Source organism: Cellulophaga baltica, from assembly GCF_018861125.1.
GTDB lineage: Bacteria > Bacteroidota > Bacteroidia > Flavobacteriales > Flavobacteriaceae > Cellulophaga > Cellulophaga baltica_A.
In genome coordinates this window covers 208,173-265,843 of record NZ_JAHKQN010000013.1, presented here as the reverse complement: position 1 = coordinate 265,843, position 57,671 = coordinate 208,173, and the positions used below count along the sequence as shown (strand labels likewise).

General features: G+C 31.5%; 44 protein-coding genes and 1 pseudogene (2 of these 45 cut by a window edge). 27 read left to right on the top strand and 18 right to left on the bottom strand.

Features of this window, described 5'->3' with window-relative positions; genetic code table 11:
• On the bottom strand, positions 1-465 hold the 5' portion of the coding sequence (locus KO500_RS03905) for an Lrp/AsnC family transcriptional regulator (protein WP_215955190.1). Its footprint begins 6 nt before the window's first position; 465 of the gene's 471 nt are visible here — the first part of the coding sequence; its start codon is at positions 463-465; the stop codon falls past the left edge of the window.
• Positions 466-549: 84 nt separating this feature from the next.
• Complete coding sequence (locus KO500_RS03900; protein WP_215955189.1) at positions 550-1,914, bottom strand: saccharopine dehydrogenase family protein; 1,365 nt, start codon at positions 1,912-1,914, stop codon at positions 550-552.
• Between the two features lie 73 nt (positions 1,915-1,987).
• Here KO500_RS03900 and KO500_RS03895 point away from each other — a divergent pair, with 73 nt between their 5' ends.
• Both KO500_RS03895 and pckA read left to right on the top strand, forming a co-directional pair.
• Positions 1,988-2,368: a DUF423 domain-containing protein gene (locus KO500_RS03895; protein WP_215955188.1), complete on the top strand. Its 381-nt coding sequence runs from the start codon at positions 1,988-1,990 to the stop codon at positions 2,366-2,368.
• Between the two features lie 82 nt (positions 2,369-2,450).
• Complete coding sequence (gene pckA, locus KO500_RS03890) at positions 2,451-4,058, top strand: phosphoenolpyruvate carboxykinase (ATP) (protein WP_215955187.1); 1,608 nt, start codon at positions 2,451-2,453, stop codon at positions 4,056-4,058.
• Positions 4,059-4,118: 60 nt separating this feature from the next.
• On the opposite strand, the gene KO500_RS03885 is transcribed toward pckA, so the two are convergent.
• Genes KO500_RS03885 through KO500_RS03875 form a run of 3 tightly spaced genes read right to left on the bottom strand, consistent with a single transcriptional unit; the run spans position 4,119 to position 7,210 of the window.
• Positions 4,119-4,865: a uroporphyrinogen-III synthase gene (locus tag KO500_RS03885; RefSeq protein WP_215955186.1), complete on the bottom strand. Its 747-nt coding sequence runs from the start codon at positions 4,863-4,865 to the stop codon at positions 4,119-4,121.
• Between the two features lie 5 nt (positions 4,866-4,870).
• The gene (locus KO500_RS03880; protein ID WP_215955185.1) at positions 4,871-5,530 is read right to left on the bottom strand and encodes a DUF4271 domain-containing protein; all 660 of its coding nucleotides are present in this window, start codon (positions 5,528-5,530) and stop codon (positions 4,871-4,873) included.
• 9 nt (positions 5,531-5,539) lie between these two features.
• Positions 5,540-7,210, bottom strand: a complete 1,671-nt coding sequence (locus KO500_RS03875; protein WP_215955184.1) for an ArnT family glycosyltransferase — start codon at positions 7,208-7,210, stop codon at positions 5,540-5,542.
• Positions 7,211-7,373: 163 nt separating this feature from the next.
• Between KO500_RS03875 and KO500_RS03870 the strand changes: the two genes are divergently transcribed.
• From KO500_RS03870 to KO500_RS03860, 3 genes are read left to right on the top strand one after another with little or no spacing between them, the layout of a single operon-like run.
• Positions 7,374-8,108 (top strand): polyprenol monophosphomannose synthase, encoded by a 735-nt coding sequence (locus tag KO500_RS03870; RefSeq protein ID WP_215955183.1) that lies wholly within the window; start codon positions 7,374-7,376, stop codon positions 8,106-8,108.
• Positions 8,105-9,439 (top strand): dihydroorotase, encoded by a 1,335-nt coding sequence (locus KO500_RS03865; RefSeq protein WP_215955618.1) that lies wholly within the window; start codon positions 8,105-8,107, stop codon positions 9,437-9,439. Before KO500_RS03870 ends, KO500_RS03865 begins: the two co-directional genes overlap by 4 nt.
• Before the next feature lie 3 nt (positions 9,440-9,442).
• A complete protein-coding gene (locus KO500_RS03860) occupies positions 9,443-9,850 on the top strand; it encodes a DUF4296 domain-containing protein (RefSeq protein WP_215955182.1) in 408 nt (135 codons plus the stop codon).
• Here the strand turns inward: KO500_RS03860 and KO500_RS03855 are convergent, their stop codons facing one another.
• Positions 9,851-10,861, bottom strand: coding sequence for an NAD-dependent epimerase/dehydratase family protein (locus KO500_RS03855; RefSeq protein WP_215955181.1), 1,011 nt, complete (start codon positions 10,859-10,861; stop codon positions 9,851-9,853).
• Between the two features lie 100 nt (positions 10,862-10,961).
• On the opposite strand from KO500_RS03855, the gene tyrS reads away from it, so the two are divergent.
• Positions 10,962-12,257 (top strand): tyrosine--tRNA ligase, encoded by a 1,296-nt coding sequence (tyrS, locus tag KO500_RS03850; protein ID WP_215955180.1) that lies wholly within the window; start codon positions 10,962-10,964, stop codon positions 12,255-12,257.
• A gap of 99 nt (positions 12,258-12,356) precedes the next feature.
• Positions 12,357-12,857: a hypothetical protein gene (locus tag KO500_RS03845; protein WP_252732419.1), complete on the top strand. Its 501-nt coding sequence runs from the start codon at positions 12,357-12,359 to the stop codon at positions 12,855-12,857.
• A 16-nt stretch (positions 12,858-12,873) separates the two neighbouring features.
• Here the strand turns inward: KO500_RS03845 and KO500_RS03840 are convergent, their stop codons facing one another.
• The 4 genes from KO500_RS03840 to KO500_RS03825 all read right to left on the bottom strand — a co-directional run bounded on the left by KO500_RS03840 (position 12,874) and on the right by KO500_RS03825 (position 17,539).
• The gene (locus tag KO500_RS03840; protein ID WP_215955178.1) at positions 12,874-15,423 is read right to left on the bottom strand and encodes a DUF3857 domain-containing protein; all 2,550 of its coding nucleotides are present in this window, start codon (positions 15,421-15,423) and stop codon (positions 12,874-12,876) included.
• 143 nt (positions 15,424-15,566) lie between these two features.
• Positions 15,567-16,556 (bottom strand): acyl transferase, encoded by a 990-nt coding sequence (locus KO500_RS03835; protein WP_215955177.1) that lies wholly within the window; start codon positions 16,554-16,556, stop codon positions 15,567-15,569.
• A gap of 97 nt (positions 16,557-16,653) precedes the next feature.
• Positions 16,654-16,974, bottom strand: coding sequence for a T9SS type A sorting domain-containing protein (locus KO500_RS03830; RefSeq protein ID WP_215955176.1), 321 nt, complete (start codon positions 16,972-16,974; stop codon positions 16,654-16,656).
• A gap of 256 nt (positions 16,975-17,230) precedes the next feature.
• Positions 17,231-17,539 carry a T9SS type A sorting domain-containing protein gene (locus tag KO500_RS03825; RefSeq protein WP_215955175.1) on the bottom strand — a complete coding sequence of 103 codons (309 nt, stop codon included), beginning with the start codon at positions 17,537-17,539 and terminating at the stop codon, positions 17,231-17,233.
• A gap of 432 nt (positions 17,540-17,971) precedes the next feature.
• Between KO500_RS03825 and KO500_RS03820 the strand changes: the two genes are divergently transcribed.
• From KO500_RS03820 to KO500_RS03775, 10 genes are all read left to right on the top strand, one after another.
• Positions 17,972-18,658 carry a response regulator transcription factor gene (locus tag KO500_RS03820; RefSeq protein ID WP_215955174.1) on the top strand — a complete coding sequence of 229 codons (687 nt, stop codon included), beginning with the start codon at positions 17,972-17,974 and terminating at the stop codon, positions 18,656-18,658.
• On the top strand, positions 18,658-19,731 hold the full coding sequence (locus KO500_RS03815; RefSeq protein WP_215955173.1) for a sensor histidine kinase: 1,074 nt from the start codon (positions 18,658-18,660) through the stop codon (positions 19,729-19,731). The genes KO500_RS03820 and KO500_RS03815 overlap by 1 nt, the downstream gene beginning before the upstream one ends.
• A 66-nt stretch (positions 19,732-19,797) precedes the next feature.
• Positions 19,798-20,469 (top strand): tRNA (guanosine(46)-N7)-methyltransferase TrmB, encoded by a 672-nt coding sequence (gene trmB / locus KO500_RS03810; protein WP_215955172.1) that lies wholly within the window; start codon positions 19,798-19,800, stop codon positions 20,467-20,469.
• Entirely contained in the window at positions 20,470-21,096 is a 627-nt protein-coding gene (locus tag KO500_RS03805) for a LysE family transporter (protein ID WP_215955171.1), read from the top strand.
• 2 nt (positions 21,097-21,098) lie between these two features.
• Positions 21,099-21,434 carry an MGMT family protein gene (locus tag KO500_RS03800; RefSeq protein WP_215955170.1) on the top strand — a complete coding sequence of 112 codons (336 nt, stop codon included), beginning with the start codon at positions 21,099-21,101 and terminating at the stop codon, positions 21,432-21,434.
• 212 nt (positions 21,435-21,646) lie between these two features.
• The gene (locus KO500_RS03795) at positions 21,647-22,795 is read left to right on the top strand and encodes an Mrp/NBP35 family ATP-binding protein (protein ID WP_215955169.1); all 1,149 of its coding nucleotides are present in this window, start codon (positions 21,647-21,649) and stop codon (positions 22,793-22,795) included.
• A gap of 2 nt (positions 22,796-22,797) precedes the next feature.
• Entirely contained in the window at positions 22,798-23,037 is a 240-nt protein-coding gene (locus tag KO500_RS03790; RefSeq protein WP_215955168.1) for a NifU family protein, read from the top strand.
• Positions 23,038-23,117: 80 nt separating this feature from the next.
• Complete coding sequence (locus tag KO500_RS03785) at positions 23,118-23,447, top strand: 2Fe-2S iron-sulfur cluster-binding protein (RefSeq protein ID WP_215955167.1); 330 nt, start codon at positions 23,118-23,120, stop codon at positions 23,445-23,447.
• A 148-nt stretch (positions 23,448-23,595) separates the two neighbouring features.
• Positions 23,596-24,360: an outer membrane lipoprotein-sorting protein gene (locus tag KO500_RS03780; protein ID WP_215955166.1), complete on the top strand. Its 765-nt coding sequence runs from the start codon at positions 23,596-23,598 to the stop codon at positions 24,358-24,360.
• Positions 24,361-24,413: 53 nt separating this feature from the next.
• Entirely contained in the window at positions 24,414-27,437 is a 3,024-nt protein-coding gene (locus tag KO500_RS03775) for a WD40/YVTN/BNR-like repeat-containing protein (RefSeq protein WP_215955165.1), read from the top strand.
• 54 nt (positions 27,438-27,491) lie between these two features.
• On the opposite strand, the gene KO500_RS03770 is transcribed toward KO500_RS03775, so the two are convergent.
• Entirely contained in the window at positions 27,492-29,231 is a 1,740-nt protein-coding gene (locus KO500_RS03770) for an ABC transporter ATP-binding protein (RefSeq protein WP_215955164.1), read from the bottom strand.
• Positions 29,232-29,382: 151 nt separating this feature from the next.
• Between KO500_RS03770 and KO500_RS03765 the strand changes: the two are divergent.
• Positions 29,383-31,567: pseudogene (locus tag KO500_RS03765) on the top strand (acylase).
• Between the two features lie 110 nt (positions 31,568-31,677).
• Here KO500_RS03765 and KO500_RS03760 read toward each other — a convergent pair.
• The 4 genes from KO500_RS03760 to KO500_RS03745 form a co-directional block, all read right to left on the bottom strand.
• Positions 31,678-34,200 (bottom strand): M14 family zinc carboxypeptidase, encoded by a 2,523-nt coding sequence (locus tag KO500_RS03760; protein WP_215955163.1) that lies wholly within the window; start codon positions 34,198-34,200, stop codon positions 31,678-31,680.
• Positions 34,201-34,334: 134 nt separating this feature from the next.
• On the bottom strand, positions 34,335-34,988 hold the full coding sequence (locus KO500_RS03755; protein WP_215955162.1) for a hypothetical protein: 654 nt from the start codon (positions 34,986-34,988) through the stop codon (positions 34,335-34,337).
• A gap of 89 nt (positions 34,989-35,077) precedes the next feature.
• Positions 35,078-35,731 carry a hypothetical protein gene (locus KO500_RS03750; RefSeq protein ID WP_215955161.1) on the bottom strand — a complete coding sequence of 218 codons (654 nt, stop codon included), beginning with the start codon at positions 35,729-35,731 and terminating at the stop codon, positions 35,078-35,080.
• Between the two features lie 70 nt (positions 35,732-35,801).
• The gene (locus tag KO500_RS03745; RefSeq protein ID WP_252732418.1) at positions 35,802-39,527 is read right to left on the bottom strand and encodes a metallophosphoesterase; all 3,726 of its coding nucleotides are present in this window, start codon (positions 39,525-39,527) and stop codon (positions 35,802-35,804) included.
• 222 nt (positions 39,528-39,749) lie between these two features.
• Between KO500_RS03745 and KO500_RS03740 the strand changes: the two genes are divergently transcribed.
• Positions 39,750-40,178, top strand: coding sequence for a PepSY-like domain-containing protein (locus KO500_RS03740; RefSeq protein WP_215955160.1), 429 nt, complete (start codon positions 39,750-39,752; stop codon positions 40,176-40,178).
• Position 40,179: 1 nt separating this feature from the next.
• Here the strand turns inward: KO500_RS03740 and KO500_RS03735 are convergent, their stop codons facing one another.
• Entirely contained in the window at positions 40,180-41,082 is a 903-nt protein-coding gene (locus tag KO500_RS03735) for a metallophosphoesterase (RefSeq protein WP_215955159.1), read from the bottom strand.
• A 109-nt stretch (positions 41,083-41,191) separates the two neighbouring features.
• Here KO500_RS03735 and KO500_RS03730 point away from each other — a divergent pair, with 109 nt between their 5' ends.
• Positions 41,192-43,573, top strand: coding sequence for a GAF domain-containing protein (locus KO500_RS03730; RefSeq protein WP_354668432.1), 2,382 nt, complete (start codon positions 41,192-41,194; stop codon positions 43,571-43,573).
• A gap of 17 nt (positions 43,574-43,590) precedes the next feature.
• On the opposite strand, the gene KO500_RS03725 is transcribed toward KO500_RS03730, so the two are convergent.
• On the bottom strand, positions 43,591-44,793 hold the full coding sequence (locus tag KO500_RS03725) for a Pycsar system effector family protein (protein ID WP_215955158.1): 1,203 nt from the start codon (positions 44,791-44,793) through the stop codon (positions 43,591-43,593).
• Positions 44,794-44,872: 79 nt separating this feature from the next.
• Here KO500_RS03725 and KO500_RS03720 point away from each other — a divergent pair, with 79 nt between their 5' ends.
• Positions 44,873-48,562, top strand: a complete 3,690-nt coding sequence (locus KO500_RS03720; protein ID WP_252732417.1) for a metallophosphoesterase — start codon at positions 44,873-44,875, stop codon at positions 48,560-48,562.
• A 10-nt stretch (positions 48,563-48,572) separates the two neighbouring features.
• Here the strand turns inward: KO500_RS03720 and KO500_RS03715 are convergent, their stop codons facing one another.
• Positions 48,573-49,421 carry a hypothetical protein gene (locus KO500_RS03715; RefSeq protein WP_215955156.1) on the bottom strand — a complete coding sequence of 283 codons (849 nt, stop codon included), beginning with the start codon at positions 49,419-49,421 and terminating at the stop codon, positions 48,573-48,575.
• A gap of 221 nt (positions 49,422-49,642) precedes the next feature.
• Here KO500_RS03715 and KO500_RS03710 point away from each other — a divergent pair, with 221 nt between their 5' ends.
• The 6 genes from KO500_RS03710 to KO500_RS03685 all read left to right on the top strand — a co-directional run.
• Positions 49,643-51,232: a solute:sodium symporter family transporter gene (locus tag KO500_RS03710; protein ID WP_215955155.1), complete on the top strand. Its 1,590-nt coding sequence runs from the start codon at positions 49,643-49,645 to the stop codon at positions 51,230-51,232.
• A gap of 120 nt (positions 51,233-51,352) precedes the next feature.
• Positions 51,353-52,378: a LacI family DNA-binding transcriptional regulator gene (locus KO500_RS03705; protein WP_215955154.1), complete on the top strand. Its 1,026-nt coding sequence runs from the start codon at positions 51,353-51,355 to the stop codon at positions 52,376-52,378.
• Between the two features lie 75 nt (positions 52,379-52,453).
• Positions 52,454-53,107, top strand: a complete 654-nt coding sequence (gene pgmB, locus KO500_RS03700; RefSeq protein WP_215955153.1) for a beta-phosphoglucomutase — start codon at positions 52,454-52,456, stop codon at positions 53,105-53,107.
• Positions 53,108-53,125: 18 nt separating this feature from the next.
• A complete protein-coding gene (locus KO500_RS03695; protein WP_215955152.1) occupies positions 53,126-55,438 on the top strand; it encodes a glycoside hydrolase family 65 protein in 2,313 nt (770 codons plus the stop codon).
• Positions 55,439-55,449: 11 nt separating this feature from the next.
• A complete protein-coding gene (locus KO500_RS03690; protein ID WP_215955151.1) occupies positions 55,450-57,243 on the top strand; it encodes an alpha-amylase family protein in 1,794 nt (597 codons plus the stop codon).
• Position 57,244: 1 nt separating this feature from the next.
• Positions 57,245-57,671, top strand: the 5' portion of a protein-coding gene (locus KO500_RS03685) for a glycerophosphodiester phosphodiesterase (RefSeq protein ID WP_215955150.1). 320 nt of this gene lie beyond the right edge of the window; only the first 427 of its 747 coding nucleotides appear in the window; the start codon lies at positions 57,245-57,247; its stop codon lies off the right edge, out of view.

The following is a 57,671-nucleotide window of genomic DNA, read 5'->3' as shown; positions in this document are numbered from 1 at the left end:
AGATATTTGTCTTTCAATTTGTTGTTCTAGGGAAATGAATGTTTCTGTTCGTGAAACACCTCCAATTTGTTGAATGTCTTTATTTAATACCTGCATAAGGTGTTCATTGTCTTTACACAATACTTTTATCAAAATAGACCAGTTACCTGTGGTATAGTGACATTCTAATACTTCAGGTATTTTTTTTAAAGCTTTTACTGCCATTGGATTACTCATTGCTTTGTCTAAATAAATACCAACATAAGCCATAGTAGAATATCCTAATACTTTAGGGTTGATAACAAATTTAGAACCCGCAATTAATCCTGAATTTTCCAATTTTCTAAGCCTTTGATGTATTGCGGCACCAGATATTCCAATTTTACGTGCTATTTCTAAAACAGGTTTACGCGCATCTTCCATTAAAAAGCGTAATATTTTTTTGTCTATTCCGTCAATTTTAATGTTTTCCTTATCAGATTTCATAATTACTATTTCAATTTAAAACTAAATATACTAATTGTGTTTAAATATATTAGTTGATTTTGTTGTCAATCGAAAATTATGGTTTTAAACTTCAAGGTTGTAACCTAAATATGGTGCTTCTTTTTCTTTAAATATAATGCCGTATTTTTTTAATTCTGATAGAATAGGCGTGTAGACCTCTTTCTGTAATGGAATTTGAACACCAGGTGTTGTAATTTTTTTATTTAAAATTAATAAAGTAGCAATTGCCACTGGTAATCCTACTGTTTTTGCCATTGCGGTGTGAGACCTATTTTCACCCATAACAACCATGTGAGAATCAAGTTGCTTTTTTTTTCCATTGAGTTCGTATCCAAATTTATGATACATAACAATCATATCTTTATCAGTATTTGCAAGTGACCAGCTGTCTTCTAATATAAATTGTAGTACCTGTGCAGGAGTTGCATTTTCTAATGTAATTATCTTAGTGGTATGGAATAAATTAAGCTCTTTTAGTTTTTCCCACATTACATCATCTTGATCAATTTTTAAATAATGGCGTAATTTGAGCTCTACTGTATTTGTGGGAGAATAAGGTAAAAATAGGTTTACAAACTCTCGATAACTCATGCCTCTTGAATTCGCAATAGTATAGCTGTCATCTGTCATTCCTAATTGAACAAACATATTCCATGCTTTTGAAAATCCTACTCTTCTTATAGTCCCTCTATAAAGGGTTAGTGCACTTGTAAGTCCGTAAGCCTCTCTGTACTTTAAAGAATCTCTATTAGGATACACTTCAAATTTCCCAAAACCATCTACTTCAATAAATTCTGTTCTTCTAAATATTTTGTGATACGGAATGTATTTGTAAGTCCCTTCTTGTATGAATTTTGCAGTACCGCCTTGACCAGCGAGCACCACGTTTCTAGGGTTCCATGTGAATTTATAATTCCATAAGTTGGTATCACTTTCAGGCGCTACCAAACCGCCAGTAAAAGATTCGAATAATAGAATATTCCCTCCTTTTTCTTTTATAGTATTAATAACTTGCAATGCACTCATGTGATCTATACCTGGATCAAGACCAATTTCATTCATAAAAATCAGGTTATTTTTTTTGGCTTCCTCATCTAATAATTTAATTTTATCACTTACGTAAGAAGCTGTAACCAAGTGCTTTTTAAATTTAATGCAGTCTTTTGCAATTATAGTATGTAAAAAAGCAGGTAGCATTGACACTACTATATCAGATTGTGATATATGAGTTTCTCGCGTAGGAGTATCAGAACTATCTAATTTAAGTATTGTGAAGTTTGAATGAACTTTAAATTTTACAGGTATTTGTTCAGGGTTTATATCTGCAATAGTAATGTGTAATTTCTCACTATCTGATTGCTCTAAAAAATAGTCTAATAAATAAGATGTTGATTTTCCGGCACCTATAACTAATATTTTTCGAAGCATAGTTTTGTATCTTTATAGTATGATATTCACAGCAAGTGTTGTTGTGTATATAAAATTACTAATAAATATTGTTATGAATAAAACAATTTTTACAACAGGAATTATATTTGGTACTACAGCAGTTATACTTGGAGCTTTTGCTGCACATGGCTTAAAAAATGTATTAGATGTTACTGCATTAGAATCTTTTGAAACAGGAGTTACCTATCAAATGTATCACGCTTTTGCATTAATGATTTTGGGTAGTATTTCTAAAGTTGAACCTCAAAAGAAAAAGCTAGTGTATTGGTTGTACACTATTGGTGTTGTATTCTTTTCTCTTTCTATTTATTTGTTGGCTTTAAATAATTTTTTATCCTTTGATTTTAAGACTATTGCATTTATAACTCCCATTGGTGGTTTATTGTTAATTTTAGGATGGATTTTCTTTGGCATTCGCTATTTTAGATCTTAGTGTTATATTTTATATACTTTTTAATATAATCTGTTATATTTTTAATAATTTTAGGTAATTAAACCTTGTAATTATTATCAATATGGAAGAAATTTCGAAAACGATTTCGTTGGAAAAGTACGGAATTACAGCGGGAAAAATTAATTACCAATTATCATCAGACGAGTTGCATGCAATTACTCTTGCTAAGGGCATGGGAAAAGAGGCGTCTTCAGGAGCACTTGCTGTAAATACAGGAGAATTTACTGGGAGATCACCAAAAGACAGGTTTATTGTTAAGGATGATATCACTAAAGATAAAATTTGGTGGGGAGATGTCAATATTCCTTTTGATTCTGATGCGTTTGATGAGCTTTATAATAAGGTAACCTTGTATTTAAATGATAAGGAATTGTATGTAAGAGACTCTTATGCTTGTGCGGATGATGATTATAAACTGAATATTCGGGTGATAAATGAATTTCCGTGGTCAAACATGTTTGCTTATAATATGTTTTTAAGACCTACGGAGCAGGAGTTAGAAGATTTTATTCCAGAATGGACAATTGTAAATGCTCCAGGTTTTATGGCTGATGCTTCAGTTGATGGAACAAGACAGCATAATTTTGCGATATTGAATTTCACTAAAAAAATTGCTCTCATTGGTGGTACTGGTTATACAGGAGAAATAAAAAAGGGAATTTTTTCTGCCTTAAACTTCATTCTTCCGGTATACAAAGAAACGTTACCCATGCATTGCTCGGCAAATATTGGTAAAGAGGGTGATACGGCAATTTTCTTTGGATTGTCAGGAACAGGAAAAACAACTTTATCGGCAGACCCGAATAGAAAACTAATAGGTGATGATGAACATGGTTGGACGAAAGAAAATACTGTTTTTAATTTTGAAGGAGGTTGCTATGCAAAAGTTATCAATCTATCAAAAGAAAATGAACCTGATATTTTTGGTGCTATAAAAAAAGGGGCGATTTTAGAAAATATTAAAATGGACGCAAACGGAATTGTTGACTTTGAAGATACTTCTATTACACAAAATACAAGAGTAAGTTATCCAATTGATCACATTAATAATATTCAGGAGCCTTCGATTGGTAAAAACCCTAAAAATATTTTCTTTTTAACAGCAGATGCTTTTGGTGTTTTACCTCCAATATCTAAGTTAACGCCTAGCCAAGCCGCTTATCATTTTATATCTGGCTACACAGCTAAAGTTGCAGGTACTGAAGCTGGTATTGTTGAACCTATGCCTAATTTTTCTGCTTGTTTTGGTGCGCCATTTATGCCATTGCACCCAACAAAATATGCCGAAATGTTGAGTAAGAAAATGATTGATGCTAGTGTAAATGTCTGGTTGGTAAATACGGGTTGGACGGGTGGCCCTTACGGAATTGGTACTCGTATGAAACTAAAATATACAAGGGCTATGATTACTGCTGCTTTAAATGGTGATTTAGGTTTGTATTCGTACGATAAATACCATATTCATTCTGTATTTGGTGTAGCACAACCACGGGAATGCCCAGGAGTACCTACAAAAGTACTAAGCCCTAGAGCAACTTGGGATAATGATGAGAAATACTATAAAACAGCTTTTAAGCTTTCTAATGCATTTAGAGAAAACTTTAAAAAGTTTGAGTCGTATGCGAATGAAGAAATAAGACGCGGTGGTCCGCAACGTTATGCGTTCTAAAACAAGAAAAAAGCCTCTTATTTAATAAGAGGCTTTTTTGAAATTCAGAGTTAATAACTCTTATTTTTTATTGATAACAGTAATATATTTTTGCAATGCCATTGTCATAGAAGGTGTTTCAGGCGTTGGTGCCTTAATGTCAATTCTAAGTCCGGCTTCAGTTGCAGCTTTTACTGTTGAATTGCCAAACACGGCAATTCTAGTATCGTTTTGTTTAAAATCAGGGAAATTCTTTAATAAAGATTCAATGCCTGAAGGGCTAAAGAAAACTAAAATGTCATAATAAACATTTTTCAAGTCAGATAAATCACTAACAACAGTTCTGTAAAAAATACCTCTAGTCCATGTTAAACCTAATTTATCTAATGTTTCAGGTACAATAGGTTTTAAACTGTCGGAAGAAGGTAATAAGAATTTTTCGTCTTTGTATTTTTTGAATAAAGTAGAAAGATCTAAGAAATTCATTTTTCCAACATAAATTTTACGTTTTCTGTACACTACATATTTTTGTAGATAATAAGCAACAGCTTCTGACTGACAAAAATACTTCATTGTGTCAGGAACTTTAAAACGCATTTCTTCAGCAATTCTAAAGAAGTGATCAACAGCATTTCTACTTGTTAAAATAATAGCAGTAAAATTACTTAGGTCAATTTTTTGTTGTCTAACAGTTTTTGCATCTACACCCTCAACATGTATAAAAGGTCTGAAATCAACTTTAACTTTTTCTTTATCAATAAGTCTTGAATATGGGGAGTTTTCCATCTTTGGCTCTGGTTGAGACACCAAAATTGTTTTTACTTTCATGTACATCAGTCTTTAAAGTAGTCTCCAATTAGCACTATGGGTGCTATTTCGAGTGTGCAAAGGTACAAAATAAAATATAAAAAATTATTTGTTATTAATTTTTGATAATTTTTTATTACAGTAACCCATCCAATAGCATTAATTAATATTATGATGAGCATACTTGTGTAAGCTACAGTTTTTGAGTCATTTAGTACATAAGTTAGTAAAATGTTTGCTATGAACATAACAAAACTACTGTAGTTTAAATACGATAATTTTTTAAAGAGATACTCGGTAATTTCTCCGGAGATATTGAATATAAAGGCATTGCCTAATTGAAAGAAAATTTTTACAATAAAGAAAATCAATAAAACTCCTAGTATAATAAAATACAGTGTTAGTGTTTTGTTTTGGCCACTAAATGAAAATATATCATTCAATATATAGATGAATAATGCTAAGTTCAGCACTTGAAAAATGAATAAAAAAACATTAAACCAATGTGATAATTTTTCCTTTTTATTATATAAAAAAATATATTTATTGTTAAAAGGCAAGATAATGAAGTTCAAAAAGCGATTGTAGTACAAACTCTTTGCAATGACTAATGCCAAAACACTACAAGATAGAATTATGGTAATCCAATCTGTACTCGTTACATTTCTTAATAAAGCATCATTCATAAAAATGGTTTAATCTACTAATTTAATGTTGTCTCCGTTCATGCCTGGGTATAATCCGTTTTCAGATATAGCTACTTTAAAATAACCAGGATTTTCCATCTTATATTTTGGGAGTTTAAAACTAAAGTATGTAGTATCGTTTGTTTTTAAAACTTTATTCTCAGTATTTTTTTGTTGTACGGTAATTGGTACAATTTCCTTTGGTCTTTTATATTGGTTGTGATAAGCAATATTAAATTTCAGTTTTCTTAAAGCTATATCTGTTGTATACGGGTTGTAAACCTTTAAAAGAATAGTTTCATTGGTACCTTTTTTAATTTCATCTTCTTCAAGTATGCATTGTAATTTTCTAAATGATTCAAAATCATTTATATGTTGTGCATAATTAATTTCAGTACCACCAATAAGAAATTGGAAAGCTTGATTCTTGCTGTCATATTTATTCACATAAAAAACCTCTTTATGTTGCATGTAAGACTCACTATCATCAATAGAATATTGATTTCTTCGGTACCAAACATTGTTTAATGAGAATGAACGAACACCAGAATAAAACTGATACATAGGTGTTTTTCGGTATGAGTTTTCAAAAATTACAGGAGTGTCGCCAGCTTTTTCGTGTAGATTTTGAACCCATTCTTTGTTCCCATGAGACTCATAATGTAAAGGAGAAATTTCTTCAAAAACAAGGGCAAAACGAGCAATCGTAAGTATAGCAATATTTACTAATCCTAATCTGAAAATCCATTTTCTAGCATTTTCATTTTCTAGCATATAATTAAAAGCAATAATTGCTAATGAAATAGAGATTACTATAATCCATTGTGTTTGTATTCTTCTGTTAAAACTTGAGATGAAGAAGAAAATTAGTGTTCCGTAGGTTAAAAACAATAGAGCCTTTGTATATAAATCTTTGCCATGCGTTTTTATTAAAGCCTTATAAATCCAGAAAAAAGGAAGTCCAAAAATTGCCAATAAGTTTACAAAATATCCTATTGTGAAATCATTTAAATCATAAGCTCTATTAGGTCTTTCAAATAAATGATATTTAATAGATACAAAATCATTATCGTATAACCAAAGTAAATGCGGTGCATAACCAATTAATGATACTGTTACAGCCAACCAAGCAAGTTTATTGGTTAGTAATTTAAGGTTAGAAAGTAATACAAATACAATAACTAATACAGCATGGTATTTACTGTACATTAAAGCACTCATAATAAGCCCTAAACCTAGAGCTAATGGTACTGATGGTTCTATGGTAAACTTCTTGTAAGCGTATAAAAATAAAGCTGTAAAAAACAATAAAGGTGTGTCTGGTAAGGTTAAAAAGCCATAGGCTGTTAACAGTGTCATAGAACATGTAAGCACAAAAAAGTGAAGTACATAATCCTTTTTCTTAAGGTTATCTATTTGCAACCAAAGTAATAATAGTGTACCTACGGAAAGTATACAACTCATAAAACGAACACCAAGTTCGCCATTAAAAAAGTAACTACTAATTTTTATTAATAAAGCAACCATAGGTGGGTGATCAAAAAAGCCCCAAGCCATGTTTTGTGAGTAATACCAGTAATACGCTTCGTCATAAATTAATTGTGTAAAATGACTTTGTACCAAGTTGATAACAAAAATGATAGCGAGTATGTAGATAAATAATTTAGGAAGTTTCTGCATTATAAATAAAACAAATTTTGGGCAAAATTACGAATAATAAGATATTGCCTCTTCATTTTATTAAAATCCGTTAAAGAAACTTCTAAAAAAAGCATAAATGATTTACCCTAATTTCGTTAACATCATAAAAAAGTTATTTTTGTAGCCACATAGATTTGAATTAATGATTGATAGTTTAGTAATTATCCCAACATATAATGAAATAGAAAACATAGAATCAATTATTCGAGTTGTTTTTAAATTAGAAAAAGAATTTCATGTTTTAATTGTTGATGATAATTCGCCAGATGGAACGGCGGCAAAAGTAAAAACATTACAAAAAGAATTTTCTGGAAAGTTATTTATAGAAGTTCGTAAAGAAAAAGCAGGTTTAGGTACTGCATATATTCACGGATTTAGATGGGCAATTGAAAAAAAGTACGATTATATTTTTGAAATGGATGCTGACTTTTCACATACACCAGCAGATTTAATTCGTTTGTACAATGCTTGTGTTCAAGGTGCTGATGTTGCTGTTGGTTCACGTTATGTAAAAGGGGTTAATGTTGTTAACTGGCCTTTATATCGCGTGCTTTTATCATACGGAGCTTCATTTTATGTGAAGTTTTTTACAGGTATGCGTGTGCATGATCCAACGGCAGGTTTTATGTGCTACAAGCGTAATGTGTTGGAGGCTATTGATCTTTCAGCAGTGCATTTTGTTGGTTATGCATTTCAGATAGAAATGAAATTTAGAGCACATTTACGAAAATATAAAATAGTTGAAGTTCCAATCGTTTTTACCGATCGTGTTTTGGGGAAATCAAAAATGAATTCATCAATTGTGCGTGAAGCGATATTCGGGGTTTTAAAAATGAAATGGATGAGTTTATTCCGTAAACATAATTTTAAAGGATAATGAAATATTTAATTAAGAATGCAACTGTAGTAAACGAGAATTCGCAAAAAGTAGCAGATATTCTTATTCAAGACGATATTATTGTTAAAATAGATTTAGATATTTCTGATGCTCAAGCTCAGGTAATTGACGCTAGTGAAAAATATGTTTTTCCGGGAGTAATAGATGATCAGGTGCATTTTAGAGAACCAGGTTTAACACACAAAGGAAATATTGAAACGGAAAGTAGAGCCGCTGTAGCTGGTGGAATTACTACTTTTATGGAGCAGCCAAACACCAACCCGCAGACCACAACTATTGAAAAGCTTGAGGAAAAATTTGCAATGGGTGCTAAAAGTTCTTTTGCAAACTATTCTTTTTTATTTGGTGGTACTAATGATAATTTAGAAGAGCTTAAAAAACTAGATAAAAATGCATGTTCTGGGGTAAAGCTATTTTTAGGGTCTTCAACTGGTAATATGTTGGTGGATAGAGAAGAAGTTATTGAAGATATTTTTAGAAATACTGAAATGGTAATTTCTGCGCATTGTGAAGATGAAACTACGATAAAAAATAATTTAGCAGCATATAAAGAAAAGTATGGTGATGATATTCCTATGGAATCACACCCCTTAATTAGAAGTGCTGAAGCTTGCTATTTATCGTCATCAAAAGCAATTGATTTAGCTAAAAAGACAGGAGCAAGATTTCATGTGTTTCATTTGTCAACAGGTATAGAGACAGCATTATTTAGTAATGATATTCCTTTGAAAGATAAGAAAATAACTGCTGAGGTTTGTTTGCATCATTTATGGTTTTCTGATGAAGATTATAAAACAAAAGGCTCTTTAATAAAATGGAATCCTGCAGTAAAAACAGCAACAGATAGAGCGCAGTTATGGGAAGCTTTTTTAGATGGTAGAATAGATGTTTTAGCAACAGATCACGCACCACATACTATTGAGGAAAAGGATAATGTATATACAAAAGCACCTTCAGGTGGCCCGTTAGTACAACATGCTTTACCTGCTATGCTTGAAAAATACCATGAAGGCGTTATTAGTTTAGAGAAAATAGTAGAAAAAATGTGTCATAACCCAGCAATACTATTTGAAATAGAAAAAAGAGGTTATGTACGTGAAGGGTATTTTGCAGATTTAGTGATTGCAGATTTAAATACACCTTGGACAGTTACTAAAGAAAACATTGCTTATAAATGCGGTTGGTCTCCTTTTGAAGGGACTACGTTTAAATCAGAAATATCACATACATTTGTAAACGGACACTTAGCTTACGAAAACGGAAATTTTTCAGAAAAGAAAAATGCTAAGCGTCTTACTTTTAATAGATAATCTATGAAAAAAATCGGATTTATTTTTTTGTTTTTTGCTATTGTTTCTTGTGTTGAAAAATTAGTTGAAGCTCCTGATGATCTTATCTCAAAAGAAAAAATGACCGATATCTATTTCGATTTGGCTATTCTGTCAGGTGCCAAAAACACCGATAGTAAAATACTAGCAAAGCATAAAATTGAGACTATGGATTATGTATACAAAAAGTACGATGTTGATAGTCTGCAATTTGCGAAAAGTGATTTATTTTATGCATCAACTCCTGTTGTTTATAAAGAAATTTATGAAAAAGTTCAAATTAAAATTGATACCGCTTTAAGTGTTGTAAAAGCTGATCGTTTAATTGAGAAAAAACAGGATAGTATTGATAGGGTTAAAAGATTAGATTCTATAAATAAGAAAAAAGATTAACTAACTAGTAGTTTCTTGTTTGAATAATTTAGAACAAAAGGCTAGGCTCGCGTCAATAGATTCAAATTTGTAATCAAAAGTTGTTATTGCTTTTTTATTGCTATATTTTTTTTTCTCATCTATAGATTTCAGGTTTTCTTTAGTGACTTTTCTATCTGTATTTAGTAAAATATTTCTAATCCAATCTAATCTCCATAATATTTGAAGTTGCCATTTCTTAAGCATTTTAGCTGGTGCCTTTAAGTTTAATTCACGTGTGATTTTCGTAAGTACATCCTTATAAAGCATATTTTCACTAATACAAATAAACCTTTCTTTGTCAATCTTTGTATTCATACTCAATAGTAACAGTTGTACAACATCATTTACAGCAACAAAACCTGTTCCACCGGGCGGATAATAGTTGTAGCCTTTTGATGAGGTGGTAAATAATGTACCACTTCCTGAAGTCCAAAAACCAGGGCCTAAAATAACTCCGGGATTAATAATTGCTACTTTAAGTCCTTCTTGAGAACCACGCCAAACTTCCATTTCTGCATCAAATTTGGTTAATGCATATACATTCGCATCTTTACTGCTCCAATCTGATTCTTCGTCTACAACATCAGTATTAGCATCTTTACCAATAGTAGCAATAGAGCTTACGTAGCTTAGCTTTTCTATTTTATTTGCAATGCAAATGTTTACAATATTGGCGGTACCTTCACAATTAATTTTAAATAGTTTGTTGTAATCTTTTGGGTTAAATGATATTAAAGCGGCGCAATGATATACGTGTGTGATATCTTCAAATGCTACTTCGAGAGCAGGAACATCTAAAATGTCTGCAGTAACCCAATCAATTTTAGAGAATAAATTAAGGTGATTTTCAGTATAGTAAGAAAATACTTTTTCAACTTTACTTAAGTCGCTATTTTCTCTTCGAGTAGCAATCACTTTATTTTCGGTTTTGGTTAATTCAACCAATAAATGTGCTCCCACTAACCCTGTACCACCAGTTACTAAAATCATGGTTTAAAAATAAGCAATACCATTGTATTTATTCAATTTTAAGCACTGTTAAAACAGCACATTTCTTTTATATTTGCAACTCTTTTAAAAAATGATAAAAATGAAGACCAATTTTGTAGCAGAATTAAAATGGAGAGGCATGTTGCACGATGCCATGCCAGGAACAGAAGAGCATTTAATGAATGAAATGCAATCGGCTTATGTTGGTATTGATCCTACTGCAGATTCGTTACATATTGGACACCTAGTTGGAGTAATGATGTTACGCCATTTTCAATTAGCTGGTCATAAACCCTATGCGTTAATTGGTGGAGCTACGGGAATGATTGGTGACCCATCTGGTAAATCTGCTGAACGTAATTTATTAGATGAAAAAACTTTGCGTCATAATCAAGAAGCTTTAAAAGGGCAACTTTCTCGTTTTTTAGATTTTACAAGTGATGCATCGAATGCCGCTATTTTGGTTAATAATTACGATTGGATGAAAGACTTTTCGTTTTTAGAGTTTATTCGTGATGTAGGTAAGCATATTACTGTAAACTATATGATGGCGAAAGATTCTGTAAAAAAGAGATTGTCTTCAGAAGCCAAAGAGGGAATGTCATTTACAGAGTTCACATACCAGTTAGTTCAAGGTTATGATTTTTTACACCTATTTAAAGAACACAATTGTACATTGCAAATGGGCGGTAGTGACCAATGGGGAAATATTACTACGGGTACAGAGTTAATAAGACGTATTGGTGGTGGTAAAGGTTATGCATTAACTTGTCCATTAATAACAAAGGCTGATGGTACTAAATTTGGTAAAACTGAGGGTGGTAATGTTTGGTTAGACGCAGATAGAACATCACCTTATAAATTTTACCAATACTGGTTAAATACATCTGATGATGATGCAGAAAAATATATAAAAATATTTACTTTTTTAACAAAAGAAGAAATTGATTCTTTAATTGAAGAGCATAAACAAGCACCACATTTACGTGTGCTACAAAAACGTTTGGCTGATGAAATTACAGTAATGGTACACTCTAAAGAAGATTTAGATAATGCTGTTGAAGCTAGTGCTATTTTGTTTGGAAAATCTACTTCTGAAAGTTTAAAAAAGTTAGATGAAAAAACATTTTTAGATATATTTGATGGCGTGCCACAGGCTGAAGTTGCCATGAGTGATATTGAAGAGGGTCTTGACATGATTGGAGCTTTAGCGGCTAAAACAGGTTTTTTGGGTTCTAATGGTGAAGCACGTAGAGAGTTAAAACAAAATTCTATTTCTGTAAATAAAGAGAAAGTTAAAGAAGATTACGTAATTAATAAGGAGGACTTGATAAATGATAAGTTTGTTTTATTACAGCGTGGTAAGAAAAACTACTTTGTACTGGTAGTTGCGTAAAAAATATAAACCAAAATCAATATATTTTTAAATCATGCGTTGTTGATTAGTAACCAAATACTATTGTAACCAATGCGTGCTATTCTTAAATTTTTTATATTGATTTTGGTTTTTTCTAGCTGTGATAAGTTAGATGAATTAACAAAGTTTGACATTGACTATGATAGTCATGTAACTATTGAGTCTTCAACAGTAGTAGATTTACCATTTGATGTATATACGCCAGATATGGAAACTAATTCAGAATCTGAATTTGAAGTAAATGACACGCGTAAAGATTTAATTGAAGAAATTCTACTTAAAGAAATTACATTAACAATTACATCACCCGAAACAGCAGATTTTAGTTTTTTAGAATCTATAGAGGTTTATATTGATGTTGAAGATTTAGATGAAATTTTAATTGCTTCTAAATCTGAAATTGATGGAACGGAATCTGTTTTAGAATTAGATCTTACGGATATAGACATTCAAGAATATATTAAAAAAGATTCTTTTGTACTTCGTATGAATACCGTTACTGATGAGGTAATGAGTCAAGATCATGAAATTGATGTACATTCCGTTTTTGCAGTTGATGCAAAAATATTGGGTTTGTAGAGCCATTATTAAAACTTCAATTATGCTCTAGAGTAGAAGAACTTATGATTTGTGCAGAGTTTTTTACGTCTGAATTTATTTTACAAAATGTATTTTTTACTCTTTTTGAGATGTTGAAATAAGGAATCCAAATTACTGAACCAATAAAAGCTCTGGTTATTTCATTATATGATTCGGAAATTTCAGCGTTGGTAAACGTAAGATCTGTGAAAAACTGGAATGCAATGTAGTCAAGTAATATGAATAAAAAATTTGAGATATAAAATATCGTCATTAGTTGAGGTATACTCGTTCTTCTTTTATAAAATAAAACGATAAGTAAAATAGAAAATATTAAAAACAAATAATTATAAAACAATTCTAAACCATAGATGCCAATCAGTATATTGTAATTTTCTAAACCTGAATCTATAAAATTTATCCAGCTGTTTTTATTATAATATGATGTCTCAGTAATTAAATCAATAAGCATAAAAATAGGAGTAAGTGTAAGTCCTATAGCTGGTAAAACTAACCATCCGCCAATACTTAAATCTAATGCGTTTGCATAGGGTTTTGGATTATACTCTTTAAATATTTTTATGGAAAAGTAAATTCCAATTGTTATTGCTATTAAAATTATAATAATTGAAACCCAACTAAATTTAAATTCATTTAAGTTTTGATTATAAGTTAAAAAGTAGGAAAGTTGATTCTGTATATCTTCATGATCTTTTTGAAATTTAACTAATTCCTTTGCGTTAATAATTTCTTTATTTAGTTCGTAGTTATGTTCTACACTTAAGTTTTTCCCATATCCTTTTACGATATTTTTATAACTAAAACCATTTCCTTCTATTGATACTGTTGAAGGTTCAATACTCCATTCTTCAGGTAAATATACTGATGTTTTTTGATGAAATTTTAAATTTTCGCCTAAGTAGTATGGCATGCTTCTATCTACTGAAGTAGTTTGAGGATATGAGATGTATGACTCTAATACAAGTGGATATATTTCTGTGTATATATAAGAATCATTTTCAGCATCTAACCATAAATCGTTTAATTTGTAATATTCTTTTACGGTAACAATGTTTTCAATATTCCTGTCAAAGTCTGTAAATTTTACATTATCAATAGATTCAATTCCTGGGTAAATATTACTGTAATAATTAGTAAAATCTCGTTTAATAGTTTCTTTAGGGGAAGAATTAAAGTAGCTACGCATGTAGTCTGCTTTAACTCCTTTATAGGTTGTTTCTATAAGAAAAGAAGCTCCCTTTCCGATAGAATCAATTGTAATAGTTTCGTTGATGCTTATTTCAGAATTGTTTGAACTTTGTATGTCAATTAAATTTGATTCACCGTTCTTTATGCGTAATCCTTTTTTGTAATTAGGTGTTGCTATATTTTTTAAATTCCCTCCTTGGCTCGATATTGTTGGATCAATAAAATACTGTTTACCTTCAAACTCTAAATTAACAATGCAATGATCAAAAACTGTATTACTTGGGAGTTGATTACTAATTTCACTTTTATTTAAAGTATTTACTAAAACCGGATAGGCTTCAATTCCTTGGTCTTTTAATAATGTCACAAGTAGAAGAGATTTATCTTTACAATCGCCATACCGTTGATTGAGTACTTTGTTGGGTGAATTTGGCTTATAAGCACTAATGCCAGATTCAAACCCCAAATAGCGAATCTCGTCTTGTACCATTCTAATGGATTTTATAATTTCATCCTCTTTGTTAATTGGTTTTTCATCTTGTTTATTGAGAGAAAGTCCAGAATTATTTGTGTTATATAGGGGTAGCGCCCAATTGACTACTTCACTCCATGAGTTAAAAGTAGAATATGAAATTCTTTTTTGAGGATCATACCAATATGGTGTATTGCTTTCATAAATTGTATAGTCTAATCCAATAGATTCCCATAAATATTCAGTTTTATCATTACTTATTTCTATCTTAGGTTTATTTGCTCCTTCAAATAGTTTGTAATTAATACTTGCTTTGGAATCTGTTATTAAACGCTGGTATATTTTATTTACCGGAAAATTATATTGTTGATATAATGTAGTTGCATAATGCCCTTTGTTTACAGGGTTTAGGCCAGTGGTTGTGTACGAATATTCAATAATATCTCCTTCTCTAACATCAGACAAATTAATGATAGCAGTCAAAGAACCATCATAAAGCGAACGCTCCATATTTGTTTCTCTTTGAATGTTTTGAATTGTAGTCGTTTTTAACTTGTCTATTTCAGAACCTTCTCTAATAAGTAATACTTTATGAAATTCTAATTTTTGATAAGAAGGGTCGTATGAAATGTTAATATCAGACATAGTCTGTATACCTTCAGCATTTAAAATTTTTATAGAATAATGTCTGTAAATAGCTTGTTTCGGCAGATTTTTTTGCAAATCAATTAATAAGTATTGATAGCTACTATTCTCATCTAAAATTTCAGTTTCGTTTGTATTAATATTTTTGACCCATGATGGTGTTGGTGATTTATCAGCCTGGTAGGTTGCTTGAGTGTTATACGATAAAAGGGAAAGTAGTACAGAAAATATTAATTTCATGTTTTGTGGTTTGGTTGATTTCGGGGTAATCTTTTAAAACTACCTTGGTAAAGTAAATATAAAACAACTATTGTATAAATTGTCTTTTATTGGAGAGCTAGCAAGAAATTTTGCTCAAAAAAGCAGTTGTTGTAATTAAAATTTTAAAACACCAATAAATTACATCCTCTAATATCAGAATTGTCAAATCTACCTAAGATAGAGAAAGTATTGTCGTCAAACTTTTTTCCTAAATCTTGTGTTGCAATAAATGAACAAGACTTGATATTGGCTAAATCAATTACATTTAAGCCACCAGTTTTTCCATTTTCTTGATAGCTAAGCGCATCTTCTGTATCCCGAACAAGAATGTCCATCCAAGGTGGTGTTTCAAAAATACCGTTTCCCTTAGAGTAACCTTGTGAAAGTAACTCAGTCATACCGTATTCAGAATGTATTTTATCTACACCAAAACCTGATTTTAAAATACCATGTAGCTCTTCACGAATCATTTCTTTTCGTCTCCCTTTCATACCACCAGTTTCCATTATAATGGTGTTTTTAAGGTTTAGTGCATAACTTTCTGTTAGATCTAAAAGTGCAAACGAGACGCCAATTAAAAGAATTTTTGTTCCTTTCTTGTCTAGTTCAATTAACTTTTGAGTTAACAATTTTAAATCATTCAAATAAAAACCACTCTCAGAGTGTCTGCTTTTTTTAATTAAATCGTCAGCCATGTAAATTAGTGATGATCCTTGTCTTTCTAAATAAGAAGGGAGTAATGCTAATACACAATACTTGGTTATATCTCCATAAAAATAATCGAAACCTTTTAGGTAGCTTTCTTCATAAATAGCAACATCGGCAACAAAGTGTTTGCTAGTTGTGCTACCTGTGGTGCCACTACTTGTAAAGATAATTTCGGCCTTTTGATTTGAGCTGACTATTTCTTTTGACTTAAAAAACTCGATAGGTAAAAAAGGTATATCCTTTAATTTTTTTACAACATTAGGTGTTTTGTTTAGGTGATTGCAGAACTCTCGATACACCAAATTATTCGTGTATTGTTCGCAAAAAATTTTTAACGAAAGCGAATTAAATTCTTCTGCATTAGTAATGCTAAAAATATCTTTTGATGTAATAGGTGCTTTCATAATAACAAAAGTAAACATACTAGTTGTTTTCATAAAACAAAAAACTCCTAATCCAGAAATTGGAAAAGGAGTTTGGGTTAGCTTGATGTATTTTGTGTTATTTAACTACTAACTTTCTTGAAGTAGTTTTAGTGTTTTCTGTTACTTGTATAATATAAATACCTGTATCAAGGTTAGATACATTCAATTTATTATATGTTGTATGTTCTTGCAGTGCTACTTCTCCGAACAAATCAAATACTAAAATATCTTTGGCAATATTATCATGTGAAGCTACAGCTGCTAAATCATAAAATTCTGTATTTGAAAAATTATTAAATTTTTCAATTTCTTTATCGTTAGTTTGACTATTTAAGTTTTCATTACCTAAAAATGAAATCGTGATAACTGTCAGTAATATAAAGTAGAATTTTTTCATATCTCTTGTGATTTGGATAACTGATGTAAATTTATGGAAAGTGTATCTTGAGTGTCATTAATTGTTGTGAAACTCATTTTATTGTAGGTCAAACACACTATTTTTATTATTTCAATACAATAATTAGCTAAAAAGCCAGTTTGAAATTGGTTTTTTTTGAGATGTGTGGTTGTATTTCTAGTAGAGCTAGATAATAATTTTGAAATAGAATAAAAAGGAATAACTACTTATTAGTTAGTTAATAAGAAATGTATTATTACTTAATAATAAGTTTTCGGGTAGCTACTTTGTTGTTTTCAACAACACGAAGCATATACATACCGGCATCAATATTTGAAAGGTTTAATTCTTTACCTATAATAGTAGTCTCTATAATTTTTGTTCCGAGTATATCGTAGATTGCAATTTTTTTCGGAGCATTTAAAGTTGTGCTTATAAATACTTTACCATTAGTAACCGGGTTAGGGTAAATTTTAAAACCATCAATGGTTTCATTTGCTGTAGTATGTTGAGCAAATGCGAAGGTTGTAAATAAAAAAATAAGTATAAAGTAAAGTTTCTTCATATATTTTTATAAGCAAATGGTATGTTACAAATATAGTATTTTTTGTAGCTAAGCATCTTTGCAATTGGAATATCTAAAATATTTTCGATGAATTGCGTATAAAAATGTCAAAACGAACTAAGGTGTTGGCGGTTTTATTCTTAAATTAAATAATTTTTAAAATTACATAAATAGTAGTTTTTATTAGTAATTATTAAAACAGGCATATAAATATAAACTATATGTTAACTGAATATTGAAAAATAGAGCTTCAGAGTTACCTAAATGTTATGATATTAAATCAACGTTAAGTAGGTATATACATAATAGTATTATCTTTACTTTTGGGCGAATAGTCAATATTTATGACCTTAATGCAAAGCGTATTCTATACTATTTTTATTAAATTGTAAGTATTACATTAACTCTAACAAACAAATAGATATCAAGCAGATGAAAAACAAAGACATTAGAATATTATTAGTTGATGATGAGCCAGATATTCTAGAGATTTTAAGTTATAATTTGAGTTCTGAAGGGTATGATGTAAGTACAGCAAAGAATGGAGTTGAAGGTGTTGCTAAAGCAAAAAAGAAACAACCACACCTTATAATATTAGATGTAATGATGCCAGAAATGGATGGTATTGAAGCTTGTGAAGTTATTAGAAATACTTCAGGTTTGGAAAATACAATTATTACTTTTTTAACTGCTAGAAGTGAAGATTATTCACAAGTTGCTGGTTTTGATGCTGGTGCTGATGACTATATTACAAAACCAATTAAACCAAAAGTTTTTGTTAGTAAAGTAAAAGCATTACTTAGAAGGTTAAAAGAAGATACTGCTGAAGTAGAAGATATTGTAAAGGTTGGTAATATTGTTATTAATAGAGAAGAGTATAAAATTATCAATAACGGTAAAGAACTTACTTTACCAAGAAAAGAGTTTGAATTATTAGCGTTGCTAACTTCAAAACCTAATAAAGTATTTAAAAGAGAAGTTATTTTAGATAAAGTTTGGGGTAACGAAGTTGTTGTGGGTGGTCGTACAATTGATGTTCACATTAGAAAACTTCGTGAAAAAATAGGTGATGATAACTTTAAAACTGTCAAAGGAGTAGGCTATAAGTTTATTATATAATGGCTATATTATTTAAAAAATCTTACAGATTTGCTTTTAGGTCTGCTCTATATATAACGATTACAATAACATTAATTTTAATAAGTTTTGCTTGGTTAAAAGATGCTTTGGACTGGTGGCTAATTGCATTATCGTCTTTACTTACCTATGTTATTTGTTTTTTTGTGATACAACTTCGTGTTGAAAAATTTATCTACAAAAGAATTAAGAAAATCTATGATGATGTTTCTCTTTTAGAGTCTTCTAGTCTTTCGTCAAGAACAGTAACTACTGATATGAGTAGTTTGACCAATGAGATTGAAAAATTCGCAAAAGACAAAAAAATTGAGATTGAAACACTAAAGGTTAGAGAAGAATATAGACGTGATTTTATTGGAAATGTATCACATGAACTAAAAACACCACTTTTTACTGTTCAAGGGTATATTTTGACCTTGCTTGATGGTGCGGCGAATGATAAAGTAATTCGAAAAAAATACCTTCAGAGAGCAAATAAAGGAGTGGAAAGGCTTATTTATATTGTTAAAGATTTAGATTTAATTACCAAATTAGAAACGGGTGATTTAAATCTTGAAGTATCAACCTTTAATATTGTTGAGTTGGTGCAAAGTGTTTTTGATTTATTAGAAATGAAAGCGGCTAAAAAGAAAATAGCACTCACTTTTGATATGAGATACAACTCACCTATAATGGTTAATGGTGATAAAGAGAAAATTCAGCAAGTTATAACTAATTTATTAGTGAACTCAATTAAATATGGTGAACAAAACGGTACTACTGAAGTTAGCATTGAAAATTTGGTAAAAAACCGTGTCATTGTAAGAGTTACGGATAATGGAGAAGGAATTGCAAAAAACCATATTCCAAGACTTTTTGAACGTTTTTATAGAGTAGATAGAAGTGGTAGTCGCCAAGAAGGGGGTTCAGGGTTAGGACTTTCAATAGTAAAACATATTATTGAAGCTCATAATGAGAAAATTTATGTTGAAAGTGTGGTTGATGTAGGTTCTGAATTCTCATTTACACTTGAAAAAGCACAAGAAAAAGTTGAAGATGTAGCTGTAGAAAGTTAAATAACACTTGTTACAGTCTTAATATAAAGAATTTCTTAGCTTTGCCGGCACAAAATAAGATTTAGGGTGGGTAGTAAGAACAAACTAAAAAGATTTAAAGAAAACGAGACATTTGATAATGTGTTTCAGCCATTACGTGAAGATGTTTATAAAGGTGAATTCCCTTTAAAAGGCAAATGGAATACGTTCTTTAAAAATGATAATCCAATAATTTTAGAATTAGGTTGCGGTAAAGGTGAATATACTGTTGGCTTAGCAAAACTACATAAAGACAAGAATTTTATTGGTGTTGATATTAAAGGAGCTCGTTTTTGGCGTGGTGCAAAAACTGCTATTGATCAAAACTTGCCTAATGTTGCTTTTATTAGAAGTCAGATTGAATTAATTGATCAACTTTTTGCAGAAAATGAAATTTCTGAAATATGGATTACTTTTCCAGATCCTCAAATTAAATACAAGAGAACAAAACATAGACTTACCAACAAATTGTTTTTAGATAAATATTGTCATATTTTAAACGAAACAGGAGTCGTAAATTTAAAAACAGATAGTGAGTTTATGCATGGCTATACTTTAGGTTTACTACATGGTTCTGGTTTAGAAGTAATTTATGCTAACCATGATGTGTACAAAAATGCAGGTAGCCCAAAAGAAGTTTTAACTATACAAACTTTTTACGAAAATCAATACCTTGAAAAAGGAAAGCCTATCACATACATACAATTCAAAGTTAGATAGATGCATTTACTAATTTTGTTTTTTGCTACTTTTTCGGCGGCTTTTATGGCAACAGTTCCTCCGGGATTGTTGAATATGAATGCAGCAAAAACAAGCGTAGATAAAGGTAAGCTAAACGGAATTATCTTTAGTTTAGGGGTTTCAGTGACAATAATACTGCAAGCCTATATTGCGGTATTAATTTCTAAATATTTACACAATCACCCGAGTGTGGTTGCGGTATTACTGAAAATAGCATTGGTGGTTTTTGGGACTCTTGCAATATATTTCTTTATAATTGCGAAGCGCAATAAACCTAAAAAAAAGAAAACCATCAAGGTTAGTAAAAAAAACAGTTTTTTTAAAGGTGTTTTTTTAGCGTCAATTAATTTGTTGACAATCCCTTATTATAGTGGGTTAAATGCAATGTGGAAAGCATCAGGTTGGATTAAGTTCGAAGCATCAGATATTATCATTTTTATTTTAGGTGCAGGTTGCGGAACTTTTACGGTTCTGTATTTATATACGATTTACTTCAATAAATTAGAATCTAAAAACAATACATTTTCAAGGAATTCAAACTATATATTAAGTATTTTAATGTGTATCTTATTTGTCATTACAGTATTTCGACTTCTTAATTATTAGGTATGAAAGAAGAGAATGTCAATTTTTTCGAGAAAGTATATGAAGTGGCTAAAAAAATTCCCGTTGGTCGCGTAACTTCTTATGGAGCAATAGCAAAATATTTAGGTGCCGCGCGTAGTGCTCGTATGGTTGGTTGGGCAATGAATGCATCGCATAATATGGATGATGTTCCGGCACATAGAGTGGTAAATAAACAAGGTTTACTAACTGGTAAACATCATTTTGATGGTACTAACCTAATGCAACAATTATTAGAGAATGAGGGTGTTGTAATTGTTGATAATCAAATTCAGAATTTAGAAAAACATTTTTGGGATCCGTTTACGGAATTAGAGTAAATATTTACATAAGACATTCTTATCAAACTATGTTATATTTCAATTTCAACCTTTCTTAATATCAGCCCTATAGCTTATCTTTGTATTTTACAATTCAGTTTTATTAATATAAAGAGAATAGTTTTACGTAATTGCATTTAAAATTTTGTTTTTTTATTGAAATGATTAAAAAAAATTACGTCTTATTACTTAAATTGAAGCAATAGATTCAAATGAAATTAGAGAAAAAAGATATCCTCAAAGCATTAGAAAACATTACTGTACCTGGTGAAGGTCAGAATATGATAGAAAGTGGTGCAGTTAAAAATGTTCAGATTTTTGGTGATGAGGTTGAAGTTGATATAACAATTGCAAACCCAAGTCTTCAAGCACGAAAAAAAACTGAGGTTGAGATTTTAAAAATCATTCATAAAGAAGTTTACGAAAAAGCTAAAATTAAAATTAACATAAAAGTTGAAGCTCCTGTAGCTGCAGATAAGCCAAAGGCTAATGAAATAAAAGGAAAACCATTACCTGGAATCAAAAATATAATCGCAGTAGCCTCTGGTAAAGGTGGTGTAGGTAAATCTACTGTAACCGCAAATTTAGCTGTTACTTTAGCAAAAATGGGCTTTAAAGTAGGCTTGTTAGATGCTGATATTTACGGACCATCAATGCCAATTATGTTTGATGTTGCTCAAGAAAAACCTTTAGCAGTAAATATAGATGGTAAGTCTAAGATGAAACCAGTTGAAAGCTATGGTGTAAAATTACTTTCTATTGGCTTTTTTACGCAACCTAACCAAGCAGTAATTTGGAGAGGACCAATGGCTTCAAAAGCATTAAATCAAATGATTTTTGATGCACATTGGGGAGAAATAGATTTTATGTTGTTGGATTTACCTCCAGGAACAGGTGATATTCATTTAAGTATTATGCAAGCTATGCCTGTAACAGGTGCAGTTGTAGTAAGTACACCACAAGAAGTTGCATTGGCTGATGCCCGTAAGGGTGTTGCAATGTTTCAGCAAGATTCTATAAACGTACCAGTGTTGGGTATTGTTGAGAATATGGCTTATTTTACACCAGAAGAATTGCCAGATAATAAGTATTATATTTTTGGTAAAGAAGGGGCTAAACATTTATCAGAAGATTTAAAAGTTCCGTTTTTAGGTGAAATTCCATTAGTACAGAGTATTCGTGAAGCAGGAGATGTTGGTAGACCAGCGGCAATGCAAACAGCAACACCTATTGAGTCTGCTTTTGAAGAAATTACAAAAAATGTAGTGCAAGAAGTTGTAAACAGAAATGATAGTTTACCACCTACTGAAGCTATTAAAATAACTACTATGGCGGGTTGTTCGCCGGTTAAAAAGAAATAATTATGACGTCGGAAGAAGTAAAATTAAATGTTGAAAAAGCATTAGAAGAAATTCGACCTTTTTTACAAAGTGATGGTGGCGATATATCATTAATTTCTATTGATAACGATACTTCAGTAAAAGTAAAGTTGGAAGGTGCTTGTGTTGGTTGTTCGGTAAACCAAATGACCTTAAAAAGTGGTGTTGAAATGACCATTAAAAAATACGTGCCACAAATAGAAGAGGTTATCAATATAGGATAACTTAAAATTTATAAAAAAGAGTACAATTCCCAATGGTAAGCTATGCGTATACCTGAGGGAATTTTAAATAATAAATAACCATGTCAGACGTAAAAATTAAAATTAAAGACAGAGAAGGAGTTTTACACGAGGTTGATGCTCCTACAGATATGAACATGAATATTATGGAGCTTGTACGTGCTTACGAACTTGCGCCAGAAGGTACTATTGGTGTTTGTGGTGGTATGGCAATGTGTGCTTCGTGCCAATGTTATGTAGAAAGTGATACAAACTTACCTGAAAAGTCTGATGATGAAGATGCGATGTTAGCAGAAGCATTCTATGTAAAAGATAATAGCCGTTTAGGATGTCAATTACACATAAATGAAGAAATGGAAGGTTTAGAAATTGAATTAGCTCCAGAAAGTTAATTTTCTTTTTCATTTCAAGCATTAAAAACTAGCCCTAAAGTATAACTATACTTTAGGGCTAGTTTTTTGTTTCAAATAAATTAACTTTATGTGTAACAATTAATTAGTAATTGATACTAATTAAAAAAACCTAAATACGATAACAATTATGAAAACACTAAAATTATGTATTGCTGTATTTTTTATAGCAATTAGTACTTCCTTACAAGCACAAACTGCCGATGAAATTATTTCTAATTATTTTGAAAATATTGGAGGGTTAGACAAACTTAGCGAGGTACAAGGAATGAAAATGATAGCTAAGGTGAATCAACAGGGAATGGAAATTCCACTTGAAATCATTCAATTAAAAGAAGGTAAGCAAGTCACATTAATTAACTTTCAGGGGAAAGAAATTAAGCAAAATGCTTTTGATGGTGAAACACTTTGGAGTCACAATTTTATGACGATGAAAGCTGAAAAAAGCGATGCAGAAGCAACTAGTAATTTTAAATTAAATGTCAATGATTTTCCAGATTCATTTATCGATTATAAAGATAAAGGGTATACTGTTGAGTTATTAGGTAAAGAGACTATTGATGGTGCAGAGACATTCAAAATAAAATTGGTTAAAGAACCTATATTGGTAGATGGTAAGAAAGAGGAAGATATTTCTTTTTACTATTTTGATGCTGAAAACTATGTTCCAATTGCAATTCATTCAGAAATTAAAACTGGACCAGGAAAAGGAATGACCTCAGAAGTTACCATGAGTGATTACCAAGAAGTAGACGGACTATACTTTCCTTATGCAATAACTCAAGGTGTTAAAGGGCAACCAGGAAGCCCTGTTACTATATCTTCTATAGAATTAAATCCAGAAATAGGAGATGAAGTATTTACTTTTCCTGATGTAATAGAAACAGAAGAATAACATACCACAACTAAAAGGCCTTTTATCAAGGTCTTTTTTAATATAAAATAAAGATGAAAAAAATAATAATTAGTTTTTGTCTTGTGTTATTTACAATTCTTTTGAGTTCTGCACAAGACAGTAATTCCGGTAAAGAAATTTTCGGAGATTTAACCGCAAGGCATATTGGCCCAGCTTTAATGAGTGGCCGTATTAATGATGTTGAGGTTCATCCAACAAATAGTAGAATTGTATATATAGGTTCTGCAGGTGGTGGTGTTTGGAAATCAAATGATGCAGGTACTACTTTTAATCCAATTTTTGATGACTATTGCCAATCTATTGGCGCAGTATCATTAGACCCAAATGATCCTGATAATACCATTTATGTAGGTACAGGAGAAACTTGGCCACGTAACAGTGTTTCAATAGGCGATGGACTTTATAAATCTACTGACGGAGGTTCAAATTGGAAAAAAATTGGATTAGAGCATTCTGAAAGAATTTCTAATGTAATTGTAAATCCAGAAAACTCTAAAGAGATTTATGTTGCAGTGTTAGGTGCATTATGGGGTGATAATGAAGAACGTGGTGTGTATAAATCTTCTGATGCAGGAGAAACGTGGGAGAAAATATTATACGTAAACCCTAAAACTGGTTGTGCTGATTTAATAATGGATCCTAATAATTCCAAAATATTATACGCTTCTATGTGGGAGTTCCGACGTACTGGTTGGAGTTTTGAGTCTGGAGGCAGTAACAGCGCATTGTATAAATCTGTAGATGGCGGAGCCACATGGAATAAAATACATAAAGGATTTCCTGAGGGGCAATTGGGGAGGTTAGGGATTGCTTTGGCACCTTCTAATTCAAATGTTTTATACACTGTTATTGAAGCAGAAAAAGATGAGCGCAAAGGCCTATACAGAAGTAGTGATGCAGGGGAAAACTGGACACAGCTGAATAATGATTTTGGTATTACGGTTAGGCCGTTCTATTTCTCAAAAATTGTTGTTGATCCAAGAGATGAAAATATAATTGTTAAAGGTGGTTTAAGTGGTTCTATTTCTAAAGATGGAGGAAAGACTTTCAAATCATTAGGAAGAATGCATAGTGATATTCACGATATAGCATTTAGCATCAAAGATTCAGATATTATGTATGTGGGTACAGATGGAGGGGTTTATCGTTCAATGGATGGAGGCACAACTATGGAAATTGTTGAGAATTTACCGTTGTCGCAATTTTATCATGTGAGTGTTGACCATGAAACTCCTTATAATGTTTATGGTGGATTACAGGACAATGGTTCGTGGTATGGTCCGTCATCTTCACCAGGAGGAGTAGAGGCAAGGGATTGGAATTCTGTTGGGTATGGAGATGGTTTCAGAGTGTTAAAACACCCTACTAAAAAAATAATCTATTCTGAAATGCAAGGAGCAGAGAACGTTTGGCGTTTTGATGTTGACCGTAATGTAGCTAAAACTATTCAGCCACTTACTACTGAAGAAGATATCAAGCTTCGTTTTAATTGGAATGCTCCAATGGCTTTAAGTTCACATGTGCCTGATCGCTTTTATATGGGAAGTCAGTTTCTTCATAAATCAGATGATATGGGAGATACTTGGAAGGTAATTTCTCCAGATCTAACAACAAATGATCCAAAGAAACAAACTCAAGAGAACTCAGGCGGACTTTCAAAAGATAATTCTGGTGCAGAAAATCATACTACAATATTTACTATAGCAGAATCGCCACTTGATGAAAATGTTATATGGGTTGGAACAGATGATGGTAACGTTCAAGTTACTAAAGATGGAGGAAAATCTTGGGAGAACACATCTCAAAATATTTCAGGTTTACCAAAAAACACATGGACTTATCATATTGAAGCAAGTGTATTTGACAAAGGCACAGCTTATGCTGTTTTTGATGGCCACACAATGAATGATAAAAATACATATGCATATAAAACCACAGATTTCGGGAAGGCATGGAAGAATATAATAACTCCTGATGTATATGGTTTTGCAAGAAATATTCAAGAGGATTATGAAAACCCCGATTTATTATTCTTAGGAACGGAGTTCGGACTTTATGTAACTTTAGATGGAGGATTAAATTGGAAGAAATTCACCAACAATATGCCATCTGTAGCGGTTCATTATATTGAATTACAACAAGAAACTAACGATTTGGTAATGGGAACACACGGTAGAGGTGTAATTATTATTGATGATATTTCTCCATTAAGACAGTTAGATAATAATGTTCTTGGTAAAACATTACATTTTTTTGATACAAAGCCAACTGTAATGAATGAAAACACTAGTTTTTCAGGAAGTTTTGGGGCAGAAACACAATTCGTTGGTCAAAATAAAACCACGGACGCTCAAATAAAATATTATTTAAAGAGTAGACATACTTTTGGGAAAATGTCTTTAGAAATACAAGATTTGGAGGGCAATAAAATTGTAGAATTAGGTCCTGGTAAATCAAAGGGAATCAATATTGTAAATTGGGGATATACTAGAAAACAACCAAAGGTAGCTAAGGGTAAAACCTTTTCATTCGGCGGTTTTTCTTCTCCAAAAGTACCGGCAGGAACTTATAAAGCAGTCCTTACAAAAGGAAAAGAAACCTATGAACAGACTTTTGATTTAGTTTATGACCCTAAATCTACCTTGACAGAAGCAGATCGAAATTTAAAGAACTCTACAATCATGAGTTTGTATAATATGACAGAAGAATTAGCGTATATGGTTTATGAACTAGATGCTATGCTAGCAAAAGCGAATACTGATAATAATACAAAAATGTTGAAGAAGTTAAATGAATTGAAGGAGACGTTGGTAATAACTACAGGAGATAATTATGTGGGATCGGCAGAACCTCAATTACGTGAAAAAATGACTGATTTGTATAGTAAATTAATCAATAGTTACGATAAGCCATCTGCTTCAGAATTAGATAATTTGAAAGTAATTTCTGAGCGTTATAACAAAGCAAAAAATAACTTATATAAATTAAAGAAGAACTTTAAAGGTTTTGATGAATTGAAATTAGATGATTACGAGAAATTCTTAGTAAGTAATTGAGCTTTTTTGAAAATGAATTATTTTAAAAACAGTTGCTGAAAAGCAACTGTTTTTTTATATCCTCGCCTGATAGGTGAATAAATTAAAATAACGTCCTTCTTTAACAATCAACTCGTCGTGTGTGCCTTGTTCTGCAATGCGCCCGTTTTCAATAACTAAAATTTGATCGGCTTTTCTAATTGTACTTAATCGGTGTGCAATTACAAATGTTGTTCTTCCTTCTGTTAAGGTAGCTAAGCTTTTCTGAATTAAAGTTTCACTTTCAGTATCTAAATTAGAGGTTGCTTCATCTAAAATTAAAATTTTAGGGTTTGCTAAAATTGCTCTTGCAATAGCAATTCGTTGGCGTTGTCCGCCAGAAAGTTTTACGCCGCGCTCACCAATTAAAGTATCTAAGCCTTTTTCAAAAAGATCTGTAAACTCATTTACATAAGCTGAAACTACGGCATTTTGCAAATCTTCCTCATTAGCATCAGGTCTTGGGAATAAAATATTGGCTCTTATTGTTCCTTCAAATAAAAATTCATCTTGTAAAACAACACCTAAATTTTTTCTGAAACTGTTGAGGTTTACTTTAGATACATCTTGTCCGTCAATTGTAATTGCTCCTGATTGCGGATCTAAAAAGGTAGCTGCCAAACCAGCAATTGTAGATTTTCCTGACCCTGAACTACCTACCAATGCAACTACAGAACCTGATTTTACTTCAAAATCAATGTTATGTAACACTTCTTTATCTTCCTCGTAAGCAAACGAAACATCATTAAAAGCAATATCACCTTTAATATTTTCCAGCATGATCGTTCTGTTTTCTTCATCAGCTTCAGGAGTCATATTCATTAGTTCTTCTGTGCGGTCTAAACCAGCTAATGCTTCTGTTAATTGACTGCCAACATTACTCATTTGTACGATAGGCGCAACCATTAAAGCGAGTAAAAATGTAAACTCTAAATACTCACCAATAGTAAGTTCCTCTATAATTAATAAATAACCTCCGTAACCCATCATAATTGCAGTAGTTGCAATACCAAGTAAGAAAATTGATGAGCTGGTCATTATAGCAGTAGCGGTTAAACTCTTTTTTACGTTTTTGTATAATCGATCAACACCTTTTTCAAAAACCAGGCTTTCTTGTTCTTCAGCATTAAAGCCTTTTATAACACGAACACCACTTAAAGTTTCAGTTAATCTACCTTTTACTTCCGCATTAATTTTACCACGTTCTCTAAAAACAGGGCGAATTATTTTAAAAGCTTTAAGTGATATAACAGCAAAAAGTATTAATGGTGCAAAAGCCATTAATGTCATTGCTGGACTTATTTTTATTAATAAAACTATAGATACAATAGCAGTAATACTACCACCTACAAGTTGAACTAAACCAGTACCAATTAAATTGCGAACACCTTCAACATCACTCATAATACGTGAAACCAAACTTCCAGATTTTGTATTGTCAAAAAAGCTTATGGGCAAAGAGAGTACCTTTTTTTGTACTTGCGCTCGTAATTCAGATATTAAATATTGTGCTTGAATACTTAAAACTTGTGTTAGTAAAAAGGAGGTTATTGCTTGTACTAGAAATGCAATAACTACTACAATCACTAATGTTTTTAAAAATGAAATGTCTTTGTTGGGTACCACATCATCCATTAAATATTTAAGAGACATTGGAGCAACAAAGCTTGCTGCCTTACTAATAGCTATTAATAAAAGGCCAATGAAAACTAAATTTCGGCGAGGCCAAATAATAGTTTTAAATGCGGTGAGAATACTAACTTTTTTTTCAGCCATGTTTGTGAGTGATTGTAATTTTTTTGTTGAAGCAAAGTTACTTTAAATTGATTGGATTATTGCTTTGTATGCTTTAGTCGGTTTTTTTTGTTAAAAATTAGCTTTTAATAATGAAGTCTTTTAATTTCAAGGCAAATAATAAACCACACTAATGAAAAATGCCCTATTAGTAGTTATTGTAATTACTTTTTTTGGTTGCCAAACGAAAGAGAACAAAAAATCGATTCCTGCTGTATATGCCAAGTATGTTGATAATATAGAAATTATAAGAGATGATTTTGGTGTGCCTCATATTTATGGAAAGACTGATGCTGATGCTGTTTTTGGCTTGTTATATTCACAATGTGAAGATGATTTTAATCGTGTTGAACAAAATTATATTTGGGCAACAGGTAGGTTGGCAGAGGTTGAGGGAGAAGAGGCTTTGTATAGTGATTTACGAGCTAAATTGTTTATGACTCAAGAAGAAGCGATTGCGAATTATGAAAATAGTCCGGATTGGTTGAAAAAATTATGTAATGCTTTTGCTGATGGAATAAATTATTATTTAGAAACACACCCTGAAGTAGAACCAAAATTACTGACACATTTTTGAGCCTTGGATGCCTATGTATTTTAGTGAAGGTTCAATAGGTGGTGATATTGAACGTATATCAATTGAAAAAATAAAAGCCTTTTATGAAAATGGAATTGAAATTCCGGAAGCACTCGATGTAAAATTAAAAACGAAAGAAGAAATGGCGGAGCCACAAGGTTCAAACGGTATTGCCATTTCAGGTGACTTAACAGAATCGGGAAATCCAATTTTATTGATTAATCCACATACCTCATTTTTCTTTAGAGGTGAAGTTCACATGGTAAGTCATGAGGGTTTAAATGCATACGGAGCAGTTACATGGGGGCAGTTTTTTGTTTATCAAGGTTTCAATGAAAAAACAGGATGGATGCACACCTCTACGTATACTGATGTAATGGATGAGTTTAAAGAAATAATTGTAGACTTAGAAGATAGTTTGGTTTATCAGTACGGTGAAGAATTACGACCTGTAAAAACCGGTGAAGTAATTTTAAAGTATAAAGTGGGTGATAGTCTTCTGGAGAAAAAACTTCCAACATATAAAACACACCACGGGCCAATTACACATATTGTTGACGGGCAATGGACAGCATCTGCTATGATGTGGGAACCCGTAAAAGCCTTGGAGCAATCTTTTGTGAGAACAAAAAAATCAGGATATAAAGAGTTTAAAGAAATGATGGATATTCGAACAAATTCATCAAACAATACTGTTTATGCTGATGCTGAAGGTAATATTGCTTATTTCCACGGAAATTTTATTCCTAAAAGAGATACTTTATTTGATTATACTAAACCAGTAAATGGTAGTGACCCAAAAACAGATTGGCAAGGTTTACATACGGTTGATGAAAATATTCTATTACTAAATCCTAAAAATGGATGGCTTCAAAATTGTAACTCGACACCTTATACATCGGCATTAGAATTCAGCCCTAAAAAAGAAAATTATCCAAATTACATGTCAAAAGATCAAGAGAATTTTAGAGGTGTTCATGCTATTGAATTGTTGACAGGTAGAATTGGTTATACTATTGATAGTGTTATTGAATTAGCGCACGACCCATACTTGCCAGCTTTTAAGGGGTTGATACCAGGTTTAATTGAAGCTTACGATAGTAATAAAGATAAGAACGTGAAATTACAAGAACCTATTGATGTTTTAAGGCAATGGGATTTTAAAACTTCAGAAAATTCAGTAGCAATGACTTTGGCACATTATTATGGTACCATGTATAGTAAAATGGTAAAAGCGCCAAAAGGTTTGAGCTATATGGAACGTCTATTATATTTTGGTAACGAATCACCAAAAGGAGAACGTTTGCATGTTTTTGAGTCAGTTATTGAAACTTTAAATGCTGATTTTGGCACATGGAACACTTCGTGGGGAAATGTAAATAGGTATCAACGTTTAAATGGTGATATTCGTCAAGCTTTTAATGATAGTTTACCAAGTATTCCTATTGGTTTTGCATCGGGTAGATGGGGAGCTTTAGCGGCTTATGGAGCACGTTATGATAACAATACTAAAAAAATATACGGTACTCGTGGAAATAGTTTTGTAGCCGTAGTGGAATTTGGAGATAGAGTAAGAGCAAAAACCATGCTGGCCGGTGGGCAAAGTGGAGACCCCAATTCGCCACATTTTAATGATCAAATCAATCGTTATGCGAATATGCAATTTAAAGATGTTCCCTTTTATCAAAGTGATGTTTTAAAAAGAGCTAAAGAAACGTATAAACCTGGGGAGAGAAAGTAATAGTTAAGAAGTTAAGGTGATTTTTTTAATTTATCTATCTACTTGTTGAGAAAAAAAGATAATAAAAGGTTATTTAATTAAATAACCTTTTATTATCTTTTTTTATAGTTCTAACCTCTTGGTTCTGGTACTGTAATTAATTTACCTAAAAATAATGCATTTAAAAACAATCGGTTTGTTCCATACCATGAACCTCTAAAGTTAGGATTGTCGGCAAATAATACCACACGACCACTTCCTAGTTTTGATACTATTAACGAAGCTGAAGGTTGCACAAATTTAGTCAGGTTTTCATTAGTAATAAAACCATCAATATGTGGTTTTTGGCTATATTTTAAAACCGTAGCGTATTCATTTTTACTAGGGCTTAGCCAAACTTCATTATTTTTATAAACAGGAATAGTCTCGTCATGGTAACCGAACGCTAATGGGTGAGTAGTATCTATATCAGTTTTTAGAATAATACCACCTATGCTTTCTTTTCCAATATTTTCAGATGCATTTGCAAATGGTTTCCTGATTGCTTTTTTGGTAGAATCTTTAGTTACAGTAATTAATTTTTCAGCTACAATATTTTTTTCAATTACCCATTTTGATGCAGTAGCTATAGTGATTAAAGTATTGCCTTTTTGTACCCATTCTTTAATTTTGTTTTGTTGTTTGCTACCTAATTTATATCTACCAGAAACCATAACAAGGGTATTGTATTTATCAAAATTGATACGATTAAAATTACGTAATGGAATTTTTGTAATTGGCATCTGCACGCGCGTATCCAATAAATGCCAAACCTCACCAGCTTCAGTATAATTGACTCCATCGCCTATTAGCATAAACGCTTTGGTCTTTTTTAGTGGAGCCATCAACTTGCTTCCTAAATCTATTCCTTTTAAATTATAACCAGAATTTACTGCCATCATAGGAACTTGAAACTTTTCTTGTGCTTGTTTTAAAAGTTGATAGATCTCTTCTGAGTTTTTCTTTTGTGATTTAACAGGTAACATTAATGTTCCGTAACCAAAGTCAATACCTTTTGAACCTGTTTTTACAGTAAAGGGTTTGTATGAGCTTGATAGTACAAGTCCATTTTCTTGTAGGTAATTTAAAACAGCAGGAGCATTGTAATCATCCCAATTTATCAAATAGGCATATTCAGATTTTTGAATAGCTTCAACAGTATATAAATTTTTAGTTGATGTGATTTTATCTTTTAATGAGACCGATTTTACAGGGGAATACTTCATATTGTAAAAATTAGCCAATGACCATGCGGAAGCATCATAATAAACACTATCATTATATTTTTCATAGGTTTCAAACATGGTTTGAACCATTCTGTATTGTTTCTGTTTGGTTGGTACAACAAATGATTTTTCAGATTTATAAATATCAATTTTATGCTTTAAAAGCATATCAATAAAAGCTTTTGTTCTGTTTTGATCAAAATTATCATTAAAAGAATATCCACCGATTTTTGAGTTTGAAGATTTAGTTAAGGCACTCTTGAAAAAATCTTGCTGATATTTTCGCATTAATGCCTTGTTTTCAACAGCAGCTTTTACGGTGGTAATACTTGATGTATATTGATTGCGAATTGTAAAAGGGAATGTAATCTCACCAAATGCAGTTTCTTGTTTGTACCCTCTTGAGCCACCTTGTTCAAATAAAAGTCCTAGACCACCTTGTAAATCAGGGTAAGAAGAACCATAACCAGGATACGTGCCATCAAAAATTTCTTTTGTAAAATATAGAGAACCAATACTATCTAAAGCTTTTGCAAAATAGTCAGCAAATAAATTATTAAGACCTTCATAGTTTTCTTTAGGCATTATTGGGTCTAACGAACCATTTGTTTTCATTGGTTCAAAAAAATAGGTGTCTTGGCTTCCCATTTCATGAAAATCAGTAACAACATTTGGGTACCACTCATGGTACCACTTTAATTTGTTTTGACTTTCAGGATTGATTGCCAAAAGCCAATCTCTATTAAGGTCAAACCAATAATGGTTGGTACGTCCACCAGGCCAGTATTCATTATGTTCCGCATCATAATTATCAGCTACTTCAGGTGAGCCTTGGTAACTGTTGGCCCATTGTGTATGCCTATCGCGACCATCAGGGTTTATGGTTGGATCAATAAATATTACCGAATTTTCCAGATAATTTAGTATTTCTGGGTTATTAGATGTTACTAATGTATACGCTGTTAATAATGCGGCTTCAGATCCTGAAGACTCATTACCATGAACATTATAAGCTAAATTTATAAAAACAGGTATCTCATCATAATTACTAACATTTTTGCTAGGGTCTGTAAATAAAAGATGTTTTTCTTTCAGCGTATCTAACTTTACTAAGTTTTCAGGAGATGTAACCGTTAAAATAACAAGTTTTCGACCTTCATGAGTTTTTCCATAGTATTGAATGGTTGCTCTATCAGACAATAAAGCTAATTTTTCTAAATAAGAAACAATAAGATCATGTCTTGTTTGATGTTGTCCAATTTCATAACCAAGGTATTCTTCTGGTGATGGAATGTCAGAGTTGTAGGGTTGGTATTTTTTTAGAAAGTAATCTTGCGCTGATAATGAAAAAGAACAAAATAAAAATAACAGTACTAGTCTTTTGATCATGAATATTTAATTAGAGTTAGTCAAATTAAATATAAGAAGAGTTTATGCAACTATTGAATGTGAAGTGTATTAATACCTAATTAATTTTAAGTATGTAATTAAAAGAACTAATTACTGTGAAATTACAATATTACTTATTCTTTAACTACGACAAATGTAGCTACAGAACCTGCTGATAATGTCCATTGATTAGCGAATATTAATTTCCCTTTGTCATCATAAGCATTTATTTGTGCGGTGTTTGGGCTAGATGAACCTTCGTTCAAGGCAGTGAATTCAACACGATTAAAACCGTCTTTTAAATCAACATTTACACCTTTAAAGGCACCCGTTAAAAACATTTTAGGTTCTACTTCCACGCCGTTAACTGTTATTTTTATAAGGTCACCATCAACAAATTGATGATCACGGCAAACAATACCAATAAAAGAACCACTACTTTTTACATCACCTAAATACATATCAGGAAAGTGCTTTCCTGGACTACCTTCAAAAATCCCTTTTACTTTAGCATCTAATTCTAAATCTTCACCAGCTTGTACCAAATCTTTATTAGGTAGCATAGATATTTTAGGATCTAAGGAATCTTTTAATTTCTGAGGATCGGGTTTTTTTAGTAAATCGGGCATGTTCAATGACAGACCTTGCTTTTTTTCAGGAAGAAGACTTACGTTAGAAGTTTCTTCTTTTCCTTTAATATTTAATGTTTGCGTTTTTGGAGTATCATATTGACTGTAGCCAACTTCAAAAACAAAAAAACAAAGTAATAAGCCAATAATCCGCATCATAGGTTAGTTGTTAACTGCTTGTAAATGTAACAAATACCTTGCCAATGAAATTTTAAAGTGATGTTAAAAATATTGAAAAGGCTATTTATTTATTCTTCGCCAAGCTCTGTAATTTTCTTTTCATATAGTTTTTTACTCTCAACTACTGCAATATTAAGCTCTTGCATAATACCGTCAACACGACCTTCAATACTTTTCATTTGATCATTAATGTTATCAAATGAATTTAATGCAGCGGCAACTTCTAATGCTTTTACAACTTCAACAGCATCACCATGTAAAAGGCGAAGTTTTCCAATTGCTTCAGATGTGTTTGCTAATGTACCGTTGTATTTAGTTTTAGCTTTATTGATAGCTTTTAAAAGTGTTTTTTTGCTAGTCTCATCACTCAAACTATTCGTTTGTTTTTCCATAGCAGAAAAAAGATTTGAAGCTTTTGTTTTTAAATCTTCATATTCTTTATTTAGATTTTCTACTCTTTTATTCACTTTTTCCCAATCGCCGTAAACTTTTGCAAATTCTTTATCTTCATTTTTAGTGTCTTCAAGGGCACTTTTTAATGAGGATAATGATTCTAAACCAGAGTTTACAATTTTATTAGCGTTCTCTTTTTTGTTCTCAAAAGTGGATACTTGTGATTTAAATTTTTGTTTTAATCGGATTAGATTTTCAGGGCTTTTATTTTTCCAACAAGATGATGCGGTAATGACAATTAAAATAAGGGTAATCGATTTTTTTAACATGGTAGTGTTTTATAAATAAGGCGCTAAATTAATCAAAATCAGCGCCTATTTAAAATTTTAATGCGAACTACTAGAAATCAAAGCCAAAACCAAACTGAACTATATTGCCTTCTTTTGAATTAAAATAGCCTACGTTTAATGATAAAAAATTATAACCACTTGCCCATAAACCAGCACCTTGTGAAGTATGCCATATATTAGAGTCTTCATTTGGGTTCCAAACCCTACCATAATCAAAACCACCATAAACTCCTACGGTTATAGGTGCAACTAAAGTCATATATTTTTTTACTCTCCATCTTAAATCGGTAGAGTTATAGAAATATGTTTTACCCGTAAATCGCTCATCTCTAAAGCCTCTAAGTCCGTTATTACCACCTATTGAGGGCATGTTGTAAAAGAAATAAGTATCACCAAAAGTTGTACTAACTTCAGCTCTTGTACTAAATGTTACATCACCTGAGGGTATTATTTTTTGCGTTAAACCAGCTTTAAGTTTTACGTAACCAAATTGATTGTCATTAATTGTGGTATTTAATTTGTAGCCTGCGTTTGCACCAAACATAATTGCTTTTGAAGGAAAATCTTTAGAATCGTCATTATCATAATATGCCTCAACCGAAGTACCAATGTATTTTTGATCTTCAAATAATTCTTCACTAAAGTTATTAGAATTAAAAAAACGATTGTCAATTTCAGTAACATCGTATGATTCATATAAAGCCTTTATTTTTAAAGTATGATACGTTATTCCGGCATCAACTTTTGTTATTTCAACACGAGCTCGGTTGTAATCGTTACCTAAATCATCATCAAGATTGACAGTTTCATTACCAACCCCAAAAAAGTTATTAGTGAATTTGTTATTTGTATGGTAAGAGTTTATTTCAAAATCCCAACCAGGAAATATGTTTGCGAATATACCATTGTAAGAAAGCTCTAATGCTTTGAATCCAAAATAATAATTAGCAACTATAGTGTGCTTTTGCCTAAAATCATTACGATTAAATCCGTTGTTTTTAAAAACATTTGTAGCGCCTAAATACAAACCGTCATCTGTTCTAAAACCTAAATTTGGTACTAAAATATTACTATTTTCTTTAAAATAACGCCAATGATACATGTTGGTTTTGTAAATATTTGTCAGTTGCGTTGCAGGTTTTTTACCTTCAAACTTAGTTTTTTCATGTTGCCAATCGTAAATTTTAAGACCTTTTTTGTTTTCAATGATAAATTTATCATCACCATAACCACCAATAAATCTAATAAAAATTGTTTTTTTAGCATCACCAGTAACCTCAAAAACATCATCATCACCTAAACCGTATATCCAAAGTTCTTTAGTATCTTTTTTATTAAATACACGCTCAAATATTATAGGGTCTTTTTCATCAGTAAGAATACGTTTGATAACAACTTTAGTTTCGCCGTCAGGCATTCTTGTAATCTCAAATTTATCGTCTTTTTCAGTACCACGTAATGATACTGTTTTGTCAAGATACTTACTATACGCTTTTGCATCTGACTGCAAAGTTATAAGACGTAATTTTAAATTTTCACGAATTTCAGCAGATGTTGAATCTTGAACTTCAATAGGTAAATTTTTAAAAGCTTTATCAATTTGGTCGGCTGTTAAGTGCTCTTGAATATACTTAGCTTCTTCTTTCCAAACTCTCGAGTCATATTTAGTTAATATAGCTCTATCTAAACTATTACCATTGTTATTCAACCACTTTACATCTTTTATATCTGCTCCGTATGATTGCCACATACGACTGTTGGGAACAAATAATTTTACAATTTTCATGGCATTTCCATCAAACTTTGGAAAAGCGTTATCTCTGTCTCTTGGTACAGGTTGAAATTCTTTATTCCCATCATTAGTTTCATATTCAACCCATCTCCATTGATCTTCATGTCTATCCCAATCGCCAATTAGCATATCAAAGATTCTAGCTCTTATATAAGCGCGTTGGTCTACCGTGTAAGATTCATCACTTTTAATTTTTTCTAACATATCAGTAGTGCTTTCAAAATCTGTAATTTTTCCAGCTTCATCAATGTCTCTTTTGTAACCTTTATAATTTAATTGTTCGTCAGATGGTCTTTCTTCAATAAAATAAAGTTCATCACCAAATTCAGTATTTAAATTACCTAATTCACTTTGTTTTGGAATGTAAAATAATTCGGGACTTGAATGGTTTACACCAATAGACTGGCATAAAGGATTTATGACTAATTGCATGTATGGATGTGCGGTGGTGAAGAAGTCTGATATTGTTTCTTCTGTCCATGTGTCGTGGTAGTCACTTTCGTCGTATGCAACACCTTTGATTATAAATTTTAAATATTTTAAAGCGTCTTTTTTTAACGAGCGCATGGCATATTCTTTACCATCTTTATCTTCTAAACGAAGTGAATATGATTGGTGTCCACCACCTTGTTTGCTTACTTTTAAGCCTCCGTAAAGTGTATCTAGCAAAGCAATTTTTGCAGTTACAGATTTACCAAAATATGATCTATAACGTTCGCCCCATAAAAATTTGTAAAATCCAGTTTTATCTAACTTTTTAGGATCACTCAAAATACTCTTATCTATAGTTTTTCTAGTGTTTTTGGCATAGGTGCCTTTTGTAGTATCTTTTACAAATTCAGGGAGTATGCTAAGATTATTTTTTTCTTCTGAGGCAGTAATGAATGTTACTTGCGATGATCCATTATCAAAATATACCAATTTAGCAAAGCCTTTTTTTCCGTAAGTGAATTGCCCTTCATATTTTAATGTTCCGCCTATAGCGTTTATTTTGTCCTCAGTTCTTTTTGTTGCCGTATTTTGTGTTAAAGAACCCGAAATGATTTGATGAACATTACCGCCAGTTAAGTATTGTAAACTTTCTTCATGGCCGGAAACAAAAGTAATTCTGTCAGATGCTTTTGCTAATGAGCTTAATATCATTCTCAAAAATTCGTATTTCCGAGACATTAAATCGTCAGAAGAAAATCCGCCATATTCACTAACAGTATTTAATACCGTGCCGATTATTGGAGCTGGGGTCATATGTGTTTTGAAAGTTTCTTTTCCAGCGTACTTACCATTGCTAAAAATTGGATGATGCATTGCAATTACAATATTTTTTCCTTGCCCATCATTTATATATCCTTCAACCTCTTCTAGAAAACGCCTTCTTGTATTTATTTCAGAACATTTTTTATTAATGTTTTCTAACTGTGACCAATTAGATATAAACCAATTAGAGTCAATTAAAATTAAATCTAAATCGTCATTAATTACTTTGTGTTCAATTGGGCATGCATTTTTAGGGAAGAACTTTATATCGTCAGCGTCAAATTCATCTAAAAAATCTTCAATTTTTTCTACATCTCTGGTATTGTAACTTTTCCATTCATTATTACCAGGTATAAAAATTGTATTCCCTTTAAAATTTGATGCTAGTGCAACTTCTTGCCTAATTAGTTTCTTGTCGTTCTCCCAATTATCTTTGTATTTGCTAACATTATCACCTGTAAAAAGTAGTGTGCTATTTGCATTTGCATTTGCAAGTTCTTTCTTAAGCGCTTGTATTGCATTAGGTGCTCCGTTAACTAAATCACCCATACCACCAGCAATATAAAAAGTGTGTTTAATCTTTTTATTTGAAGGTGTTTTAGTAACAAATGCTTTATTTTCTTGTAATTTAAATGTTGCACAACTATTTAAAATAAAAGTGATTAGTATTGCAGTACTAAAATAAACAAGATGTTTTATGTGATTCGATTTTTGGTTCTTTTGCATCATATTTGGCTTGTTATTTCTATTTATTGATTTTTATGTTGAAGTAGAAATAATAAAAACTTCATAAAAATATGTTTTTAAATATTCGTTTGTAGCACGAATATACGCTCGAAAATCATGTTTTTATTTAAATAATAGTAATTACGATAGTATTCTTCTTATTTGAGATAATGTTTGTTTTTTGCAATGACTTTCTTCGTGACTGTAACCAATAAAAAAATAGTTATGAGAATTAGTTTAATGTTTTTTAGTGTATTCATTACCGTAATATTTATGAGTTGTAAGTATGATAATGGTGATGTGCCAAAAGCAGTAAAATCAAGCTTCGAAACTAAATATCCTAATGAGAAAGAGCCAAATTGGTCGACCGATAAAAATGACAATTTTGAGGCTAAATTCAAAAAAGACGGTAAAGATCTTAGAGCTGATTTCACGCCACAAGGAAAATGGATTGAAACAGAAAATAATATAGATGAGGAAGATTTGCCTGAAGTTATAAAAGAGTATTTAGAGAAAGAATATGATGATCATAAAATTATAGAAGTTGAAGAAGTAGAGCACAACAGCAAAGGCTTTTTTTATGACGTTGAAGTATCAAAAGAGAAAAAGAAAAAAGATATTATGTTCACCAAAAACGGAACAATACTTAATTAAATCAAATTTGTTTGGTCTTATAGTTACTTAGTTTTTGAGGGCCTTCTAAAAGCTCTCGAACCACGCGTAAAATACCATCTTCGGTAGTAGCTATATGCCATTTAATTAATGAAATATTTCCGTTTTCAATTTCAATACCGGTAATACTCCTTGGGTGAACACAGCTACCATCATTAAAAAAAGGAATATCGCCAGGTTCAGGAAAACGAGGTCTGTGGGTATGACCAACAATGGTGATTATTAATTTATTTTGAACAATCCATTTTTTTATGCGTCGTTCAATTTTTATAAGTTCAGTATAGTTCTTTGCAGGGCTTGTAGGGTCTGCAATACCCCAAACTTGTAATGGTTTCCAAAGTACTCGAACAAGAAACCTGCCACAGCGCCAGAAAGTATAATTCCACCAATCAGCTTGGTGGCCATGTGTTAAAAATATTTCTTGGTTGGTATCTTCATGCTTTAAAACAATTGCTTCATTGTAACTAATATCTTGAAAAAGTTCTTTTTCGCAACCTTCAATAGGTTCAAAGTAACTGTTTAGTTGCTTTTTTACATAGGCATCATCTTTATAAACCATATCGTGATTGCCCCAAATCATATGCAATCGCCCTCGAATATGAAACTCACGTAAAAGCTTGAAAACATTTTTATGTGCGTCAAAAATAGAACTGAAATTTATGTTCTCCCACAGTTCGTCACCATCACCCAATTCAAAATACTCAAAACCTTCTTTAAAATAGTGTTTTAAAGCGTGAAAATAGATATTTCTGTTGTTAGCAAAATCATCAGCAAAACTGTTATCACCTCTGTGGCAATCACTAAAAAGCACAAATCTAGAATTGTCGTTAAACGGCACTCTTTTTGCATTTTTGTAAGCTCTTGAAAGTCTTTGATTAGATGGCATTTAGGTGTTTTTTATAAATATCTAAAAAAGTAGCGAAGCTATGTGTTTTATACCGATAAATTTATAGATTTTCTTTTGTAATTTTGTATTTTAGATTACGACTAAAAATATGATGAAAAATAAATTTAATTCTCCGCTAAGTATGCAGGTGAGCTTTAATAAGTTATTAAAGCATTATGATGTTATGGCTAATAGTGATGATGAATTTATTGCTTCAAAAGCAAAATATATTCTTGATAGTCAAGCGCCTTACCCAGAACTTCGTGACGGGTTTACTGATGTAAGTTTATTGGATAAGCATAAGGATGTTATTCGAATAATGTTGCAAGATAGTTTCTCAGAGGTACTGTCTGATAATGAAATTAAAACGGCATCTTTACCATTCGGTAATATCGTTTTTAACTCTTCAAATAGATTTAAAAAAATACTAAAAGAAGCTGGGGGAGAAGCTTTTGCTCCTGTGTTAAATTACATGCCTGATCATTTTATGTATGTTTTATCATGCACAGTAATACTAAGTTTACACTACGGTTATACGGTAGATTTTAAACGTCCTTTCTTTTACGATATTCCTGATAAAAATGGTATTATGCGCCATTATCGCATTTTGTATAATGCAGATTTTATGGAGATTTTACCTACTGAGAATTCAAAAGAATTATCACAGGAAGATATAAACGAGTTATTAGAAAATTTTGATGACATAGCCTTGTGGCAAGAAAAAATACCACCAAATAGTTTTATTGGTAAAGGCTTTGTGATATCAACAATGTTTGATGTTACCAATGAACATGCGATATCAGAAATAAAATCTAGTTTAATTGCTAGTGAAAAAAGAGCATCTGATAATTTCATGCAAAATTTGCAAGAAACATTTAGGTCGTTTTTTAGTGTTGACGATATTCAAGCAGGTTTTGTAACCTATAATACCAAAAAAGATCAATTTGAAAAAGTTATTGGTGTTGGTATGGAAAGCTTTATACTTAATGATAAAGATTTGGTTAATTGTAAAGATTCACTTTGTCAATCATCGTATAAAAAGCTTTTAAACGATAATTCATATTTTTCAATATCAGATGTTGATAAATATTATGATCTTTCTGGTGGACTAAAGCCTTACGATAATTTACATGCACAAGGTATTAAAAGTGTAATTTTTGCTCCTATAGCGGATAATGGAAAATTACTTGGTGTTTTAGAATTAGTTTCTAAAACAAAAAATGCATTAAACTCTGTTAATGCAAATAAGTTAGATGATATTATGCCTTTTATTGTTACAGGTGTATTACGTTCTAAGCATGAGGAAGAAAATAGAATTGATGCTATAATTCAAAACGAATGTACATCAGTACACTCTTCTGTATATTGGAAATTTAAAGAAGAAGCATATCGTTTTATTGCAGATAGTTTAGAAGGAAGGCAACCTTCATTTAAAGAAATTGTTTTTAAAGACGTTTACCCATTATACGGGCAAATAGATATTAAAGATTCTTCGGTTGCCCGCAATATTGCTATTCAGCGTGATATTATGATTCAGTTATCAGAAATAAATAAAGTATTATCTTATGTTTGGGATAAATACAAACTTCCAGTATTTGAAGAATTAATGTTTAGAACCAACAATCATATTGACGAGGTAAAAGAAGTGCTTAATACAAATAGTGAGCAATCTGTTTTTAGTTTCGTGCAAAATGAAATAGTTCCGGTTTTTGAACATTTGAAAACTCAAGGTGATGAAGATTTATTGAGTATGATTACAGCCTATGAGTCGGATATTGATATGGGAACAAAATCATATTATGATCATCGTAGAAATTATGATGAAAGTGTAATGGCTATCAACAAAAAGTTATCATCGGTTCTCGATAAAAAACAGAAAGAAGCACAAGAAATGTTTCCACACTTTTTTGAACGTTACAAGACTGATGGAGTAGAGCATAACATGTATATTGGAGCATCAATAGTTGACCATAAAGATTTTGATCCTCTTTATTTGAGCAATTTGCGATTATGGCAATTACAAGTAATGTGTGAAATGGAATTTAAGCATTATGAGCTGAAGCCAGAATTATCTGTGCCATTAGATGTAGCTTCACTTATGTTGGTTTACAATGGTTCTTTAGCAATCCGTTTTAGAATGGATGAAAAAAGATTTGATGTTGATGGTACGTATAATGCGAGGTATGAAATTATCAAAAAAAGAATTGATAAATCATTTGTAAAAGGTACAACAGAACGTATCACACAACCTGGTAAATTAGTAATTGTTTACTCTCAAAAAAGTGACGAGCTAGAATACTTACGTTTTATAAAGTTCTTAAAATCTAAAGGATATTTTACTGGTTCAGTCGAAATAGTTGATCTTGAAGGTTTGCAAGGTGTATCAGGTTTAAAAGCTATTAGAGCTAATATAAATTATCAAATTGAAAACCCGATTTCAGAGGAAAAATCGTTTACATACGAAGATTTGATGCAAGAGATAAAAAAATAAAAATTACCAACCTTCAATTAGGTTGGTAATTCTATAATTCTTTCAGGGCCGTAAAATTTCAAGGCTACAAAAAACGCAACTACGGATAATACCATTCCTATCATAAAAACGGTGTAAGTCCAGCGTAATAATTTATATTTTTTATTTAGTACTACACCTAAAAAGTATAAATCTTTAGTTAAAGTAGAATATACATCATCTTGGTTTTTAATCAACTCTTTTATAGCCCATTCGTACTCATCTAATTTCATTTTATAAAAATTACCGAAGAATAAAAGGTTTACCTTTTTATTTTCAACATCTTCTTTAGTAAACTCACCACTTGTAACGTTTGGCCTAGTTGCCAGTACAGACATAACCATTGAGGTGACACTAAAAATAACAAATATCATAGCAGGTATAACTAAGTAATCATTTGAAGGGTTATCTAGTTTAGGAATTAAATTTGATAATATTAATGAGATAATAATAGCGTTTACTGAAAGCAAAATATTTGCTTTAGTATCAGCAATATCACTTAACTTTAAGTGGTTACTAAGTGTAACCCTAAACATAGTTTGTATTCCTCTTTCAGGACTTTTATTCTTAAGGTTTACTTTTAATTCTTCTTTCTTAAGAAGCTTGCTATTTTTTTTCTTGTTTTTTAATAGCTTCTTTAGGTTATCATCTTTTTTAGGTTGCCAATTTTTAACGGCATAATCAGTATAATATCTGTGAATGCCTCTAAATAATTCAATATTTTTATTACGCCATTGTTTTCTGGAGTAATCTGCACTACCAAGGTTGCTCAATTCTTCACGTAAAAACTCAGAGGTCTCTATATAACTACTTTTTGCAAAATGAGAACAATCAGCATCTTTTATAATTTCTTCTAAAAGATTTTGAGGCTTGTGATCCATTTTAGTTGCAAGTATTAGATTCTTAACCGTTTCTATAAAATTAGGGTTACAATCTAATTTTTTTAAAAAATCATTTGCAATTTTCGCACTACTTTCTTCGTGATTATTAGGGCTTATTGTATATCCAGTGTCATGAAGCCAAGCAGCAATTGTAATTGCGTTATTTTCCTCATCTTTTAAATTATAAAAATTTAGTAATTCTTTAGTACTTTTAACGACTCTTTGGGTGTGCCTAAGGTTATGATATAAAAACTTACTATCTAAATTTTCAGTTAGTAATTTAGTCGCATACTCTTCAGCCTTTAAAACTATTTCTGTCATAAGATTGAAATTATAACGTCCAAATTACAAATTTTATAATTCATTAATTACTGCTATGCGTAAACATTTTATACTAATTATGATTCTTTTAATATTTACCGGTTGTGCCACGTACCAATCTAAATATAAAAATGAAGAAAATAAGATTGATAAGCCTACGACAAAAGAAATATCGCATACATTTTATTTAATGGGTGACGCGGGTTTATCACCCATAGGAGGTATGAATGCGAACTTAAAGGCTTTAAAAAAAAGACTTAATATTGCTGATAAAAATAGTACGGCTATATTTTTAGGTGATAACATATATCCTGCAGGTTTACCAGACCCTATTGATTCTACTATGGCATTCAGGACTGCGGCAAGCCATTTAAATGCACAAGTGGCTACTTTAGAAAATTTCAAAGGATCTAAATTTTTTATTCCAGGTAATCATGATTGGTATACTGAGGGTTTAAAAGGCCTAAAGCGAGAACAGAAATACATACAAAGGGCTTTAGATAGTGATGAGGTTTATTTTCCTGAAGATGGTTGCCCTATAGAAATAATTGAAATTAATGATGACGTTGTTGTAATAGCTATAGATACAGAATGGTATTTGACAGATTGGAATAAAAGACCAGGAATTAATGATAAATGCGAGATAAAAAGTAGAGCTAAATTTTTAATTGAATTGGAAGATGCTATAAAGGACAATAGGGAGCGAACAACAATTATAGCTATGCATCATCCGATGTTTACATATGGGGAGCATGGAGGCCACACATCCTTTAAAAGACAATTCTACCCTTCTCATAATAGTATTCCACTCCCAATATTGGGTTCATTCGCCAATATATTAAGAAAAACAGCAGGCCCTTCCATTGAAGATGTAAATAATAGTTTGTACAGAGATTTAAAAAATAAGGTAACCACATTAGCACAGTATTCTGATAAAGTCATTTTTGCTTCTGGTCATGAGCATACCTTGCAATATATTGTTGAAAAAAGTACACCACAAATAGTAAGCGGTTCGGGTTCTAAAAAAGGCCATACTAAGTTGCTAAATGGTAGTGAATTTACTACTGGTCATATGGGCTACTCGGTGTTAGAAGTTTATAAAGATGGTTCGTCAAAAGTTAGATTTTATGGTTTAGATGAAAATGAGGAAGAAACATTTTTATTTGGCTCAGAAGTGCTTGGTGAAGATTTAGTCGTTAATGATGAAAAATACGATGATGAATTTCCGTCTTTTGTTGAAGCTTCAGTCTACTCTAAAGAAGAAGTTGATAAATCTAAATTGCATGAAAAAATTTGGGGTAAAAAATATCGTGATTATTATGGGGTAAAAGTAAAAGCACCAACCGTACTTTTAGATACTTTGTTTGGTGGTTTAAAACCTGTAAAAAAAGGTGGTGGGCATCAATCCAAATCGTTGCGACTTGAAGCTAAAGATGGAAAGCAATATGTAATGCGTGCAATACGTAAAAGTGCAGAACTATACCTACAATCAATGGTTTTTCAAGATCAATACGTTGCAGATGATTTAAAAGATACATTCGGAGAAAAATTACTAGAAGATTTTTATACAGGTGCGCACCCTTATGCACCATTTACCACTGGTATATTATCTGATGCTGTAGGTTTATTTCATACTAATCCAGTTTTATATTATGTTCCAAAACAGTCATCATTAGAGCAGTATAACGCTAATTTTGGTAATGAGTTGTATATGATTGAAGAGCACACAGGTGATGGACATGGCGATTTAAAAAGCTTTGGATATTCTAATGATTTAAAAAGTACAGACTCTATGTTAAGGGATCTTCGTGACGATGAAAAATATAGTGTAGATACTCAATTATATATAAGAGCTCGTTTATTTGATATGGCAATTGGTGATTGGGATAGGCATACAGATCAATGGAGATGGGCTGAATTTAAAGATAAAGAAACCAAGAAAGTAGTTTATAAGCCAGTACCAAGAGATAGAGATCAAGTTTTTTCTAAAATGGGGGATGGTGCTTTAATGAATATAGCTACAAGAATAATTCCTGGTTTACGAATTATGGAAGGTTTTAATGAAGAAATAAGAAGTGTTAGAGGCTTTAATTCTTCACCTAAAACTTATGTGTTAGATATGGCTTTATTGGGTGAGACAAATGAAATTGATTGGGTAAAAGAAGCCAATTTATTAAAAATTAATTTGACTCCTGCGGTTATTGATGAAGCTTTAAAAGCAATGCCAGAAGAAGTTCGAGATGGGACTATAGATGAGATTAAAGCAACGTTATTAGCGCGCTTGTCAACAATTGAGGCCACTGCTAAGGAATATTATTCTATACTAAATAAGTTTGCCGTAGTTACTGGTACTGATAAAGATGATTGGTTTGAAATTACGCGTTTGAGTGATAATAAAACACAAGTAAAAGCTTATAGAAATATAGGAGGTGAAAAAAAGAAACTTTTCTTTAATAAAACATTTGATAAACAAACGACAAAAGAAATTTGGGTTTATGGCTTAGATGATGACGATTTGTTTGAGGTTAGTGGGGAGAAAAACAACGCAATTAGAGTTCGTTTAATTGGTGGTCAAAACAACGATATTTATGATATTGAAACATCTAAAAAAATAAGTGTTTACGATTATGAAAGTAAAAAGAATACGCTTAAAAATACGAAAGGTGCAAAAGTAAAACTTATGGATGATTATGTTGTAAATACATATCAACCTTTAAAGTTGAGGTATAGTACCAATCAAATTATACCAACTATTGGTTATAACCCTGATGACGGTTTAAAAATAGGCTTTTTAAATACCTATACTTATAACGGTTTTAGGCAAAATCCATTTACTGAAAAGCATGATATTAGTGCTTCGTACTATTTTGCGACTAGTGGTTTTGATATAGCCTACACAGGTGAATTTGCACATATTTTTGAAGGATGGAATTTAGAAATAGATGCACGTTTTACGAGTCCTAATTTTGCAATAAATTTCTTCGGATTTGGCAATGACACAGACAATTTTGATGATGATTTAGGTTTAGATTATAATAGAGTGAAATTTGAAACCTTAAGATTTGCTCCATCACTGGTGTGGAGAGGTAGACTTGGTGCTAAGCTTAAAGCTGGTTTATTAATAGAAACTATTGAGGTGGAAGAAACATCAGATAGGTTTATAAATGAATTTTATCAAGAAAACGGAACAGATACAAGAAGAAGTTTTGCTGGTGCAGAAGCTACTTATTCCTATGAAAATAAAGATAACAATGCATTCCCAACTTTAGGAATGGGAACTTCATTATTAGTAGGGTATAAAAGAGATATTGACGAATCAGATAGTAGTTTTGGTTATGTAGTTCCAAGCATTTCATTTGACTATAAACTTATATCCAATGGTAGATTGGTTTTAGCAACTAAATGGAAAGCTCATTTTAATATTGGTGACGACTTTGAATTTTATCAAGGTGCAAGTATTGGCGGTAACGATGGTCTTCGTGGTTTTAGAAATCAAAGATTTACAGGTAACACATCATATTACCAAAATACAGATATACGATATAGTTTTAGAAAAATGCGAACAAGCATATTGCCTACCGCGATGGGAATATTTGGTGGCTTTGATTATGGTAAAGTTTGGTTAAAAGATGTTGATTCCGATACATGGCATACCTCTTACGGTGGTGGTTTTTTCTTAAATGCAACAGATATTATTTCAATAAACACAGCACTCTTTAATAGTAAAGATGGGTTGCGTTTTTCTTTTGGTTTAGGATTCGCCTTTTAAATTGAAGCGATTATTTTAAAGAAAAAGAATATAGATTTTGCCCTGTTTTACCTCGTTCTTCATCAGAGATAAGCAGGGTTTTTTCATCTTTAAAACATACAGATTCTAACTGTGTACTAGTACCTAAATCAATAGTTTCTAAAGTGCCAGTGGTAAAATTTTCAGATTTAAAATCAGTAAATATCCATAAGTACCCATAACCAAGTAAAACTACTTTTTTTCCGCTAGGAGAAATAGCGGCAGCTGTTACTTTGCATGATGCTGCTGTTTTACAAGGTGTAAAATTACCAATAAGTTCAGCATCATAAGTTCCTTTTTCAGCAGGTACCTTATAAATTAAAGCTTTGCCAGAAAAAGGATTTGATCTGTTTTTAGTAATAATGTAGATGTAGTTATTATTATAAAATATAGCCTCTGAATCATAAATTAAATCCTTTTTTTTTGGTGGAAATTTTTTCTGTTCAGGGTAATTAATATGAATTTTTTCAGCATCAATATGGTCACCAGGTTCATTTTCAGGATTTGGAAGTTTATAAATGACTAAATCGTCACGTTTGTTTTGATTATTTCCAAGATCAGCAATATAAATGTTACCTCTATCATCTGTAGTTAAATCTTCCCAATCGCTATTGGTTGCATTTTTTACTTTAAATTCTTTAGTGAGTTCACCGTTAAAACTTACCTGATATAAAACATCTTCATTGCCATGATCTTCAATAAACCAAGCACGATCATTTCCATAGTACGCAATGCCTGAATTTTCTCCTATTTTATTAGGTAGCTCAGTTATTATTTTTAATTGTCCGTAATTTGAACAGGAAGATAATATTAAAGTGGCAAGAATTGTTATCGATTTCATTTGAGAGTTTTTAAGCTTTTTTTCAAAAAGTATTTACCTTACAAAGCAACAAAATAAGATTTTTAATAGCGTGAATTTCCTGTTAAATAGAAAATTAACATTTTAAGAAAACGTTGTAGTAGCCAAATATTGAGTAAAAGTTAATGTTTATTGAGCTTAGGTATCTTTTAAATTAAATATTCTAATATATTTATAGCTGTAAATTATTAATTTAAACAAAAATGCTAGGAATTTTTTCGTTTTTAGGATTTACAGTCCTTGTTGCTGTAATTTCTTATTTTGCTACTCGTAATACAGATGAGTCCTCTTCAGATGGATATTTTTTAGGAGGTAGGAGTTTGACAGCTGGGGTAATTGCGGGTTCATTGTTACTTACAAACTTATCTACAGAGCAAATAGTTGGTTTAAATGGTAGTGCCTATAAAGATGGGCTATCAGTAATGGCATGGGAAACTTTGGCTGCTTTAGCAATAATTGTTACTGCTATATTTTTATTGCCAAGATATTTGAAAGGTGGACTTACAACAGTGCCACAATTTTTAGAAAAACGTTTTGATACTTCTACGAAAACGATTACTTCAGTTTTATTTTTAACGGGTTATGTTGTAGTTCTACTGCCTGTAATTTTATATTCGGGTTCCGTTGCAATCAGTGGTATGTTTGATATACCCACACTTTTAGGAGTTTCTGATAAAATAGCATTAGTAATTTGTATTTGGGGTATAGGTGTGATTGGATCTATTTATGCTGTGTTTGGTGGCTTAAAAGCTGTTGCTGTATCAGATTCTATAAACGCAGTTGGTTTATTAATTGGAGGTTTGTTAATCCCCGTTTTTGGATTAATGGCTATTGGTGATGGTAACGTTTTTAATGGTTTAGATGTTTTAATGCAAGCAAACCCAGAGCGTTTTGACTCAACAGGTAATCAAGGACAAGAGGTGCCTTTTGCAACTATATTTACTGGTATGATGTTAGTTCAGTTGTTTTATTGGGGGACAAACCAACAAATTATACAACGAGCTTTAGGGGCTAAAAATTTAGCAGAGGGTCAAAAAGGATTATTATTGGCGTCATTTATTAAAATCCTTGGTCCACTAATATTAGTGCTTCCGGGTATGATTGCATACCATTATTTTGATGGTAATTTAGCTTCTAGTGATATGGCTTATCCAGAATTGGTTAGAGCGGTATTACCAAAACCATTAGTTGGTTTTTTTGCAGCTGTACTTTTTGGTGCAATATTAAGTTCATTTAATAGTGTGCTAAATAGTTCAGTAACATTATTTGGTATTGATGTTTACAAGCAACATATTAACAAAACAGCTTCTGAAAATACAGTAGTTAAATACGGTAAAATATTCGGAGTTACATTGGCATTAGCGGCAATGTTTATAGCTCCGTTAATTGCTAATGCAGGTAGTTTGTTTAGCTACTTACAAGAAATTAATGGTATTTATAGTATTCCAATTTTCACAATCATTGTGGTTGGGTATCTAACTAAAAGAGTTCCTGCAATTGCGGCTAAAATTGGAATCTTTTTTGGTTCGTTTTTATATATATTAAGTCAGTTTGTTTTAAAACCTTATGTATTTGGTGAAGACAATTATCCGCATTTTTTACATGTAATGGCAATTCTATTTATTACAAATGCTGTTATAATGTTGATTATAGGTAAACTAAGACCTCGTGAAGTGCCTTTTGAGTTAGAGTATACAAAACAAGTGTCTATTGAACCTTATAAATATGTAAAACCCGTAGGTATGGGGATAGCGGCAATTGTAATCTTTATTTATATATATTTCGCAAGATAATTTACAAAGGAGCTAATTTTAGCTCCTTTGTCTTTTAAAACTTGTTATTAAGCTTAATTTTTTTGTATTAAAATTGGAAAAACGATACCTTGTGTAATTAATTTTTAAAAGGATTAAACCTTGAAACGTAAGATCACATTAAAGCATATTGCTCAAGAATTAGAGGTTTCTATTTCTACAGTTTCTAAAGCGCTAAAAAATAGCGAGGAGATTAGTAGAGAGACTAAAGATAAAATTCAAGCTTACGCAAAATTATACAACTACAAACCAAATAATATTGCTATTAGTCTTAAAAATAAACAGACTAAAAATATTGGTGTAATTATTCCTGATATTGTACATCATTTTTTTACAACAGTATTTAGTGGTATTGAAAAATATGCAACTAGTAAGGGCTACAATGTTATTGCATGTGTTTCAGATGAAACCTTTTCAAAAGAAGTAATAAATTTGGAAGTTTTAGCAAATGGTAGTGTTGATGGTTTTATCATGTCACTATCTACCGAGACTCAATTTAATAATGATTATCAGCATTTAAAAGAATTAAAAGACCAAGGTGTTCCGTTAGTACTTTTTGATAGAGTTACAGATGAAATAGAATGCGATAAGGTAATTATTGACGATAAGGGTGGAGCTTACAGGGCTACTAAAAAGTTAATTGAATCTGGCAGAAAAAAAATAGCTTTAATTGCTACTGAAGATTATTTGAGTGTAAGTAAAGATCGTCTCTGTGGTTATGAAAAAGCATTAAGAGAAAGTAATATTGAAATAGACCAGAATTTAATTTTACGTTTGCCTTTAATGAACAGTATTGAAGGTAATGAAATGGAAACCTTTTTTGAAACTCAAGAAATTGATGCCGTTTTAAGCGTGAATGAAATTTATGCCATTCATGGTATGCGTTTGGTTCAAAAAATGGGACTAAGAATTCCTGAAGATGTTTCATTTATTGGTTTTACTGATGGTATATTATCACGTTTTTCTAATCCTAGTTTAACTGCTGTTGCACAACATGGTGAGCGTATGGGGGAGATTGCAGCAGAGATGCTTATTGAAAAAGTAGAGAACGAAAGTGAAGAAGAAGAAACGTTCACAACTGAAATTATAAAATCTACTATTATTGAGCGTGAATCTACTATAAATTAAGTAATTCACTATTCTATCGTATTTCATTAAAATTTTATTTAGGTTTGAATATCTTTCACCTAAATTACTAAAGTAATGAACACAGTAGGATTTATTTTTGATTTAGACGGTGTAATTGTTGACACTGCAAAATACCATTACCTTGCCTGGAAAAAATTAGCCATTGAGCTAGATTTTCAATTTACCAAAGAACATAATGAGTTGTTTAAAGGTGTTAGCCGTAAACGATGTTTAGAAATTTTACTAGACCTAGCTAATGTTGAAACTACTGATGAACAATTTGATCGTTGGATGGTTGAAAAGAACATTGATTACTTGGCTTATATTGAAAAAATGGACAAGTCTGAAATACTACCAGATGTGCCTGAAGTTCTTGAGTTTTTAAAACAAAAGAATATACCTATTGCATTAGGTTCTGCAAGTAAAAATGCGCGTGCAATTTTAGAAAAAGTAGATTTAATACATTACTTTAATACTATCGTTGACGGTACAAATGTTACTAAGGCAAAGCCAGACCCTGAAGTTTTTTTGATTGCAGCTAAACAGTTGGGTGTTTTACCGAATAAATGCATAGTTTTTGAAGATGCTGTTGCAGGTATACAAGCTGCTAATGCAGGTGAAATGATAAGTATAGGTATTGGTGACGCTACAATATTGTCTGAAGCAAATTATAACTTTAAAGATTTTACCGAAATGGATAAAAACTTTTTAGAAAAACTTATTGGATAACCTATTTAACTCGTAAGCATGAATCAAGATTATATACAACCCGATGTTTGGTCGATTATTGAAGAAGGTTTTGATAAAGAGCGCATAAAATCTTCAGAAAGTTTATTTAGTATTGGTAACGGAGCCATGGGGCAACGTGCAAATTTTGAAGAACATTATTCTGGTGATACTTTTCAAGGGAGTTATATTGCGGGTGTTTATTACCCTGATAAAACCCGAGTTGGTTGGTGGAAAAATGGTTATCCTGAATATTTTGCTAAGGTATTAAATGCGCCAAATTGGATTGGAATAAATGTATTTGTAGAAGGAGAAATTCTTGATTTAAACACTTGCAAATCGGTTTCAAACTATAAAAGAGAGCTAAATATGAAAGAAGGTTGGTACCAACGTTCTTTTATAGCAGAATTGTCTAATTCAATAACGATAGAAGTAAAAACCACCCGTTTTTTAAGTTTAGATATTAATGAAATTGGAGCTGTAAATTATGAGATAACAGTAGTAAATGATGATGCTACAGTAATTTTGGAACCATATTTAGATAGCGGCATTACTAATGAAGATAGTAATTGGGATGATAAATTCTGGAATACAACAAAAATATCTTCAGAAAATAATAGGGCTTTTATTGAAGCGCATACTATGAAAACTGAGTTTGCTACCTGTACTTTCATGCAATCTCAATTAGTATACAATGGTGCAGTTGTTGAACAAAATCCGACTGAGAAAAAAGAAGAACTTAAAATAACACATCAATTTACTCAAAAAGTAAAAGCAGGAGAGACTGTTGTGCTTCAAAAATTTGGTGGTTATACAGTAGATAGAAATCATGACAAATATAAATTAGTTGATGCTTCAAAGAAGGCATTAAAAAAGGCGACCGATTTAGGTTTTGATGCTCTTTTAGAACAACAGAAATTAGCTTGGGCTAAAATTTGGGAAATGAGCGATATCACTATTGAAGGTGATGTAAAAGCACAACAAGGTATTCGTTTTAATATTTTTCAGTTGAATCAAACTTATTTAGGCACTGATTCTACTCTAAATATTGGGCCAAAAGGTTTTACAGGTGAAAAATATGGAGGTAGTACTTATTGGGATACCGAAGCATATTGTATTCCGTTCTATATGGCAACAAAAGAGCAGAATGTTGCGCGTAACCTTTTAGAATACCGATACAATCACTTAAAAAAAGCAATTGAAAATGCTGAAAAATTAGGCTTTTCAAATGGAGCAGCATTGTACCCAATGGTAACAATGAATGGTGAAGAATGTCATAATGAGTGGGAAATAACTTTTGAAGAAATTCATCGTAATGGAGCCATAGCTTTTGCAATTTATAACTACTTCCGTTTTACGGGCGATTACACTTATATTCCAGAAATGGGTTTGGAAGTTTTAATCGGAATTGCTCGTTTTTGGCATCAAAGAGCAACTTTTTCTACTCAAAAAGATAAGTATGTAATTTTAGGAGTTACTGGTCCAAATGAATATGAAAATAATATCAATAACAATTGGTACACAAACTATTTAGCAAAATGGTGTATTAATTTTACAATAGAACAATTGAAAAAAGTTGCTGATGGTTATGATCAAGATTATGATAGAATTATTGGTGTAACAAAGCTTTCTGAAAATGAAATTGACGCTTGGAAAAAAGTTGCCGAGAACATGTATTTTCCATATTCCGATGAATTAGGTGTTTATTTGCAGCAAGATGGTTTTTTAGATAAAGAATTAATTACGGTTGCAGATTTAGATAAATCGCAACGCCCAATAAATCAAAAGTGGAGTTGGGATCGTATTTTACGCTCACCATATATTAAACAAGCAGATACGCTACAAGGTTTTTATCTTTTTGAAGATCAATTTACAACTGAAGAACTAGAAAAGCATTTTGATTTTTATGAGCCTTTTACGGTACATGAATCCTCTTTATCACCTTGCGTGCATAGTATTCAAGCATCTAAATTAAATAGAATGGAACAAGCGTATACATTCTATTTAAGAACATCAAGGTTAGATTTAGACGATTATAATAAAGAAGTGGAAGAAGGCCTGCATATTACGTCAATGGCAGGAACTTGGATGAGTATCGTTGAAGGTTTTGGTGGTATGCGTGTGGTTGAAAATAAATTATCCTTCACACCAAGAATACCGGAGCAATGGGAAGCTTATTCTTTCAAAATAAATTTTAGAAACAGAATATTTAAAGTAACCGTTTCACTAGCTAAAACCACTTTTGAATTAGAAGGGGATATGGAAACCTCTATACGTGTGAATGGCAAACGTGTGTTTGTTACGCCTAATAAATTAATTGAAGTTTTTAATTAAAATACATTGCTATGGCTACTAAAAAACACAAAAAAGCTGTTGTTTATCAAGTGTTCACCAGGCTTTTTGGAAATACAAATATGACCAATAAACCGTGGGGAACTATTGAAGAAAATGGAGTAGGTAAATTTACAGATTTTTCAGCTAAGGCCTTAAAAGCTATTAAAGATTTAGGGGTTACACATATTTGGTATACGGGTGTACCGCATCACGATGTAATTCGAGATTATACAGCTTATGGAATATCAAACGATGATCCTGATATAGTAAAAGGCCGTGCAGGTTCGCCATATGCAGTAAAAGATTATTATAATGTGAATCCTGATTTAGCTAAAAATCCTGAAAAGCGATTAGAAGAATTTCAAAATTTAATTAAAAGGAGTCATAAGGCAGGTTTAAAAGTAATTATAGATATTGTTCCGAATCATGTTGCTCGAAATTATGAAGGCAAATCTACCCCTGAAGGTTTTGAACCTTTTGGAGCTTCTGATGATACAACTGTGGAATATAAGAGAGATAACAACTTTTATTACATTCCGGGAACCGAGTTTAAAGTTCCAGATTGGCGTGATGGTTACACGCCTTTAGGTGGAGAAAAAAATCCTTTAGAAGATAATAAGTTTACCGAAATACCTGCTAAGTGGACAGGTAATGGCTCAAGGTCAGCACAGCCAGACTTTAATGATTGGTATGAAACTGTAAAAATTAATTATGGCGTTAGACCAGATGGTCACTATGATTTTGATATGCTACCTGATGATTTTGATACAAAAGACTACAAAGAGCATTACGAGTTTTGGGTAACGAAAGATGTACCTAGTTCATGGGTGAAATTTAAAGATATTGCGCTGTATTGGCTTGCAATGGGTGTTGATGGTTTTAGGTATGATATGGCAGAAATGGTTCCGGTGGAATTCTGGAGCTATTTGAATTCACATATCAAAATGAAAAATAATGATACTTTCATAATGGCAGAGGTATATAATCCGGGTTTATACCGTGAATATATTAATAAGGGTAAAATGGATTATTTGTATGATAAGGTAGATTTGTACGATGGTTTAAAGCATATAATGGCAGGCCATGGTTGGTCTGATCATATTCATACAGTACAAAATGGTATTCAAGATATTGAACATAATATGCTTCATTTTTTAGAAAATCATGACGAACAACGAATTGCTAGTCCTGAGTTTGCTGGTGATGCTAAAACTGCGAAACCTGCAATGGTGGTTTCTGCAACAATAAGCACATCACCAACTATGATTTATTTTGGTCAAGAAGTTGGAGAACCTGCTGCAGAGCATGCTGGTTTTGGTAGTCCTAGCCGTACTTCAATTTTCGATTATATTGGAGTGCCTACCTTACAACGTTGGGTAAATAATAAAAAATTTGATGGCGGTCAGTCAACAGATGAAGAAAAGGATTTACGAGATTTTTATAAGCGTTTATTAAACTTCACCATTACTAGTGATGCTTTAATAGGTGAATACCAAGAAACGCATTTTTTTAATAAAGAATATACCGCTAATTATAATCATAGATCTTTTTCGTTCTGTAGATGGTCAGCGAATGAAAAATTGTTGGTGATTAGTAATTTTGATGTTGACAAAACCTATGAGTACGAGTTTAAAGTTCCTCAAGATATTATACAAAAATGGGGACTTAGTAAGAATACTGCTTATCCCTTAGAAGATGAATTATATAATCAAGCAAAATTAGACCTAAGAGTTGGTGACGATGGTATTGGTCGTTTTGATATTATTGTTTACCCGTTACAATCATTTATTTTCAAACTGAAATAAGATGAAAAATATTTTTATAGCTCTTTTTCTTGTTTTAAGCTTATCATGTATGGAAAATAAAAAACTATTAGTTATAGGGCACAGAGGTGCAATGGGGCACGAAACAGAAAATACAATTGCATCAATTGAAAAAGCCTTAGCATTAGAGGTTAATATGATTGAGATTGATGTTTTTAAAATTGCTAGTGGTGAAATAGTAGTTTTTCATGATGATAGTGTTGAGCGTTTAACAAACGGGAAAGGTAATATTGAAGCGTTTACACTTTCAGAATTAAGAAAATTAGAAGTTGTGGGGGGTCATCAAATTCCATTATTTACCGAGGTTTTAAATATAATAAATAAAAAGGTCCCATTAAATATTGAATTAAAAGGAGCAAACACAGCAAAGGATGTTGATGAAATTATTAAAACTTATATATCGGAGAAGG

What these genes read in the sequence shown, in the direction of transcription:
- KO500_RS03900 (WP_215955189.1), bottom strand. Translation starts at nt 1,914, where the DNA reads ATGCTTCGAAAAATATTAGTTATAGGTGCCGGAAAATCAACATCTTAT.
- KO500_RS03895 (WP_215955188.1), top strand. Translation starts at nt 1,988, where the DNA reads ATGAATAAAACAATTTTTACAACAGGAATTATATTTGGTACTACAGCA.
- pckA (WP_215955187.1), top strand. Translation starts at nt 2,451, where the DNA reads ATGGAAGAAATTTCGAAAACGATTTCGTTGGAAAAGTACGGAATTACA.
- KO500_RS03885 (WP_215955186.1), bottom strand. Translation starts at nt 4,865, where the DNA reads ATGAAAGTAAAAACAATTTTGGTGTCTCAACCAGAGCCAAAGATGGAA.
- KO500_RS03880 (WP_215955185.1), bottom strand. Translation starts at nt 5,530, where the DNA reads ATGAATGATGCTTTATTAAGAAATGTAACGAGTACAGATTGGATTACC.
- KO500_RS03875 (WP_215955184.1), bottom strand. Translation starts at nt 7,210, where the DNA reads ATGCAGAAACTTCCTAAATTATTTATCTACATACTCGCTATCATTTTT.
- KO500_RS03870 (WP_215955183.1), top strand. Translation starts at nt 7,374, where the DNA reads ATGATTGATAGTTTAGTAATTATCCCAACATATAATGAAATAGAAAAC.
- KO500_RS03860 (WP_215955182.1), top strand. Translation starts at nt 9,443, where the DNA reads ATGAAAAAAATCGGATTTATTTTTTTGTTTTTTGCTATTGTTTCTTGT.
- KO500_RS03855 (WP_215955181.1), bottom strand. Translation starts at nt 10,861, where the DNA reads ATGATTTTAGTAACTGGTGGTACAGGGTTAGTGGGAGCACATTTATTG.
- tyrS (WP_215955180.1), top strand. Translation starts at nt 10,962, where the DNA reads ATGAAGACCAATTTTGTAGCAGAATTAAAATGGAGAGGCATGTTGCAC.
- KO500_RS03840 (WP_215955178.1), bottom strand. Translation starts at nt 15,423, where the DNA reads ATGAAATTAATATTTTCTGTACTACTTTCCCTTTTATCGTATAACACT.
- KO500_RS03835 (WP_215955177.1), bottom strand. Translation starts at nt 16,556, where the DNA reads ATGAAAGCACCTATTACATCAAAAGATATTTTTAGCATTACTAATGCA.
- KO500_RS03830 (WP_215955176.1), bottom strand. Translation starts at nt 16,974, where the DNA reads ATGAAAAAATTCTACTTTATATTACTGACAGTTATCACGATTTCATTT.
- KO500_RS03825 (WP_215955175.1), bottom strand. Translation starts at nt 17,539, where the DNA reads ATGAAGAAACTTTACTTTATACTTATTTTTTTATTTACAACCTTCGCA.
- KO500_RS03820 (WP_215955174.1), top strand. Translation starts at nt 17,972, where the DNA reads ATGAAAAACAAAGACATTAGAATATTATTAGTTGATGATGAGCCAGAT.
- KO500_RS03815 (WP_215955173.1), top strand. Translation starts at nt 18,658, where the DNA reads ATGGCTATATTATTTAAAAAATCTTACAGATTTGCTTTTAGGTCTGCT.
- KO500_RS03805 (WP_215955171.1), top strand. Translation starts at nt 20,470, where the DNA reads ATGCATTTACTAATTTTGTTTTTTGCTACTTTTTCGGCGGCTTTTATG.
- KO500_RS03800 (WP_215955170.1), top strand. Translation starts at nt 21,099, where the DNA reads ATGAAAGAAGAGAATGTCAATTTTTTCGAGAAAGTATATGAAGTGGCT.
- KO500_RS03795 (WP_215955169.1), top strand. Translation starts at nt 21,647, where the DNA reads ATGAAATTAGAGAAAAAAGATATCCTCAAAGCATTAGAAAACATTACT.
- KO500_RS03790 (WP_215955168.1), top strand. Translation starts at nt 22,798, where the DNA reads ATGACGTCGGAAGAAGTAAAATTAAATGTTGAAAAAGCATTAGAAGAA.
- KO500_RS03785 (WP_215955167.1), top strand. Translation starts at nt 23,118, where the DNA reads ATGTCAGACGTAAAAATTAAAATTAAAGACAGAGAAGGAGTTTTACAC.
- KO500_RS03780 (WP_215955166.1), top strand. Translation starts at nt 23,596, where the DNA reads ATGAAAACACTAAAATTATGTATTGCTGTATTTTTTATAGCAATTAGT.
- KO500_RS03775 (WP_215955165.1), top strand. Translation starts at nt 24,414, where the DNA reads ATGAAAAAAATAATAATTAGTTTTTGTCTTGTGTTATTTACAATTCTT.
- KO500_RS03770 (WP_215955164.1), bottom strand. Translation starts at nt 29,231, where the DNA reads ATGGCTGAAAAAAAAGTTAGTATTCTCACCGCATTTAAAACTATTATT.
- KO500_RS03760 (WP_215955163.1), bottom strand. Translation starts at nt 34,200, where the DNA reads ATGATCAAAAGACTAGTACTGTTATTTTTATTTTGTTCTTTTTCATTA.
- KO500_RS03755 (WP_215955162.1), bottom strand. Translation starts at nt 34,988, where the DNA reads ATGATGCGGATTATTGGCTTATTACTTTGTTTTTTTGTTTTTGAAGTT.
- KO500_RS03750 (WP_215955161.1), bottom strand. Translation starts at nt 35,731, where the DNA reads ATGTTAAAAAAATCGATTACCCTTATTTTAATTGTCATTACCGCATCA.
- KO500_RS03745 (WP_252732418.1), bottom strand. Translation starts at nt 39,527, where the DNA reads ATGATGCAAAAGAACCAAAAATCGAATCACATAAAACATCTTGTTTAT.
- KO500_RS03740 (WP_215955160.1), top strand. Translation starts at nt 39,750, where the DNA reads ATGAGAATTAGTTTAATGTTTTTTAGTGTATTCATTACCGTAATATTT.
- KO500_RS03735 (WP_215955159.1), bottom strand. Translation starts at nt 41,082, where the DNA reads ATGCCATCTAATCAAAGACTTTCAAGAGCTTACAAAAATGCAAAAAGA.
- KO500_RS03730 (WP_354668432.1), top strand. Translation starts at nt 41,192, where the DNA reads ATGATGAAAAATAAATTTAATTCTCCGCTAAGTATGCAGGTGAGCTTT.
- KO500_RS03725 (WP_215955158.1), bottom strand. Translation starts at nt 44,793, where the DNA reads ATGACAGAAATAGTTTTAAAGGCTGAAGAGTATGCGACTAAATTACTA.
- KO500_RS03720 (WP_252732417.1), top strand. Translation starts at nt 44,873, where the DNA reads ATGATTCTTTTAATATTTACCGGTTGTGCCACGTACCAATCTAAATAT.
- KO500_RS03715 (WP_215955156.1), bottom strand. Translation starts at nt 49,421, where the DNA reads ATGAAATCGATAACAATTCTTGCCACTTTAATATTATCTTCCTGTTCA.
- KO500_RS03710 (WP_215955155.1), top strand. Translation starts at nt 49,643, where the DNA reads ATGCTAGGAATTTTTTCGTTTTTAGGATTTACAGTCCTTGTTGCTGTA.
- pgmB (WP_215955153.1), top strand. Translation starts at nt 52,454, where the DNA reads ATGAACACAGTAGGATTTATTTTTGATTTAGACGGTGTAATTGTTGAC.
- KO500_RS03695 (WP_215955152.1), top strand. Translation starts at nt 53,126, where the DNA reads ATGAATCAAGATTATATACAACCCGATGTTTGGTCGATTATTGAAGAA.
- KO500_RS03690 (WP_215955151.1), top strand. Translation starts at nt 55,450, where the DNA reads ATGGCTACTAAAAAACACAAAAAAGCTGTTGTTTATCAAGTGTTCACC.